General features: G+C 61.4%; 54 protein-coding genes and 3 pseudogenes (1 of these 57 running past the window's edge). 38 read left to right on the plus strand and 19 right to left on the minus strand.

From position 1 onward, the window contains the following. Positions 1–121: 121 nt before the first annotated feature. Positions 122–891 (minus strand): IS5 family transposase gene (locus NS365_RS04995; protein WP_153003662.1). Its coding sequence is split into 2 segments (ribosomal slippage): positions 122–576 and positions 576–891, totalling 771 coding nucleotides; the frame shifts between segments, so codons are not numbered across the junction. Between the two features lie 487 nt (positions 892–1,378). Here NS365_RS04995 and NS365_RS05000 point away from each other — a divergent pair. The 6 genes from NS365_RS05000 (at position 1,379) to NS365_RS05030 (ending at position 7,337) form a co-directional block, all read left to right on the plus strand. Beyond that, the gene (locus NS365_RS05000) at positions 1,379–2,056 is read left to right on the plus strand and encodes a ParA family protein (RefSeq protein ID WP_058599188.1); all 678 of its coding nucleotides are present in this window, start codon (positions 1,379–1,381) and stop codon (positions 2,054–2,056) included. Then, entirely contained in the window at positions 2,053–2,388 is a 336-nt protein-coding gene (locus tag NS365_RS05005; protein ID WP_058599189.1) for a hypothetical protein, read from the plus strand. The genes NS365_RS05000 and NS365_RS05005 overlap by 4 nt, the downstream gene beginning before the upstream one ends. A gap of 12 nt (positions 2,389–2,400) precedes the next feature. Further along, a complete protein-coding gene (locus NS365_RS05010) occupies positions 2,401–3,477 on the plus strand; it encodes a replication protein RepA (RefSeq protein WP_058599190.1) in 1,077 nt (358 codons plus the stop codon). A 989-nt stretch (positions 3,478–4,466) separates the two neighbouring features. Further along, complete coding sequence (locus NS365_RS24035) at positions 4,467–4,814, plus strand: hypothetical protein (RefSeq protein WP_058599191.1); 348 nt, start codon at positions 4,467–4,469, stop codon at positions 4,812–4,814. Next, entirely contained in the window at positions 4,771–5,535 is a 765-nt protein-coding gene (locus NS365_RS05020) for a nucleotidyl transferase AbiEii/AbiGii toxin family protein (RefSeq protein WP_082684431.1), read from the plus strand. Before NS365_RS24035 ends, NS365_RS05020 begins: the two co-directional genes overlap by 44 nt. A 1,199-nt stretch (positions 5,536–6,734) precedes the next feature. After that, a complete protein-coding gene (locus tag NS365_RS05030; RefSeq protein WP_058599194.1) occupies positions 6,735–7,337 on the plus strand; it encodes a GIY-YIG nuclease family protein in 603 nt (200 codons plus the stop codon). A 31-nt stretch (positions 7,338–7,368) separates the two neighbouring features. On the opposite strand, the gene NS365_RS05035 is transcribed toward NS365_RS05030, so the two are convergent. After that, the gene (locus NS365_RS05035; protein WP_058599195.1) at positions 7,369–8,019 is read right to left on the minus strand and encodes a hypothetical protein; all 651 of its coding nucleotides are present in this window, start codon (positions 8,017–8,019) and stop codon (positions 7,369–7,371) included. A 701-nt stretch (positions 8,020–8,720) separates the two neighbouring features. Between NS365_RS05035 and traA the strand changes: the two genes are divergently transcribed. Continuing rightward, on the plus strand, positions 8,721–12,641 hold the full coding sequence (traA, locus tag NS365_RS05040) for a Ti-type conjugative transfer relaxase TraA (RefSeq protein ID WP_058599196.1): 3,921 nt from the start codon (positions 8,721–8,723) through the stop codon (positions 12,639–12,641). An 86-nt stretch (positions 12,642–12,727) separates the two neighbouring features. After that, complete coding sequence (locus tag NS365_RS05045) at positions 12,728–12,979, plus strand: hypothetical protein (RefSeq protein WP_058599197.1); 252 nt, start codon at positions 12,728–12,730, stop codon at positions 12,977–12,979. A gap of 343 nt (positions 12,980–13,322) precedes the next feature. Here the strand turns inward: NS365_RS05045 and NS365_RS05050 are convergent, their stop codons facing one another. Continuing rightward, positions 13,323–13,613 (minus strand): hypothetical protein, encoded by a 291-nt coding sequence (locus tag NS365_RS05050; protein WP_153003663.1) that lies wholly within the window; start codon positions 13,611–13,613, stop codon positions 13,323–13,325. A gap of 730 nt (positions 13,614–14,343) precedes the next feature. Between NS365_RS05050 and NS365_RS24405 the strand changes: the two genes are divergently transcribed. Continuing rightward, positions 14,344–14,484, plus strand: a complete 141-nt coding sequence (locus tag NS365_RS24405) for a hypothetical protein (RefSeq protein ID WP_193753392.1) — start codon at positions 14,344–14,346, stop codon at positions 14,482–14,484. After that, complete coding sequence (locus NS365_RS05055) at positions 14,481–15,203, plus strand: hypothetical protein (RefSeq protein ID WP_153003664.1); 723 nt, start codon at positions 14,481–14,483, stop codon at positions 15,201–15,203. Before NS365_RS24405 ends, NS365_RS05055 begins: the two co-directional genes overlap by 4 nt. 148 nt (positions 15,204–15,351) lie before the next feature. Here NS365_RS05055 and NS365_RS05060 read toward each other — a convergent pair. After that, positions 15,352–16,647, minus strand: a pseudogene (locus tag NS365_RS05060) (IS3 family transposase). Between the two features lie 69 nt (positions 16,648–16,716). Then, a pseudogene (locus NS365_RS05070) lies at positions 16,717–16,899 on the minus strand (IS6 family transposase); the annotation flags it as partial. 321 nt (positions 16,900–17,220) lie between these two features. On the opposite strand from NS365_RS05070, the gene NS365_RS05075 reads away from it, so the two are divergent. The 11 genes and pseudogenes from NS365_RS05075 to NS365_RS05130 all read left to right on the plus strand — a co-directional run bounded on the left by NS365_RS05075 (position 17,221) and on the right by NS365_RS05130 (position 29,900). After that, positions 17,221–18,390 carry a PAS domain-containing protein gene (locus NS365_RS05075; protein ID WP_058599202.1) on the plus strand — a complete coding sequence of 390 codons (1,170 nt, stop codon included), beginning with the start codon at positions 17,221–17,223 and terminating at the stop codon, positions 18,388–18,390. Continuing rightward, the gene (locus tag NS365_RS05080) at positions 18,387–19,772 is read left to right on the plus strand and encodes a sigma 54-interacting transcriptional regulator (protein ID WP_058599203.1); all 1,386 of its coding nucleotides are present in this window, start codon (positions 18,387–18,389) and stop codon (positions 19,770–19,772) included. Before NS365_RS05075 ends, NS365_RS05080 begins: the two co-directional genes overlap by 4 nt. 29 nt (positions 19,773–19,801) lie before the next feature. Next, a complete protein-coding gene (locus NS365_RS05085; protein ID WP_058599204.1) occupies positions 19,802–20,854 on the plus strand; it encodes an ABC transporter substrate-binding protein in 1,053 nt (350 codons plus the stop codon). Between the two features lie 85 nt (positions 20,855–20,939). Continuing rightward, the gene (locus NS365_RS05090) at positions 20,940–22,049 is read left to right on the plus strand and encodes an ABC transporter ATP-binding protein (protein ID WP_058599205.1); all 1,110 of its coding nucleotides are present in this window, start codon (positions 20,940–20,942) and stop codon (positions 22,047–22,049) included. After that, complete coding sequence (locus NS365_RS05095) at positions 22,046–22,918, plus strand: ABC transporter permease (RefSeq protein WP_058599206.1); 873 nt, start codon at positions 22,046–22,048, stop codon at positions 22,916–22,918. Before NS365_RS05090 ends, NS365_RS05095 begins: the two co-directional genes overlap by 4 nt. Before the next feature lie 8 nt (positions 22,919–22,926). Beyond that, positions 22,927–23,709: an ABC transporter permease gene (locus NS365_RS05100; protein WP_058599207.1), complete on the plus strand. Its 783-nt coding sequence runs from the start codon at positions 22,927–22,929 to the stop codon at positions 23,707–23,709. A gap of 72 nt (positions 23,710–23,781) precedes the next feature. After that, positions 23,782–25,236 (plus strand): aldehyde dehydrogenase, encoded by a 1,455-nt coding sequence (locus NS365_RS05105; RefSeq protein WP_343286835.1) that lies wholly within the window; start codon positions 23,782–23,784, stop codon positions 25,234–25,236. A gap of 154 nt (positions 25,237–25,390) precedes the next feature. Beyond that, the gene (locus tag NS365_RS05110) at positions 25,391–25,963 is read left to right on the plus strand and encodes a cupin domain-containing protein (protein WP_058599209.1); all 573 of its coding nucleotides are present in this window, start codon (positions 25,391–25,393) and stop codon (positions 25,961–25,963) included. Between the two features lie 75 nt (positions 25,964–26,038). Then, positions 26,039–26,975 (plus strand): annotated as a pseudogene (locus tag NS365_RS23470) (IS630 family transposase). A 170-nt stretch (positions 26,976–27,145) separates the two neighbouring features. After that, the gene (gene gabT, locus NS365_RS05125) at positions 27,146–28,459 is read left to right on the plus strand and encodes a 4-aminobutyrate--2-oxoglutarate transaminase (RefSeq protein WP_058599264.1); all 1,314 of its coding nucleotides are present in this window, start codon (positions 27,146–27,148) and stop codon (positions 28,457–28,459) included. Positions 28,460–28,463: 4 nt separating this feature from the next. Further along, positions 28,464–29,900 (plus strand): aldehyde dehydrogenase family protein, encoded by a 1,437-nt coding sequence (locus tag NS365_RS05130; RefSeq protein ID WP_058599211.1) that lies wholly within the window; start codon positions 28,464–28,466, stop codon positions 29,898–29,900. On the opposite strand, the gene NS365_RS24410 is transcribed toward NS365_RS05130, so the two are convergent. The 6 genes from NS365_RS24410 to NS365_RS05155 are packed head-to-tail and all read right to left on the minus strand — an operon-like array spanning position 29,888 to position 35,149. Then, positions 29,888–30,055, minus strand: a complete 168-nt coding sequence (locus NS365_RS24410) for a hypothetical protein (RefSeq protein ID WP_193753393.1) — start codon at positions 30,053–30,055, stop codon at positions 29,888–29,890. The two genes, NS365_RS05130 and NS365_RS24410, sit on opposite strands and share 13 nt — an antisense overlap. Before the next feature lie 12 nt (positions 30,056–30,067). Beyond that, entirely contained in the window at positions 30,068–30,946 is an 879-nt protein-coding gene (locus NS365_RS05135) for a 3-hydroxybutyryl-CoA dehydrogenase (RefSeq protein ID WP_058599212.1), read from the minus strand. 27 nt (positions 30,947–30,973) lie between these two features. Continuing rightward, complete coding sequence (locus NS365_RS05140) at positions 30,974–31,903, minus strand: electron transfer flavoprotein subunit alpha/FixB family protein (RefSeq protein WP_058599213.1); 930 nt, start codon at positions 31,901–31,903, stop codon at positions 30,974–30,976. Positions 31,904–31,953: 50 nt separating this feature from the next. After that, entirely contained in the window at positions 31,954–32,700 is a 747-nt protein-coding gene (locus tag NS365_RS05145; RefSeq protein WP_058599214.1) for an electron transfer flavoprotein subunit beta/FixA family protein, read from the minus strand. A 14-nt stretch (positions 32,701–32,714) separates the two neighbouring features. Beyond that, on the minus strand, positions 32,715–33,929 hold the full coding sequence (locus tag NS365_RS05150) for a CaiB/BaiF CoA transferase family protein (RefSeq protein WP_082684432.1): 1,215 nt from the start codon (positions 33,927–33,929) through the stop codon (positions 32,715–32,717). A gap of 11 nt (positions 33,930–33,940) precedes the next feature. Beyond that, entirely contained in the window at positions 33,941–35,149 is a 1,209-nt protein-coding gene (locus NS365_RS05155) for an acyl-CoA dehydrogenase (protein WP_058599215.1), read from the minus strand. Positions 35,150–35,328: 179 nt separating this feature from the next. Between NS365_RS05155 and NS365_RS05160 the strand changes: the two genes are divergently transcribed. Both NS365_RS05160 and NS365_RS05165 read left to right on the plus strand, forming a co-directional pair. Then, positions 35,329–36,237: a LysR family transcriptional regulator gene (locus tag NS365_RS05160; protein ID WP_058599216.1), complete on the plus strand. Its 909-nt coding sequence runs from the start codon at positions 35,329–35,331 to the stop codon at positions 36,235–36,237. 48 nt (positions 36,238–36,285) lie between these two features. Beyond that, a complete protein-coding gene (locus NS365_RS05165; RefSeq protein WP_058599217.1) occupies positions 36,286–36,996 on the plus strand; it encodes an IS6 family transposase in 711 nt (236 codons plus the stop codon). Positions 36,997–37,450: 454 nt separating this feature from the next. Here the strand turns inward: NS365_RS05165 and NS365_RS05170 are convergent, their stop codons facing one another. After that, positions 37,451–37,960, minus strand: a complete 510-nt coding sequence (locus NS365_RS05170) for a hypothetical protein (protein ID WP_153003665.1) — start codon at positions 37,958–37,960, stop codon at positions 37,451–37,453. A gap of 335 nt (positions 37,961–38,295) precedes the next feature. On the opposite strand from NS365_RS05170, the gene NS365_RS23475 reads away from it, so the two are divergent. Continuing rightward, a complete protein-coding gene (locus NS365_RS23475; protein ID WP_082684433.1) occupies positions 38,296–38,439 on the plus strand; it encodes a DUF1127 domain-containing protein in 144 nt (47 codons plus the stop codon). Positions 38,440–38,668: 229 nt separating this feature from the next. Here NS365_RS23475 and NS365_RS05175 read toward each other — a convergent pair whose 3' ends face one another. Next, a complete protein-coding gene (locus tag NS365_RS05175; RefSeq protein WP_058599219.1) occupies positions 38,669–39,073 on the minus strand; it encodes a host attachment family protein in 405 nt (134 codons plus the stop codon). 99 nt (positions 39,074–39,172) lie between these two features. Next, complete coding sequence (locus tag NS365_RS05180) at positions 39,173–39,442, minus strand: hypothetical protein (RefSeq protein WP_058599220.1); 270 nt, start codon at positions 39,440–39,442, stop codon at positions 39,173–39,175. Positions 39,443–39,580: 138 nt separating this feature from the next. On the opposite strand from NS365_RS05180, the gene NS365_RS24415 reads away from it, so the two are divergent. The 4 genes from NS365_RS24415 (at position 39,581) to NS365_RS24420 (ending at position 40,752) form a co-directional block, all read left to right on the plus strand. Next, the gene (locus tag NS365_RS24415; protein ID WP_193753394.1) at positions 39,581–39,742 is read left to right on the plus strand and encodes a hypothetical protein; all 162 of its coding nucleotides are present in this window, start codon (positions 39,581–39,583) and stop codon (positions 39,740–39,742) included. Then, positions 39,739–40,038, plus strand: coding sequence for a DUF3572 domain-containing protein (locus tag NS365_RS05190; RefSeq protein WP_058599222.1), 300 nt, complete (start codon positions 39,739–39,741; stop codon positions 40,036–40,038). The genes NS365_RS24415 and NS365_RS05190 overlap by 4 nt, the downstream gene beginning before the upstream one ends. Positions 40,039–40,109: 71 nt before the next feature. Then, positions 40,110–40,505, plus strand: a complete 396-nt coding sequence (locus NS365_RS05195; protein ID WP_058599223.1) for a helix-turn-helix domain-containing protein — start codon at positions 40,110–40,112, stop codon at positions 40,503–40,505. 76 nt (positions 40,506–40,581) lie between these two features. Then, positions 40,582–40,752, plus strand: coding sequence for a hypothetical protein (locus NS365_RS24420; protein ID WP_193753395.1), 171 nt, complete (start codon positions 40,582–40,584; stop codon positions 40,750–40,752). Here NS365_RS24420 and NS365_RS05200 read toward each other — a convergent pair. Beyond that, positions 40,749–41,405, minus strand: a complete 657-nt coding sequence (locus NS365_RS05200; protein WP_058599224.1) for an SOS response-associated peptidase — start codon at positions 41,403–41,405, stop codon at positions 40,749–40,751. The two genes, NS365_RS24420 and NS365_RS05200, sit on opposite strands and share 4 nt — an antisense overlap. A 427-nt stretch (positions 41,406–41,832) precedes the next feature. On the opposite strand from NS365_RS05200, the gene NS365_RS23485 reads away from it, so the two are divergent. Next, positions 41,833–43,122, plus strand: coding sequence for a PAN domain-containing protein (locus NS365_RS23485; RefSeq protein ID WP_082684434.1), 1,290 nt, complete (start codon positions 41,833–41,835; stop codon positions 43,120–43,122). Positions 43,123–43,472: 350 nt separating this feature from the next. Here the strand turns inward: NS365_RS23485 and NS365_RS05210 are convergent, their stop codons facing one another. Then, positions 43,473–43,793 carry a hypothetical protein gene (locus NS365_RS05210; RefSeq protein WP_244498364.1) on the minus strand — a complete coding sequence of 107 codons (321 nt, stop codon included), beginning with the start codon at positions 43,791–43,793 and terminating at the stop codon, positions 43,473–43,475. 2 nt (positions 43,794–43,795) lie between these two features. After that, a complete protein-coding gene (locus tag NS365_RS05215; RefSeq protein WP_058599225.1) occupies positions 43,796–44,590 on the minus strand; it encodes a DNA/RNA non-specific endonuclease in 795 nt (264 codons plus the stop codon). A gap of 252 nt (positions 44,591–44,842) precedes the next feature. Here NS365_RS05215 and NS365_RS05220 point away from each other — a divergent pair, with 252 nt between their 5' ends. Continuing rightward, a complete protein-coding gene (locus NS365_RS05220) occupies positions 44,843–46,729 on the plus strand; it encodes an acyltransferase family protein (RefSeq protein WP_058599226.1) in 1,887 nt (628 codons plus the stop codon). A 152-nt stretch (positions 46,730–46,881) separates the two neighbouring features. Here the strand turns inward: NS365_RS05220 and NS365_RS05225 are convergent, their stop codons facing one another. Continuing rightward, positions 46,882–47,976, minus strand: a complete 1,095-nt coding sequence (locus tag NS365_RS05225; RefSeq protein ID WP_058599227.1) for an acyltransferase family protein — start codon at positions 47,974–47,976, stop codon at positions 46,882–46,884. 815 nt (positions 47,977–48,791) lie between these two features. Here NS365_RS05225 and NS365_RS05235 point away from each other — a divergent pair. Then, entirely contained in the window at positions 48,792–50,081 is a 1,290-nt protein-coding gene (locus NS365_RS05235) for an O-antigen ligase family protein (protein WP_058599229.1), read from the plus strand. A 75-nt stretch (positions 50,082–50,156) separates the two neighbouring features. Here the strand turns inward: NS365_RS05235 and NS365_RS05240 are convergent, their stop codons facing one another. Continuing rightward, complete coding sequence (locus NS365_RS05240; protein WP_058599230.1) at positions 50,157–50,357, minus strand: hypothetical protein; 201 nt, start codon at positions 50,355–50,357, stop codon at positions 50,157–50,159. Positions 50,358–50,661: 304 nt separating this feature from the next. Between NS365_RS05240 and NS365_RS05245 the strand changes: the two genes are divergently transcribed. The 7 genes from NS365_RS05245 to NS365_RS05275 all read left to right on the plus strand — a co-directional run. Then, the gene (locus tag NS365_RS05245) at positions 50,662–51,570 is read left to right on the plus strand and encodes a glycosyltransferase family 2 protein (protein WP_082684436.1); all 909 of its coding nucleotides are present in this window, start codon (positions 50,662–50,664) and stop codon (positions 51,568–51,570) included. A 143-nt stretch (positions 51,571–51,713) separates the two neighbouring features. Then, positions 51,714–53,069 (plus strand): calcium-binding protein, encoded by a 1,356-nt coding sequence (locus tag NS365_RS05250; protein ID WP_153003667.1) that lies wholly within the window; start codon positions 51,714–51,716, stop codon positions 53,067–53,069. A gap of 270 nt (positions 53,070–53,339) precedes the next feature. After that, entirely contained in the window at positions 53,340–53,756 is a 417-nt protein-coding gene (locus tag NS365_RS05255) for a nuclear transport factor 2 family protein (RefSeq protein WP_058599233.1), read from the plus strand. 3 nt (positions 53,757–53,759) lie between these two features. Continuing rightward, entirely contained in the window at positions 53,760–54,275 is a 516-nt protein-coding gene (locus tag NS365_RS05260; RefSeq protein WP_058599234.1) for an RNA polymerase sigma factor, read from the plus strand. Next, positions 54,272–55,081, plus strand: a complete 810-nt coding sequence (locus NS365_RS05265; RefSeq protein ID WP_058599235.1) for an anti-sigma factor family protein — start codon at positions 54,272–54,274, stop codon at positions 55,079–55,081. The genes NS365_RS05260 and NS365_RS05265 overlap by 4 nt, the downstream gene beginning before the upstream one ends. After that, a complete protein-coding gene (locus NS365_RS05270; RefSeq protein ID WP_058599236.1) occupies positions 55,078–55,971 on the plus strand; it encodes a LysR substrate-binding domain-containing protein in 894 nt (297 codons plus the stop codon). The genes NS365_RS05265 and NS365_RS05270 overlap by 4 nt, the downstream gene beginning before the upstream one ends. After that, a protein-coding gene (locus tag NS365_RS05275) for a uracil-DNA glycosylase family protein (RefSeq protein WP_058599237.1) crosses the window boundary here: on the plus strand, positions 55,968–56,246 show its beginning. It continues 426 nt past the right edge of the window; the window shows 279 of its 705 coding nt (coding positions 1–279); its start codon is at positions 55,968–55,970; its stop codon lies beyond the right edge, outside the window. The genes NS365_RS05270 and NS365_RS05275 overlap by 4 nt, the downstream gene beginning before the upstream one ends.

Below are 56,246 nucleotides of genomic sequence, written 5' to 3' on the forward strand. Positions count from 1 at the left end.
TAGGCGCTAACAGACCCTAGGCCTCGACTTCTGTCAAGGCGTTAGTGAACACCTGAACGTCGTTTTAAGTGCTTCGACTTTGGCTAGGATCAGCTCAATCCCAGACCCCAGCTAGGGCCTGTTAGCGCCTAATCCAATCGAGGGCTGCGGCGAGACAGAGGACACCGAGGAAGCTGGCGGCGGTTTTTTCGTATCGGGTGGCAACGGCGCGCCATTCCTTGAGCCGAGCCCACAGGCGTTCGACCCGGTTGCGGTTGTTGTAGATCCAGTCCGGGCAGGCAACTGGCGCTTCGTGGCGAAGCGGCGGGATGGCAGGTCGTGCGCCCATATCCCAAATGTGCTGGCGGAAGGCATGGCTGGTGTAGCCACGATCGGCAACCACCCACTTCGGAACGTCCGGCAAGCGATCGAGGAGTGGAACAGCATGCGGCAGTTCGTGGGCCTGCCCGGGTGCGAGGCGAAAGGCGATGGCGCGCCCGGCGCCGTCGGCCATCACACAGGCCTTGGTGCCGTAGCCGCCACGAGATCGGCCAAGCGCTTCACGGCCGTCTCGCTCTTTTGCAGATCCCCCTTTCGGCTGGCACCTGCCGCTTGTCTGTGGGCGCGGATGTTCGTCCCGTCCAGGAACACCATGCCGAGCCTGACGCCGCGCTCCTGAACCAGCGCCAGCAGTCTCTCCCAGACGCCGAGCCGCGCCCACCGGATGAAGGTCTGCGCCGCCATCCACCAGGGGCCAAACTCGGCAGGCAGAGCACGCCACTTGGCTCCGTTCTGGTGACGCCAGAGAATGGCCTCGACGGTCCGGCGAAGGTGCGGACTCGGAACCTTCGCATGCGGGCGGCACGCCTCGATCAGTGGTTCCAGATCAGACCATTGCTCGTCGCTCAGCATCTGCGCACTTCTCCTCATCGGAAAAGCCAGCGACATAGAGTCGGCCCCAGACGCTAACAGGCCCTAGTTCCCGATCCTTCTTTCGGGACTCTTCAACCTGCGTCACACAGCTGTCGAGGAGGTCGGTCTCGTGGACCTGATTGTTGACCCGCCATCCGCTGCAACGTCATCGCCTTATTTCGGAAGGGTGTTTGCGTCGGTAAAAAACCTCTCTACAAATCTCTTTGGGCATTTGGACCGAAATTAGGTCAGGCATAAAGCTAATTGGTTCTGGGTTCCCTCCAACAAAGAACCTAATTGGAACTCCGCCAGAACCGAAAAGGAACCCGTCTAGAACCTATTAAGAACCCACTTAGAACTGACAAGGATGTCGACATGTACCGAGTTCTAAGCTAGTTTCTTTCCGCTTCCTTTCCGGTTCGTGGCCACAGTATGGTAACCAAGAACTGTAAGGGTGGCTGATGGGAACCAATGGGGAACCGAGAAGATGCCAGTAATCGTTCTGTGCTCGACAAAGGGTGGTGTTGGAAAATCGACGACTGCTCTCCTGCTCGCGCAGGTCTATGCCGAGGCTGGGTCGCAGGTGACCTTGATCGACGCTGATCCCAATCAGCCTCTTGCTACTTGGGCTTCACGCTTCACGAAAAGCGTCCCAGAGAGATTGGAAATCATAGGCGGCGTTACGGAAGAGACGGTCGTCGAGGTCATCGACGACGCTGCCGAACGCAAGCCATTCGTCATCGTCGATCTAGAGGGATCCGCGAACGTGACGGCTAGCTACGCGATCTCTCGCGCCGATCTAGTTCTCATCCCAATGCGTGGCAAACAGCTCGACGTCGATCAAGCGGCGAGGGTGGTTTCGCTGATCGAACGGGAGAGCAAAGTCTTCCGACGACAGATCCCCTACCGGGTCATGTTTTCAATGATCGGCATGCTCCAGAGCCGTGAACAGAAGCACATCCGCGCCACACTCGACGGCAAGGGCATTCCCGTGTTGGATACGGCATTGTTCGAGCGCGCGGCCTTCAGCGCTATCTTTCAGATCGGTGGAACAATCTTCGACCTGACGGCCGAAGACGTCTCCAACCCAAAGGCGGCTCAAGAGAACGCAACCGCCGTTGCCCAGTCCGTAATTGCAGCTCTCAATGAGGAGACCACGCGATGAGCCGTGAGCGTATCACCCTAGATTTGCCCGATATCGCGAGCTTCCGTCCCCGCACGGAACGCCCAGCCCCGCCGGCGCCAGAGGTAGCAGAGGCTGCGGAGAAGGCTGGGTTCCGCACTCGTCATGCCCCGTCCCCCAAGCCGAAGCCTGAACCTGTGAAGGAGGTCTTCGACGCCCGCGCCCTTCGTCGTTCGAACCGGACGGCCAAGCTGAACATCGCGACGTCGCCAGAAGTGCGGGAGCGTTTTTGGAAACTGGCACAGGAGCACGATCTCCTTTCGGGGGAGGAGATGCTTGTCGCCTTGATGGACGCCTTTGAGCGAGTCCCGTAAGGTGTCCTTCCAATGAAAGAGAGTGATAGCACCATTCTTCCGGCCACCCTCGCAGATATTCGCGATGAGGATTTGCTGGCCGAACTCAAGGAGTACGAAGGCCGTTCCGTCTATGCCATCATGCTCAAAGAGTTGGGGCGTAGGCAGGCCAAACGCGATCGGGAGGCGAGAGCGAAGGAGGCCACGGACGCCGCCGTTGCACAACTCACCCCTATCCAGCGGAGACGGGCAAAGACGCGCGTGGAAGTGGACAGCGACCGCACCTCTTCCGATTATCTGCGTTTCTTGCCCACCCCATTGGCGATCTGCAGCCTTCCATATCGTGCTCTGCCCGAAGATGTGACGCGCTATGAACGCCGACAGGGGAGAATGACCCTCGTTGTGAATTCCGGCGAACTCCTCGCCCCGAACGGAGAGTGGACACCTCAACCCGTTCCCTGGGGGCCGAAAGCGCGTTTGATCATGACCCACCTCTCGACGGAGGCGCTCAGGAACAAGAGCCCGCTCGTCGAGACCACTGGATCCCTGTCAGAGTTCATGCGTGAGATCGGCTTCGAACCTACGGGGGGACGTTATGGAAACCTTGGTCTTTTCAAAGAACAGCTGAGAGCCCTAGCTGCATGCAGCATGACGTTTGGTGCCTGGGATGGGCAGCGCTCTGCGGTCATGAAGATGAAGCCGCTGGAGAAGGTTGAACTTTGGTATGAAGGGCATCCCGATCAGCGCAGCCTGAGTCCTAACACGATTAAGTTCTCTGAGACCTTCTACAACCAGCTGAAAAAGCATGCGCTGCCGATCGACGTGCGAGCGCTGAAGGCTTTCTCGAACTCCGCGCGCAAGCTCGACCTCCTGTTCTGGATCACCTACCGCGCCACGCGTCTGGATGAGCCGCTCATCCTCGACTGGAAGCCACTCAAGGAGCAGTTCGGGGAGGGGATCGCCCGCGATCGGAAGTTCAAAGAGCAGATCACAGAGGATCTGGCTGCGATCAAGGAGGTCTTTCCCAAGCTCAAGATCGAGCTCACGTCGCAGGGCATGGAAATGAAGCCGGTCGACCCTTCCATTCTAGCCCTACCAAAAAAGCGGTAACAATACGCATAATCGGGGGCGCAGAGGTATTTCCGATTACGCATAATCGGGGGCGGGGCACAGTCGACTGAGTTAAATGCGCCCCCAAGGGGAACTACGCATAATCGGGGGCGCTTCCTACGCATAATCGGGGGCACCAGAAGTGCTTTTGCCCACGCATAATCGGGGGCGAAAACAGCCTACTGACTCCAAATGCACCCCAAAGGGGATCTACGCATAGTCGGGAGCGCTTTCTACACATTGTCCGGAATACGCGAGTAGGCTCGCTGACGCATAATCGGGGGCGTTCTTTTCAAACTTACCTATAGAAAATTCAATGCCTTAGTTTTTATCTCCGCATAATCGGGGGCGGTTTTACGCATAATCGGGGGCGTAAGTCGCGGAGTCTCCGCATAATCGGGGGCGGGCATGCGCATAATCGGGGGCGTATTCCACGCATAATCGGGGGCGCTCTTTATAAGGAACAGAAACGTACAGAAACGTCTCCACAGAAAGCTCTTCACAGAACCCATTCAGAATTTCAGAAAAAGCCTTCAATAGGATCGAACATGAGGGCGCTAGAAGGGCGCAGGACGGCGATTAGAGGCTTTTAGCTACACAGACAGCCAAAACGCACCAGCGCGCGTCGGTGAGGCTCTCTGTGGAATTCTGCGAACGGAGCAAAACGCCAGTTCTCGCCGTCCTCCGGATCGCTCCGAACCATCGGGATACGGACATGTCCGCCATTAGGTAGCAACCGCCACCAACGTAGCAACGGCCGCCTCTGTATCCCGAACCCTGGTTTCCAGGATGGACCGGAATGGACGTTGCATGGGATCCCAAGCGGAAATGAGCAAGAATCGGGACGCAGATCGCGCAGACGCGGGCGACGGCTCCAGCCCTGACCGTGTCTTCCTTCTCTAAGACACGGAATGGACGGCAGGGAAGCAGGTGCCTTCCGATCTGTTGCCGACCCGTGCTAAAGTGAGAAAGTAGCAGAGACCGCCCCGATGAGCCGTATCGAAGAAGCCGACGTTCCCGAGGCCTGGCGTTCCCTAATCGTGAACGCCTGGACCCCCTATGGACGCCGTGGCTCCACGCTTGCCACGGTCTACGCCGTGATCGCCGGAGAGCGCGGCAGCGACCACGACCGCTTCATCGTTCGAGCGCTCCTCGAGGGGGGCGATCCATCCCTTCTTTTCTCGGCCATCAGGCGATCGGCACTGGGCTATCGGTCCCTTGCCGAACTCGCGGACAACGTGGGCGCACGAAGCGGCGACAACGTCGCCACGATCCGGGACAGGGCCAGCCGACATGGAAACCGAAACGTCAGAGAGATGGCCGGCACTACTCCGTGATGCCGAGGCCATCCTCGACCATTACCGACTGAAGGAGGGTTCGACGCTCCGCGTTGGGGGCGGAACGTCGTTGACGTTCTTCATCGACCACCGCCTGTCCTTCGACCTCGATCTCTTCGTCGGCGACCCAGCTCCGCGCGCCGGCCACCTGCAAAGGTTGATGGCGAGCGGACTGCCGCTCAGCCTCACCCGCGACGTTCGGTATCCCGGCAACTTCGTGAAGTTGGTGTGGGACGGCATTGGCGAGATCGACCTGCTTGCCGCCGCGCCGCTGACCCCTCATTCCGGCATTCCGGTACGCGTCCAAGGCGTCGACCTATGCTTGGAGCATCCCGAGGAGGTCGTGACAAAGAAGCTCGTCTACCGGGCAACCAGTCCCGGCGCCGTGAAGGGCCGGGACCTCTACGACATCCACGCTTGTCTCGGTGCGGGTCTCATCCGGCCTTCCAACCTTGCGGGGGTCGTCGGCACCGAGCGGTTCGATGCCGTTCTCGAAGCCTTGGACTACGATACCGACCGGATCATGGAAGAAATCCGTAAACTCTCGCGGCGCACGTTTGATCCGGACCCGCACGATCTCCGCCGCAGCGTGCTGGAGCTCGCGTCGGCAACCCCGGCCGTGGATTTCGTCGAGCACGACCCAGTCCTGAACTTCGGACATCTCGAGGCCAGACTGGGACTGCGCTTGGAAGTAGATGCCGACATCAGGCGTTGCCCTTGAGATCTGGAGCTCGCCAGCCAACTCATCCACCTAACCGAAACGGAACGGTTGGTGGCGGTTGCTACCTAATGGCGGACATGTCGATCCATTGTTCGATGAAGGCGAACTAATCGACCGGGGCGTCAGTCCGCATCGCTCCACATCTCGTCCATGAAGCGCTCTGCACTTCGAAAGTGGTCGGAGCAAACGGGCCTACCCAGGCCTTGGCGAGGATCGGAGCCAAACGTTCCTGCCGAAGGCGTGGATTGCGGACCCAGCGCGGCGTCACGACCAGGGCATCGTCGAAGTCCTAATGGTCGAAGTGTGCCCCGGCGGGGTGGACTGAATGAGGGTGCCGCTCGGGAGTGCACTGTCGACGCTTTGGTGGACGTGGCCGTGCACCCGAAGATCGATCCGCCCGGTATTGAGGAGCAGGGAGAGATCCGACGCGCTGTGGCCCGCGTTCGGGCGCATGTTCCTGCGTCCGAACGCGGGCGGGAAGGGGCGTGATGTGTGACGGCCACCAGCGGATCGGCTCCGGCATGGGCATCGATCAGCTCGGTGAGGCGTGCCTGATCGATGCGGTGCTGCGCGACGGTCGCGTCGATCGTCAGCGGGACCGTCCCGCGCTCTTGTTGGACCTCCTTCTGTTCGACCCGGATCGCTTCGCCGGTCTCGTTCCGCGGCTCCGCTGTGTCTGCCGGCGGGGGCGTCGTCGGTCCATAATGTGGTGCCGACAAAGCGACAGCCCGCCAGCATCACCGCATCCGCTCGTAGGTCGGTAACCCCAGCAGCCTCGGCGGCCTTGCGCGCGGCGGGCAGCCGTTCGCCCAGCATGCTGTTCCCGTGCTCGTGGTTGCCCAGCATGCAGACGACGGGCTTCGTCCCGGTTAGGCGTCTCGGGACGTGGATCGCGCCTGCGCGGTCAGCGCGCCAGACGTTGCCGGTGCCTATCAGGATGTCGAACTCGGGCGGCACGGGTGCGAAGGCATCAGGGGCGATGACGGCCTCCGGATGAAGATCGGACAGGACCCAGAGCCGGGCGATCGTGTCGGGTGACGATCCGTGCCACCGCGGCTGGCACCCTCAGCATCCAGCTGCGATCCGGCGCATCGACTCTGTCGTGGAGGCCAAGGTCTGATCCCGAATGGGAGCGCCGCGGCCCAGAGGACGAGACAGGCAAGGGGAGGGGACTTCGTCCATATGGAGAGAGAGACCCCATGCCCCGTTTGCCCTTTGCGGAAGCCTGCGAACTCGCGATCGAGGATCTGTCGGTGGATGCCAGCCTGTTGTTCGATGAGGAGGATCTGCGCTCGCTGCGCCATGCCTGTCTGTGCGCCTCTGCGATGGGTCTTGAGAACCAGCTGAGCACGTTCCGCGACGCCCCCGATCCCTATGCGCCGACACACTGGGTCTATGCCATCTGCAATCCGGATGGGACGCCGTTCTATGTCGGCATGACGACCTGTCTGGAGCGCCGCTGGCAGCAGCACCGTTCGAGCGTCAGCCTGCTACCGAAGCTGGAGGAGCGTCTGGCCGATCCCTCCGATCGTCCCGCCGATACGCAGCTGATGTTTCGCAGGATCAAAAGGATCGCGACGTATCTGAACCAAGGCACAGGACCGAGGTTCAAGCAGCTGGGCGAGGCGTTCTCGCGCGAGGAAGCGCTGGCCTTGGAGACGACCTGGGTGCACCGGATGACGGCGAAGGGCTACGAACTTCTGAACCCCGGCGAGCACCGCGCGATCAAGAAGCACTACCGCAGCCACCGCCGCTACGAGCTGAAGTATCATCGCGAAGCGGCCCCAGTCGGACCACGGTAAGCGATCCCGGCCGGTCGCCTTCTCAGGCGCATCATGACGAGGAAGCGCGTTCAGTGTCGCAGCGGCTGGAGCGGGCAAAAAACCTCGGCGGCCGCTGCCAGTCCGGCGGCCAGACGAGGCTTGCTCTGTTGTGCCTCCCGGTGCTTTTGCCGGGTGCGCATTCTCGCCTCGACCCAACGCTCTGCCGCCCCGCGTAACGCGGCCTTCTCGCCACCTCGAACCGGCGTCGTTCCGGGACCATCTCTGTCCTGGCCAAGGCTTGGCCAAGGGCGGCCAGCATCTGCGTGGCGAGGCGTCCCGCCGCCTCCGGATCGTCGTCTCGTCCAGCGGTGGGGTGCATGTGCTCCACAACGTCCCGCAAAGGGATCGACCCCTCCTTCAACCAGCGCTCCAGCAGAAAGCGTAGATGCGGCAACAGGGATCCCAACTCGTTTAAACGGACGCGGCCGTCGGCGTCGGTGGCAAGGGCCAGAACGCTGGCCATGCGCTCGGCGCCCATCCCCAAAGCAGCCTGCAGGATCGCAGGATCGGACGCGTCGATGGCGCGCTGTTCGCAGGCATACAGTCCGATGCGTCGTGCCCGAAGGGCGTCTTCGATCCAGGCATCGCAACGAGGGCCGATGGGACCGCGCTCACGTGTCAGCCAGACAAAGCGTTCGGTGTCGTAGCAGGATCCGAACACGCCCTCGATCGCGTGCTCGTCCGCAAAAGCGAACGCCTCGCCTTATCCTGTTTCTCGGCAGACACGGGCCTCGCCGCGAGCAAAGCGCCGATAGGCGTCGATGCGCGTGTCACCCATGCGGTGGTCCGTCCTGCTTCCATCGACGGTCTTTCTGCACACCTTCGAGCCGAGCCTGACGGGACCGTTTTGGCGATCCGACCCAACCCGCGCGTCCGCACCGATGAGGCAGGGACTGCAGCTCCTGAACGGGACACTTGAGAAGGGGAGGCATCCTCTCCTCGACGCTTGCTTTTGGGGAAAGAGGGACGGTTCCCTCCTCCTCTTTCCCCAAACCCCTATCACCTCTCCCGTGCCCTCACCGCTGCGCGGTTTCGGGCACATCCCGCGCGATCGATGGCTCGATCCAGCGCCTGGGATCGTCCGACCTCGGATGTCGAGTTCGGGGCTCCGCCACGGGCGTCGCTCGATGCGTTCGTGACCTCCGCAGCGCCGCCCGCGACCCGCTGTGTTCGCCTCCCGCGCCCCTCCTATCGGCCTCTCCGGAGCGGAGCGACCGGCTTCAAGCGGACCGCGCAGCGGGCTCTTGAGCATCTGGTTGCAGGAGCAAACAGCGCAATTACCTGTTGCTTTTCGCAACAGGCCCTGCCAGAGATCCATAAGGGCGCTCAGAAGGGCGTGTTTGGCATGACGATCGGTTCGGCGTGGCGATCTATCACTTCCGTCAGACGGTCATCTCGGGAGGATCAGGGCACTCCGCTGTCGCGGCGGCCGCTTATCGTCACAACGTCGCTATGCAATCCGATCGCGGCGCGACGGTTCACGACTACTCCAAACGCCAGGGCACCGTGCATTCCGAACTCGCCATTCCAGCGGACGCGCCGGATTGGGTTCGTAATCAACTCGGCTTTGCCGCCGGTCCTGATGCACCGGGCTCAGACGGCTCGCGCCTCGTCGGCCCGGATGCGATCAACGCCTCGCTGGAGCTCTGGAACAAGGTCGAGAAGGGCGAGAAGCGCTACGACGCCAAATACGCCACCGAACTCACCCTCGCCCTGCCCGTCGAGCTGACCGAGGACCAGCAGATCGCTCTCGTGCGCGCCTTCGTCGACGAGCATCTGACCGCCAGGGGACGGGTCGCCGATTGGGCCATCCACGTCCCGCCCGGACGCGAGCACAATCCCCATGTCCACATCCTCTCGACCGTTCGGCCCCTGACCGAACAGGGCTTCGGGCCAAAGGCCGTGATCGCCCGCGATGAGGAAGGCCAGCCGCTGCGCACCCAGCGCGGCGATGTCGTCTACGAGAAGTGGTCGGGCTCGAAGGACGAACTCTACGAGATGCGCGCCGCTTGGGCCGCCGAGATGAACCAGGCGCTGGCGCTCGCCGGTCACGACATCACCGTCGATCACCGCTCCTTCGAAGATCGCGGCATCACCGACATTCTGCCGACCCAGCATCGCGGCAAGACCGAGCACATGCGCCAGTTCGGACCCGAGCATCAGGTGCCCGCCAGGGACGCCGCCGACCGCGCCGCGACCTTTGCCCGCTTCGAAGAGAACCCCTCCCTCGTGCTGGAGCACATCACCCGCGAGCAGTCGACCTTCTCGACCCGCGACATCGCCCGCGTCGTGCATCGCTACATGGGCGAGGGAAACGACTTCCAGGGCCTCATGAACCGCATCGGGATGCTGCCCGAATTGGTCACGATCCAGGCCCAGATCCACGACCCCGAGACCAACCGCGTCGTCCAGGGCGAGCGCTTCACTACAGAGGCCGTTCTGGAGCGCGAGGCCGCCATGCTCAGGGCCACGCTGAACCGCCACGCCGATCGCGGCTTCGAGGTCGATGCCGCCACTCGCGAGGCCGCGCTATCACGCGCCCAGGAGCGTCAGGGCTTCACCTACACGCCCGAGCAGAAAGCCGCCGTGGATCGCCTCACCCGTGACGAGGGGATCGGCGTCATGGTCGGCATCGCCGGCGCGGGCAAGTCCACCGTCATGGCCGCCGTTAACGAGATCTATTCAGCGGCGGGCGCCGGCGTTTACGGCGCCGCTCTCGCCGGCAAGGCGGCCGACAATCTTCAGCAGTCGTCGGGCATCGAAAGCCTGACGCTCGCGTCCTGGGAGAATGCCTGGGCGGGCGGCTACAATCAGCTCTCGCGCGGCGACGTCTTCGTGATCGACGAGGCGGGCATGGTGGCCTCCGCGCAGATGGCGCGCGTCATGGCGCAGCTCGACGGCTTCGGCGCCAAGGTCCTGCTCGTCGGCGATGCGCGCCAGCTCCAGCCCATTGAGGCGGGTGCGGCCTTCCGCTCCATCGCCTCCGAGGTCGGCTATGTCGAACTCACCGAAGTTCGCCGCCAGGAGCGCGAGGACCATGCGCGCGCCAGCGTCCTGTTCGGCGCGGGCGAAGCGCGCTCGGCCATGGACATCTACAAGGGCAACGACACGTTCCAATTCCACGACGCGCGGGCCGGCGCGCTGGAAGCCGCCATCAAGGGCTGGGACCACGATCGCCGCGCCGGCGCCGATGTGGTCATTCTCGCCCACACGAACCGCGACGTTCTCGACCTCAACGCGATGGCGCGCGCCTCGATCAAGCTCGACGGCGGACTGACCGGCGGGGAGACCTTTGCGACGGCGCGGGGACCGCGCGAGTTCGCCCCCGGCGACCGCGTTCTCTTCCTCGAGAACGACCGCACGCTCGGCGTTCGCAACGGCTCGATCGGCCATGTCGAGAGCGTCGGCTCGAAGGGTCTCGTGGTCAGCCTTCCCGATCGCGCCGAGCCGGTGGCGATCACCCGCGAGGGCTACAACAATATCGACCACGGCTATGCCACGACGATCCACAAATCCCAGGGCTCCACCTACGACCGCGTTCATGTCGTCGCCGGGGCGATGATGGACGCCCAGCTCAGCTACGTCTCGCTCAGCCGCCACCGCGAGGACGTCACCTTCCACATTCCCCTGGATGTGTTCACCCGTCCCGGCGCCGAGCAGCTCGCCACCCCCGAGCAGGCCATGAACCGCCTGTCGCGCGAGACGCTCAAGGACACCTCGATCGACTTCCGCAAGACGCCCGATTACGCTGAGGCAAGGCAAGCCCTGGACGCCCGGATTGCGCTCGCCGCGAGCCCCGCCGGTCGCTTCGAGACCTTCCTCGAGCAGCGCGGTCTGCCGCACCCGTCCGAGGTGCTGGAACAGGTCAAAGCCTATGCCGCCTCGTTCCTTGCCCAGAACGGCCCGCAGGACGCTGCGCAGCAGATCCGTGTCGATCCGCCCGCACACTATCGCGACGCCACGCAGGCGGCCTCCCTGGAGCCGCACGACGACCTTCGCCAGCCTCTGAACCGCCTCCAGCATGTGCAGGACCATTCCGCCTCCATGAACCATGAAGGCAATGCCCGTCGCTCGGCCTTCCACACCGCCGAGAACGAGCTGACGCGCTATGCCACCTCGCAGGGTCTTCGCGACTATGCCGAGCGCGTCGCGGACGTGCTCGCGCCCTCGATCGTCGTGGCGATCGGTCCGACCCTCGCCGACCCCGATCACGAGCCCCGCTTGGCCGGTCTCTCGCAGACCGTTCGCGATGCGCTCGCCGCAAACTGGCGGGACGTTCACACGGTCTCGCGGGCCACCTGGGAGCTGGGTCTCCTTGAGACCGTGCGCGACGTCGACACGAGCTATCAGCAACAGCGGGAGGATCAGCGCGTGCTGGCCGATTACGAACGCAGCGTCTCGCCTGCCCCGGCATCGCCCCCAGCACCAGTGGCAGTCGAACTGCCGGCGATGGCGGATCGTTCGCCCTCCGTCCAACCGTCCGAGCCAGAGCGGACCGCTCCCCTTCTGAACGTCCCCGTCCTGCCCTCCGTCTCAGCCTGGTCGCAGAGCGTGGAGCAAGCAGCGGCGGCAGCCGTGCCCAATTGGCCAAGCGTCAGGATCTTCGAGGCGAGTGCGCTCGCGCAAGCAAGCGGTGTCTGGCGCAATCCCGCCGAAGCATTGGGCCAAATCCGTGCTGAGATTGCGGTCGATCCGGACCGGCTCAACGACGTGCTGAAGGCGGTCGCACGCGAGCCCCAATCCTATGGCGATCTCGTCGGCGGTCGAACCATGTTCCTTCAGCCCGATGCCGAGCGTAAGGAGGCCCTTACACGCATCCCTCTCGTCAGCTCTACGGTTTCCGAACTTGTTGATGCAGAACAGCGTTCGATGGTCTTCCTGACACAGCAGGAGCGGGATTGGCGCGCTCATATGGCGACGCCAGCGCCGAGCCTCTCACCCGAGGCGCTTGGGGTTCTTTCGACGCTCTCGGCCGCGCATGATCTCAAGCAAAGCGATCGCGAAGCAGGCCATCACATGGCCGCGCCCACGCTCTCGAACCCCAAAGCGCTGGAGGAGATCAAATCCTGGCGTCAGGATGTGGAAAAACGTTTGACTGTACCGGACGCGCTGGAGCGTCTGCCGGACATGACACCGGAGAAGCGCGAAGAGCTCCGTTCGATCGTCGCAACCGTCGATCAGGCGGTGAAGACGGCAGATATGTCTCAGAGCGTGGAGAGAAGCAACGACCGCGAAAGGGAAGCGGCCAAGAACACGGATCGCGACCTTGGAATGGAGATGTAGCAAAGCACTCGCCTCTCTCCCTGTGGTGCCTGTAGAGTGGCGGCAAACGAAGATCGACAGGCTCAGGATCGCCAAGGCAATCGACGGTGCCGGCATCGGCCGACGGAAACCCCGACGATCTCGCGCAAGAACTCGCCGACGCTTACGACAACGCGGAGAAAGACATGGTCTCGCTCAAGGACCTCGAAGCCTTCAATGCTCGCTCCGATGCGCGCATCGAGACCATCACTGCTCGTTCAGACGCGCGCATCAAGGCCGCCTTTCACCGTCAGAGAATTTGGATCGCCGGTATCGCCTTCCTCTTTACGATCGCGATCGTTGCCATCGTAAAGCTCTGACAAGCGACAGAGGCGTGCCTCTTTGGGCCGAGCTTTGGTTGCTGCTCCCTACGCCCCTGAAGAGCTCTCAGCTCTTGGGATCGCAATCCTTCACGCGCACGGCTGGCGCCACCCGATACGAGAAAACCGCCTTCGGCTTGCTTAGGTATCCTCTGCCTCGCCGCAACACTCGATTGGATCAAGCACTGACAGGCACTGGCGTGCATGAAGGCCCGAATGAACGGTAGAGCTTTTCGGAAGCGCAGACGGCGACGACCATGATCGCTTCCGCGCGCGTGTGGCGCCGAGCTGAAGGAAGGCGTGGCGAACAGGGAAGCCCGCCGAAGCCGGCTTCCGATCCTCGTTAGAGCTTCATAGCGACAATGATGATGGCAGCTGCTGCCGCGTACGTAGCGACGGTCCAGACGATCTGGCGATTGATGGCGGCCTCGATGCGCGCATCGGAGCGTGCATAGCTGGCCTCGATGCGCGCATCGGAGCGGGCGTTGATGGCATCGAGATCTTTGAGCGAGACCATGTCTTTCTCCGCGTTGTCGTCGGCGTCTGCGAGTTCCTGTGCGAGGTCGGCGGCCTTGTCTTGGTCGATGCCGGCAGTCTTGAGCACCTTGGCGATCTTGAGCCCGTCGATCTTCACGCTCGCCTCCAATCTAGGTGTTTGAGCTTGCGGAGCCAATCCCCGCAGCCACCCGATCAGCCGGGACGGCTCTGTTGCGAATAGCTATTGTGGATGCGGGCCTCGGTGCTGAAGGTGCCTATAGTTGGGGGCGTGAGGCATGACCGGGAATGTCGCTCGCACCGTTGACACAGTCAGCTTTGCCGCTGTGAGGGCACGTCGACTTCTCAACGAAAGGGGCTTTTACTGCCGTCCGAGAGAGGGGCTGACGCCACTGAGGTTGCCGTATGCCGCGATGTCTGGTTCTCGGAAGGCCTGGCTAACGTCTATCGCTCGTTCTGGTCGAAGGCCGATGAGTGGCTTTCGAGCGTCGGCTTTATCGACCGTTAGAGACCGGACAGGGCCAAAAGCGGACCGGCGGCTTTCGATGTGATCGAGCGAAAAGCTGACGTTCAGCAAGCGCTTTAGTTCTACGTTAGGCTCGCGCCGTTCTTCACGTGGCCAACTCACGCCACGTCCGAGGTGCTATTGCGCATCCTCGACGAGATAAAAATCTCTAAAAATAGTTCACGAACGCTAGTTTATGAACTAACTTGGGATCTGATATGAACCCTTAGAATTTTCCCTTAGTGTCTGAGTTCTAACCCCTAATTCCTCTGAGTTTGGCTATGGAAGGGTCATCTGTCTCTAGAGATAAGATGGGTCTTCAAGCATTTTTGCGCAGTCGAGCCTTTTGAGTCGAGGTGCAAAAATGTCGGTGGTTTCAGACGTGATGGATGCCATCGCGCAAATTTCGGATGAGAAACTGGAGGTCGTCATGGTGCTCGCCGGGTTTGGGTTGGCTGCGTATGCGATCTACGTCGTGGCGAGTTTTACTCGGGGTGGCAAATGACTCGCCGCGAGTTCAAAAAACTCCCTTCGGTGTGGATCCGCGAGGGAGGCCTGAAAGCCTTTCAGTGGACGTCTGGAACAGGATCAGGCTCCGACAACACGGCCGCCTTAATGGTTCTCATGGCGATCACTCACCATATCGACGAGGACACAGGTGTAGCTGCTCTGACCTATGATAGTCTTCAGGAGGCGACGAACCTCAGCCGAGCAAAGATTTCAGGCGGGCTGAAAGTTCTCATCGCTCTGAACAGGATCGTGAAGGACATTGAGGGTCAGAGCACTTACGGCCTGGTTGACTACGATCCATACCGAAACTGGTGCAAAATTCCCATCAGCAAACTTTATCAGGGAAATAGGATTTATCCTCTTCAAGACTTCAAGCTTCGGTCTATCGTTGAGCTGCACGCTTTGAAAGTATATTTCCTGCTTCTTGCCCAGCGGGGTACCGACACAAACCAAGCCAACATCAGCCTTTTAAAGATTCATGAGAAAACAGGTGTCCCCTCTCATCGTCTTAAAACAGCTTTGAGCCACCTAACCGTTCGATCAATGATCTACACTGAGCGAACGCCCAGTATGAAAGATCCTTCCCACACGGCTAATGCTTATCGGATCGTGGGTATCGACCCTTACCGCCATGACGGCACGCGCTCAGAGGATGAACATATTCGAGAAGTCGATTTTACATCCTACCAGCGTTCGAGTCCGAAATCATATTGACTAAGCCGCTGCCGTTCGCGTCGCAGTTACCAAAATACCCTAATGGGGGCCGCCAATGGGACTATGAACTACATGGCTCGGCTGCCCGAGATCGCCCATTGTCGGGTTCACGATAGGACTGTTGTTGCCCCCGAATGATCGGACAGGATCAGAGGGATTGGCGGGACGCGATGAACTCTCGCGGTGAGAGATAGCCGAGCGCCTTGTGCGGGTGAACGGTATTGTAGTGTTCGAACCAGATCGGCAGCGTGTTGATGACGGTTTGAGCGTCCGGAAGGGATGAGAGGCGGACGTAGTCGCGTTTGATGGTGCGAACGAAGGCCTCGGCCATGCCGTTGGATTGCGGGCTTTGGACGGGCGTGGTTCTGGGCTCCAGACCGATGTCGCGGGCCAAACGTCTGGTCTCACCGGCGATGTAGCCTGAGCCGTTGTCAGTGAGCCATTCGATCGTTTGCGGCAGGCGGTTCACGCGGCCGAAGCGGGCCTCGACGGCCAGGAGCATGAGGTCCTGGACGTCCTCGCCCTTGATGCCTTCGGTGGTGGCGACAAAACCGATGCTTTCGCGGTCGCAGCAGTCCAGCGCGAAGGCCACGCGGACCTTCTCACCGTTGTCGCAGCCGATCTCGAAGCCGTCCGAGCAGTGAGCCAGCGAAGGCGCCACCGGTTCAAGCCCGCTGGCGAACGCAGGTTCGAGCGCTCGACGGCCACGCGCCCATCGTGACGTCGCCTGTCGAGATTGCCGGCGTGGCGTTGGAGAAGAAGGCCGTGGGCCTTCATCACCCGGTAGACGCGCTTGTGGTTGGGGAGCGACGCGCCGGCGGCGCGGGCCTTGCGGCAGAGGATGGCGTGAATGCGCCGCCTTTCAGCGATTGCAAGCAATCGCCTGTCGGCCAAGGGTAGCCATAAGTCGGCATGTCGGCGATCACCGCCTTGATCGCGGCGACAAGCTCAGCGTCGGGCTGCGGCGGTCGGCCGAGGCGCTGATGCGAACGTCCCGCCATGCGCTCGGCGATGTTCGACCGTGCGACATCAAGCACCGTGCAGACGGCGCTCACCGCGAACCGTCCTTGGGCCACGACAGCGAGCGCAACAGCGCTTTTTTTGGGCCCGCGGCGACCTCGAGGGCCTCTTTGAGGATCTCGGTCTCCAGCGTCTTCTTCCCCAGAAGGCGGTGCAACTCGCGGATCTGCGCCTGGAGAGCGCGATACTCCGAGGCCGCAACAACGTCCTCCTGCGCTCGCGTGGCGACCAACGCGCCTTGCGAAGCCAGCTTGCGCCAGCGGAAAAGCTGGTTGGGCGCAACGCCATGACGACGCGCCACCAGGCTCACCGTCACATCCGCCTCGTAGGTCTCCTGGACGATCGACAGCTTCTCGGCCGTCGACCACGATCGACGACGCTCGGGACCCGGCAGAACCTCTGCCTTCGGATAAGAACCAGTCATAGACACAACACTACTCCTAACCCTTGCGGGAGTGGGAGATCATGTCCGGGGCATTCGGGGGCTATTTCAACGGTCGAGCTCGGGTGCATAGTGCTGAACCCATCTGTAGATCGTCGTGTGATCCACCGAGAGATGACGCTCGGCCATCATCTCCTCAAGGTCGCGGTAGCTGAGGGCATAGCGACAGTACCAGCGCATACAGAGCAGGATGATGTCGGGAGCGAAGTGCCGGCCTTTGAACGCCAAACTCATGCCTTACGCCTCCAACTGTAGCAGCCTTCAGCAGCGAAACTCTCATCCCCTATGGCTATTCGCAACAGACCCGGAGCGAGTCAATAACTGGAATTCTCCAGCTCAAAACGGTCCGGGAAACGGGCAGCAGGTCGAGGTGTGTGACGTCAGCACTGCTGCAAAAATGCAATGAAGTGCTGCGATATCGCAGCACATGATGACGCTCTTGAGGCTTTTTCAGCATTAGTCGATATAGAGCGTTGCGCTCGGCTCTACGATCGCCACCATATCACCCATCAGCCCGGCGAATTCGCTATCCCTGCCGGCCGCTGACGAGGTTGCATGTTGAACTTTGGCCCGCAAAATCTTGACGCCCTACCTGTCTTCGTCGATCGAATCGACGAGCGCGGTCGGATTTCCTACCTCAACGAATATGAGGCTCGGGCACTCGGCTGGAGCGCAGTAAAGCTTCAGGGTGAGCCGCTCGAGACTATCTACTCCAGCCAATCCGCGAAGATGATTAGAGGCCTTGCTACTAAAGTCGACCAGGGGAAGTGCAGTTTCCCTGTGTGGATGAAATCGGTGGCAAACCAGGAAATCCCCCTGATCGCAACCGCTTTTCGCGATGCAGAGCAGGGATGGGTTATCCTTAAGCAGCTTCTGACGCCTGACGTCCTTGATACCGCTGTGGAACTCGTGGAGCGAGTTGAAATCCTGTCCCAGATGATCGGTTCAGCGACGGAGGCCTGTTGGTGCATCGAGTTCCTAGAGCCGATCGATGTGTCGCTCGCAGAAGACGAGATAGTTGATCGCATCTTTTCTCATCAGAAGCGCTGGCGAGCCTGCAACGATGCGATGGCTCGTCTCTACAGGATTCCAGACGGCCTCGACTTCAACACGCAGCCCGTCGAACGCTACTTCCCCGACACCAGCGTCAACCGGCGCATGGTTCGGGATCTGGTACGGTCCAGTTATCGGTTGGATCGGGCTGTCGCTACGGATCGGCGCCACGACGGCAGTGAGATGCTGGTCGAGAACGATTTTCGCGCGGCAATCGAAGGTAGTTCGTTGATCCGCCTTTGGGGAACTGTCCGGGATATCGGTCCGTCCAAGCGGCGCGAGCAGCAGCTCTCAGACCACGCGACCGCGATGCTAGACATTCTGAGCGCGCTGCCGGACCCAGTTCTGGTGTTGGCAGGCGACGGAATGATCCTGGCCGCCAACCCGGCGGCTGAAGCGGCTTGGGGGCGGTCGGTGGATAGCCTACTCGGCAACTCGATAGAGCAGATCCTGGAGGGGAGGGGAGCCGTCCCGAAGCTGTTATCCAGTCCGGAAGGCGGTTTGGACGTGCGGGAGGGCTGCGACCTGACGGTCTTATTGACGGGCGGTAACAAGGATGTCTGGCGCTTCCGCGTCGCCGTTCTTGAAGGTGACCTGCAACGTTACGTGCTCACGGCCCGTCTGCAGCCGCGCCGTAAGGCCCGATCCCAAATTATGGCGCCGACGCGATGAAATTCTACGCTAACGACCCTGCTTCGCCGCCCCTTCGTCGACCGCGTCCGTCCCTCATCGACGACCCATCTATCATTGGCTTTCTTGAAGCTTTGCCTGATGGCGCGGCGCTCCTTGAAGTCGACGGTACGATCAAGCTCGTCAACACCAAGATGCAGCTTCTCTTAAACCTTGCGAAGGGTGATCTTGTGGGCAGTGACCTCGCAAAGCATGCGAGGACGGTCGGCCCGATTATGGCGAAGATTGCGACCGCTATCCAGCACTTAAAGCGAGCGGAACTGACGGGATCTTTGAACTCGCAGCGCAGCGTCTTCGCATCGATCAGTATGCTGAGGACAAACGACGGCGCGGCTTACGCCGCTCTTTTTACAATGCGCGAACTTACTCGGTCTACGAAGGATGTCGCACCGGACAGGTTCCGTTTCGAGACAGACATCTTGCAGGATGCAGCTGTACGCTACGTCCAGAACGATCGCCTGCGAGACCTCGCCAAGCTCGCCGCAACGGCGCTTGAGCGCGGCAGCCCCGTGATGCTGTTGGGCGAGAGCGGAACAGGAAAGACTGAATTCGCTCGTCACGTCAGACAAAGCGACGTCGCGACCGGTCTCCCGTTCGTGCACGTCAACTGTGGCCTCCTATCAGAACAGCACTTTGATACGGAGATGTTCGGAATTGAGCCGGGCTCTGCACTGGACACTTCCACGCGTGGAAAGCTTGGATATGTCGAGGTCGCTGACGGAGGTATTCTCTTTCTTGATCAGGTCTCCGATCTGTCACTTGCAGCCCAGATTAAGCTTGTCGCCTTTTTGGAGTCGAGAACCTTCAGCCGTGTTGGATCAACACAGCGTCGTCAAACCCGCATCCATCTCGTGTCAGCGACGAACCAGAACATATTATCTCTGATCGATGCCGGCCGCTTTCGAAAGGACCTCTACTATCGGTTAGCGTCCGTCGTGGTCGAGATCGGAAAACTATCCGGTCAGGACGACCTGATAAGGCTTCTCGTCGATCTAAAAATGAACGCCATCAATCATAAGATCGCGGGTGTCCTCAAAGTGTCAGAAGGCTTTCACGAAAAGCTTCTGACATACGACTACCCCGGCAATGTCCGAGAGCTCTTCAATATTTTGGACCGTGCCGCGGCTCTAGCGAGCGACATCATACAGCCCGAGCATTTCATCATTCCCTATTCACCGGCTGGGCCGTCTAACATGTCTGCTCCAAAGGCCCAAGAGCCGACATCCCGGACCTTCAAAGAACTCGTGCGCGAGTTCGAGGCTTGGCTAGTCGAGAAAGCCGTTGCTCAGAACGGAAGCAAGAGGAGCGCCGCAAAAGCCCTGGGCATTGATGTCGCAACTCTTCTCCGGAAGAGCAATCGATAAATTTCAAGCTTTTACCAAGGAGAAGGGCAATGACATTTCGGAAGTCCATTGCGGCGATCATCGCGGCTGCATCGATCATCCCGTCTGCCGCGACCGCGTCAGCGGGTGAGTTGAATCTACTCACGTGGGAGGGCTACGCTCCCGATTCATACATCAAGCCGTTCGAGTCAGCATCGGGCTGTAGCGTCAGCGCGACATATGTCGGATCGAACGACGACTTCGCCGCGAAGCTCGCGGCCGGTGGCGGTGTCTACGACATCATCACCCCCTCCCTCGACACCGTGCCGATGATGCAAATGGCTGGTTTTACAGAGCCGGTAGATACGGCCAGAGTAGAAGGCTACGATAGCATCTATTCTGAATTCTCGAAGGCAGAAGCTCTCGTTGCCGATGGCCAGACTTGGGCGGTTCCGATGGTTTGGGGATCCGTCTCGATCATCTATCGGCCAGATAAGGTCGCGAAACCGGACTCGATCGGCGTGCTCTTCGATCCGCAATTCAGCGGACGAATTTCGATGTGGGACGACAAGTCCGCTATCTACTGGACCGCTCGGCTCCTCGGGTACGACAACATCTTCGACCTGTCGGATCAGCAGCTTGAAGCTGTCAGATTCAAGCTAATCGAACAAAAATCCCTCGTCCGCAAATACTGGACGTCGGCGGGTGAGCTTACCGAACTCATGGCTAACGGCGAGGTCTACGTCTCGAATGCATGGACCGGACTGACTTTGAAGGAGGTCAACTCGCTCGGCAAGGACTTCGCCGTCGCGGAGATTACTCCCAAGGAGAAGGCCGAAGGCTGGATGGACTCCATGATGCTCGTGGCAGGATCTCCGAATACGGACTGCGCGTACAAGTTCATGTCGTTCATGCAGTCTCCCGAAGGCCAGTGCGGCATTGCGGCATCGACAGGCTACTTTCCGGTCAACCCCGCTGCTGTCGCTACCTGCATGGATGAGACGATGAAGGCGGAGCGAAAGGTCGGCAACATCGACTTCGTCAAGAGCCTCGTCATGTGGAAGCAACCCAAGCGGCTGGATAAGTATCTCGAAGTCTGGAACGCGGTGAAGTCCGCGCCCTGACGAGCGGGATCCGACGGGTCCATTTCCCAGAGCCGTAGCGTCATCGCAAAAAGGCGGCTCTCCTCCTCAAATCCATGAGTTAACGATGTCGCAACCTATCGTATCGATAGCCGGCGTGACGAAGACGTTTGGCCCGTTCACAGCGCTCCACGAGACCAACCTTCAGTTGAATGCAGGTGAATTCGTCACGCTGCTCGGCCCCTCGGGCTGTGGAAAGACGACGACGCTTCGCCTCATCGGAGGCTTCGAGTTGGCGACAACGGGATCGATCGCGATCGAAGGGCGGGATGTGACATCGCTGCCGCCCTATCGTCGTCCGGTCAACACTGTTTTCCAGGACTACGCGCTCTTCCCGCATATGAGCGTTGAAGAGAACGTGGCATACGGCTTGACCGCGGGATCGAGCGTCGTGCCGAAGGCAGACCGGGAAGCACGTGTTCGAGACGCTTTGGGACTCGTCGGTCTGACCTCTTATGGATCTCGCCTGCCGGGGGCTCTCTCCGGCGGGCAACGTCAGCGCGTCGCAATGGCACGGGCGATTGTGAAGCGGCCTCGCGTGCTTCTTCTCGACGAGCCTCTCTCAGCGCTTGACGTAAAGCTTCGCGAGACCATGCAGATCGAGCTGAAGCGCCTGCACCGAGAACTTGGCATCACATTCCTCATGGTGACCCATGACCAGGGTGAGGCATTAGCCTTGTCGGACCGTATCGTGGTCATGAGCCAAGGCCGCGTTGTGCAAGTCGGGGCTCCGACCGACCTCTATGACCGTCCTTGTTCGGCCTACATCGCAGACTTCATCGGTGCATCCAATCTCTTAGATGCAACCTTTGAAGCAGCCTCTGGCGGGGTTGATGTCTTCCAACTGAGCGATGGTACGAGGATTCACAAGGCCCGGCGGGACGGCGAGTCGATCCAAAAGCTGCAGATCGGCTCGCGCGTTCAGCTTGGCATCCGCCCCGAACACGTTCACCTGTCACCCATAATTGACGGTAATGAAATAGAGGCGCGCCTAGCTGGTAACCTCTTTTTGGGCGATCGCCTCCGTCTCGAACTGTTTCCCGCGCGTAGCGACAGACCCTTCTTCGTCGATCTACATCGCGACGAATCCTCGCGTCGGGCGCCTGAGCTGGGCGAGAAGGTCAAGCTCTATGTTGGAGCGGCAGACATCATGTGCTTCGCGGAGGCGGAGCGATGAACTTCGTCACGAGGCGTAATGCTCCGGCCTTCCTAGCCCTCTTCTCCGGTCCCTTCTTATGGATCGCCATCTTCATGATCGTGCCGTACGCGGTCATGATCTCGGTAAGCTTCTGGACCCGCCAGTTCCCGCTCTTCGTCCCCGACTTCCAGTTCGGAAATTACGCTCAGCTCTTCCTCGATCCGCAATATGCGGCAGTTATTTTGCGAACATTGAAAATCGCAGCTATTGTGACTGTCATTTCTAGCATCCTCGCCTATCCGGTCGCCTATATGCTAGCGTTCACGATCAAATCCGAAGCGCTGTCTAACCTTGTTTACATGCTAGTTATCGTTCCGCTTTGGGTCTCGTATTTACTGCGCGCTTATACATGGAAGATAATCCTGGGAACGAACGGAGCACTCAATTCCCTCCTGATGTCTGTCGGCATCATCAACGAGCCGCTGTCCGTATTCCTGTACAATCAGACCGCGATGGTTATCACGCTGGTCTATATATTTATTCCCTTTATGATCATGCCGCTCTATGCGGTGCTGAAGAACATACCCAAGTCACTAGTCGAAGCGTCGGAGGATCTCGGCGTTGGCCCGTTCCAGACATTCGTTCGCGTCATCCTGCCTTTGTCCATGGGTGGACTGGTCGCCGGAATGACCCTGACCTTCTGCCTGTCCTTCGGCGATTTCGTGGCCCCGGTCTTGGTCGGCGGACCCGATGGCACGATGGTAGCGAACCTACTGCAGAGCCAGTTCGGCGCCGCGCTCAACTGGCCTTTGGGCTCGGCCCTCGCGACCCTCGTTCTCCTACTCGTTCTCGTCGTCCTCCAAGTATCCAGCCGCTTCGACCGGGCTGGGCAGCTCGACCTTCGATAGGAGCCCCCATGCGATCGCTTCTCTGGTGGCAACAAGCTCTCGTCGGCGTAAGCCTCCTTGTCCTTGCGTTTCTCTACGTGCCGATCAGTCTCCTCATCCTCTTTTCGTTCAACGACAGTCCGGTCACCTCGTTTCCGCTCGCCGGGTTCACATGGCGATGGTACTCGGCAGCTCTCGCGAACGGTCAGATGCTGACGGCGCTGCAGAACAGTCTGATCGTGGCAGTTTGTGCCACGATCGTGAGTGTCGTGATCGGCGTTGCGGCAGCGATCGCACTCGATCGTTACGATTTTCTAGGCAAGCGCCTGTTCCAAAACGTCATCCTATTACCGCTTAGCCTACCCGGCCTCGTCACGGGTATCGCGATGCTCAACTTCTACAAGCAGATCGGCATCCCGCAGAGCCTCACCGCGGTTGTCATCGGTCATTCGACGGCGCTTCTCGGGATCGTGGTGTCGCAGGTCATGGCCCGGCTCGCGAAAGTCAATCGACGGATGTTGGAGGCCTCAGCCGACTTAGGTGCCAAGCCTCTTGAAACGTTCTGGCGCGTAACTCTGCCTCAGATCCGCACGTCAATTATCGGCGCCGCGCTCCTGTGTTTCACTCTCTCGTTCGACGAAATCCCGGTGACTTATTTTCTCACGGGGCGGGACGTGACGCTTCCGATTTACATCTACTCGACCCTTCGGCGCGGCATTACGCCTGAAATCAACGCCATCGGCAGCATTATCGTAGCGGCATCGCTCTTGCTGGTGATCGCGTCGGTCAAACTCCTCCGAAATTCGAAGTAAAACGCCTCAAAGGAGAAAATCATGAACGATACATCGTTCACCAAGGAATTCTGGCACGCCAAGGCGACGGCGGTGAAGCTGCGCACGCAGCACTTCATCGATGGCGATTATAGGCCTGCGGCCGATGGACGTACGTTCGTCTCGATCAACCCGGCGACGGGAGCCCCGATAGCTGAGGTCGCACGCGGTAGCGCTGCGGAGGTCGATCTGGCCGTTAAGGTCGCCCGAAAGGCGTTCCGCTCAGGGGGCTGGTCCCGAATGGATCCGCGTGCTCGCATGGCCGTCCTGGAGAAGTTCTCCGCGCTCGTGGCCGAGCATGCCGAGGAGTTCGCCGTGCTCGACAGCCTCGACATGGGCAAGCCGGTCATGGACATGATGAATATCGATGTCCCAGCATCGGTGGGGGCGCTGAAGTTCTTCTCCGAAACGATCGACAAGATCGAGGGCGCTGTTACATCGACGACCTCCAGTGCCCTTCACTACATCCTGCGACAGCCGCTCGGCGTCGTCGGCATCATCGTTCCTTGGAACTACCCCCTGATGATGGCTGCATGGAAACTGGGGCCTGCGCTAGCGACCGGAAACTCGGTCGTTCTGAAAGCGGCGGAACAGTCTCCGCTCTCGGCGAACCTTCTGGCCGAACTCTTTATCGCAGCGGGCGGACCAAGCGGCGTGCTGAATGTGGTGCATGGCCTCGGCGAAGAAGTGGGCAAGGCGCTAGCCCTCCACGACGATGTCGACAAGATCGGTTTCACGGGCTCTACCGAGGTCGGCAAGCTCCTGATGATCTATGCCGGCCAGTCCAATATGAAGCGGGTGACGACGGAATGCGGCGGCAAGACCCCGCAGATCATTCTCGGCGACTATGACGACCTCGACACCGTGGTAACATATGCCGTGAATGGCATATACGGAAACCAAGGGGAGGTCTGTAACGCCGGCTCGCGCATCCTTGTGGACAAAAGCATCCACGATGACTTCGTGGAGCGGTTCACCGCACGCACGCGCGAGACTTTCGTCCTCGGCGATCCGCTGGACCCGTCGACGACGATCGGCCCGCTGGTCACGGCGTCCCACCAGAAGCGCGTGCTCGACTACATCGACGTTGGGCGCGCCGAGGGTGCCTCGCTTCGCTTTGGTGGTGGGCGGTTCGACGCTCTTCCCGATGGTGCCTTCGTTGAGCCGACCCTCTTCACCGGTGTTAATAACTCCATGCGGATTGCCAAGGAGGAAATTTTCGGACCGGTTGCGGCGATCATGCCGATCTCAGGCCTCGAGGAGGCCGTGGAGATTGCCAACGATTCCATCTACGGGCTCGCTGCCTCAATCTGGACGCGCGACGTGGGCAAGGCCCATCGCTTCGCACGTGACGTTGAGGCGGGTGTCGTCTGGGTGAACTGCTTCGATCATGGCGACATGACGTCGATCTGGGGGGGCTTCAAGCAGACCGGCAACGGGCGCGACAAGTGCCTTGAAGCCCTCAGCCAGTACACTCAGACGAAGTCAGTCTGGGTCAATCTCGACTGACACTTGCAAGGGCGGCGGCTTTCGAAAAAAGGGGAGCCGCCTCCACGATTGCGAGAGCTTTGTGCGATACCCTGCTCTTTACCGATGCTATCGGAATGCGATGTGACTGCTCATAGCAGTCTCATATGCATGATATATTGAGCGCAGGGTATATATGGCGGATAAAGAGTTCGATGTGGGCGGTCGGCTTCGAACGCTTCGGGCGCAGGCAGGTCTGTCTCAGCGCGGCCTTGCGGAACGTGCCGGTGTGCCTCATGCGCAGATTTCGGTGGTCGAGCAAAATAAGTCGAGCCCTTCGGTATCCACTCTGCGCAAAATCCTTGGCGGGCTCGGCGTCAGCATGTCTGACTTTTTCAACGACAGCCGCTCTGCAGAGCAGGCTGGTCCCTTCTTCGCTGCGAACGGTCTGATCGATCTAACGTCGCGAATTCGCAGTCCCGGCTACCTCTCCCTTCGTCAGGTGGGCGACGCGAAGGAGCACAATCTGCAGATTTTACATGAGGTTTATGGGCCGGGAGCCGATACGGGTGAAATCCTCCTGCAGCACGCCTCGAGCGAGGGCGGCATCGTTGTTGAAGGAGAGATTGAGGTAACGGTTGGCACTCTAGTGCGCATTCTGCGCGTCGGGGAGTCCTATCTGTTCGACAGCCGCATTCCGCATCGCTTCCGCAACGTTTCATCGACGACTGCCGTGGTGATCTCGGCCTGCTCGCCGCCGTATCTTTGATCTAGAGCGTTTTCCGGCCGGGTAGAGTCTTTGCGTCATTCGCGATTCCCTCTGTCGATTGGAAGGGAGGCGTGTATGGCGCGAGCGTTATCGATTGATCTTCGACATCGGGTTTTGCGGGCGATGCGTGATGGCGCCTCGACGCATGCGGCGGCCGAGCGGTTCGGGATCGCAATTGCCACGGCTGTGCGCTGGCGGTCGCAGGATCGTGCAGGCCGCAGTGATCCCCTGCCGATGGGCGGGGACAGGTGCTCGGGTCGCATCGAGGCGCAAGCCGAGTTCCTGCAAAGCCTGATCGACGGCAAGGACGACATCACGCTGCACGAGATGCAACGGCGTCTGGCCGAGGAGCGGGGGCTCAAGGTCGGGATCGGCACGCTCTGGCGCTTCTTTGACAGGCATGGACTGACGTGGAAAAAAAGACCGTGCACGCGAGCGAGCAAGAGCGCCCGGATCTCCTGAAGCGGCGCCAGGCCTGGTTCGACGATCAATTCGATCTTGATTCCGCCAAGCTTGTCTTCATCGACGAGACCAGCCTGTCGACGAAGACGGCACGGCGCTTCGGCCGCGCGCCGCGAGGTGAACGCTGCCGGTCCGGCGTTCCGCACGGCCATTGGAAGACGCCAACGTTCACCGGCGCTCTGCGCCTGACGGGCATGACCGCCCCTATGGTGCTCGATGGTCCGATGAACGGCGTGGCGTTCCGGGCTTATGTCGAGCAGGTCCTGGTGCCGACACTCTTGCCCGGCGACATTGTCGTGATGGACAGCCTTCCGGCCCACAAAGCCGAGGGCTTGCGATTGGCCATCAAAGACGTAGGCGCTTCCTGCTGCCCTACAGCCCCGACTTCAACCCGATCGAGACGGCCTTCTCAAAGCTCAAGGCGCCCATGCGGGCCAAGGCCGAGCGAACGGTCGAGGCGCTCTGGAAAGCCGTCGGCACCCTCATTCCGCTCTTCCAGCCTGCCGAATGCGCCAACTACTTCAAAGCCGCAGGCTACGATCCAGACTGATCGGAAAATGCTCTAGGTCCACATGCGCCAACTGAGTTCGCTCACTGGCCCAGCGAGCGCATTGGCGTGATCCGCCTTGGCTCCGCAAATAATGCGCTCCAAATTATTGCAACGTTGCGCAATATTTAGAGCGGTGCTACCTCTACCCCATTCAATCCAGGAGGACGATGATGGGACAGGCACAGGCACTGCGTGCACGGCAACAGAATGCAGTTGCGGCAGGCGTGGCGACTAAGGCCATATTTGTCGAGAAGGCTGCAAACGCCGAATTGTGGGATGTCGAGGGTCGGCGCTTCATCGACTTCGCAGCGGGCATCGCCGTCAATAACACAGGTCATCGTCATCCCCATGTAATGCAGGCTGTGGCGCGGCAGGCCGAGCAGTTCACGCATACCTGTTTCCACGTGGCGCCCTACGAGAGCTACATCCAATTGGCCGAACGGCTCAATACGATCGTAGACACAGGCGAGGTCAACCGGACCATGCTCGTCACCACTGGCGCCGAAGCCGTGGAAAACGCGATCAAGATCGCCCGTGCCCACACAAAGCGGTCGGCCGTCATCGCTTTCACCGGCGCCTTCCACGGCCGGACGATGATGGGCATGGCGTTGACTGGTAAGGTGGCTCCCTACAAGAAGGGCTTCGGGCCGTTTCCGGCGGAAGTCTTCCATGTACCATTCCCTGCGGCCTTCTCGGGCGTGGACGTTGAGGCGTCCCTGCGGGCGCTGGATCATCTTCTGGCGTCCGATGTGGATCCCGAACGCGTTGCGGCCTTCATCATCGAGCCCGTACAGGGGGAGGGGGGCTTCAATGCCGCTCCCGCGTCCCTGTTGCAGGGGCTGCGCGACCGGGCCGACCGTTATGGGATCGTCCTCATCGCCGACGAGATTCAGGCAGGCATGGCTCGCACCGGCACGATTTTGGCCATCGAGCATTCCGGCGTGAAGCCCGATCTAGTCACGCTGGCCAAAGGTCTGGCGGGTGGCTTCCCGCTCTCTGCTCTGGTTGGTAAGGCGACAATCATGAACGCCGCGCATCCAGGCGGACTTGGCGGAACTTATGCAGGCAATCCGATTTCCGTCGCGGCTGCGAACGCTGTGCTTGACGTGATTTTGGACGAGGGGCTCTGCGCGCGGGCAACTTGGATCGGGGAACGCGTAGGCTCGTTCCTGATCGACCTCGCCGCTCGCCAAGGGATGGAGCGCCTGGGAGACGTCCGTGTCAATGGCGCGATGATCGCGTTCGAACTGGTCGAAGATGCCGATGGGTACCAAGCCGCGCCGCAGCTGACGTCGCAGATCGTGGCGGAAGCTGAGGAGCGTGGTCTCATCATTCTCTCTTGCGGGGTCCGCTACAACGTCATCCGCCTGCTTCCCCCTCTGACAATCGAGGAATCGGTTTTGGAGGAGGCCCTACGCATTTTGGAAGTCTCGATCGAGGCAGCTTTCGCCAAGGTGCCTGCGGCACCGCCTGCCACGGCCTGAAATCATGACGATCCATCAGAATCTAATCGGTGGCGACTGGGTGGGTATGGACGGCGTACCCAACATCAATCCGTCCGACACGCGGGACGTCGTGGGTCTTTATGCTCAAGGGTCCGTTGATGACGCACGACAAGCCGTTGCGGCCGCAAAGGCCTCGTTTGCGAACTGGTCGCAGACTGGACTTCTAGAGCGTCATGCGATCTTGAGGCGGGCTTCCGACCTCATCCTCCTGCGGAAGGGCGAGCTTGGCCGCCTCTTGTCGCGGGAGGAGGGCAAAACGCTGCTTGAAGGCATCGGCGAAGTCGTTCGTGCGGCGCAGATATTTGATTTTTATGCGGGGGAGTGCCTTCGGCCTATGGGCGAGTGCTTGCCCTCGACTAGGCCGAATGTGGGTGTCGAGATCACACGCGAGCCGATTGGTGTTGTTGGAATCATAACACCCTGGAATTTCCCTATCGCTATCCCCGCATGGAAGATCGCGCCGGCTTTAGCCTATGGTAATTGCGTGGTTTTCAAGCCTGCCGAGCTCGTGCCTGGTTCGGCCTGGGCTCTGGTCGATATCTTGAAGCAGGCGGGTCTGCCGAACGGAGTGCTCAACCTCGTCATGGGGCGCGGATCGGATGTTGGTCAGACTCTGCTCGATAGTCCCGATTTGGCCGGAATCTCCTTTACTGGCTCAACCGGTGTCGGCGCCCGAGTTGCCGCCTCCTCAATTGCGCACCAGCGCAAGTACCAACTTGAAATGGGCGGCAAAAATCCGTTCGTTATTCTAGACGACGCCGATCTGGCGATCTCCGTAGAGGCCGTAGTTAACTCAGCGTTCTTTTCGACGGGCCAACGCTGCACCGCGGCCTCACGCCTGATCGTGACGGAGGGGATTCACGACCACTTCGTGGCGGCGCTGGTGGCTCGTATGGCAGGCCTTAGGGTCGACCATGCCCTCAAGGATGAGACGCATGTCGGACCGGTGGTCGATGATGGACAACTCCAGCAGGATCTCCGCTTCATCGAACTCGGACAGAAGGAAGGCGCGAGGCTCGTCACGGGCGGTCACCGTCTTAACCGGGAGACGCCCGGATTCTACATCCAGCCAGCACTCTTCGCCGAAGCGACCAGCAAGATGTCGATCTGCCAAGAGGAGATATTCGGACCTGTGGCTACGGTCATCAAGGTGCGGAATTACGACGAAGCTTTGGAAACGGCAAACGACACGCGCTTCGGCTTGTCCGCAGGCATCGCGACGAGCAGCCTTAAACATGCTTCGCATTTCAAGCGAAATGCCCAAGCTGGAATGGTTATGGTCAACCTGCCGACAGCTGGAGTAGACTTCCACGTACCATTCGGTGGTCGAAAGTCCTCGTCCTACGGCAGCCGCGAGCAGGGGCGCTATGCGGCCGAGTTCTATACGACCGTGAAAACAGCCTACACCTACGCCGGCTGATATAAACGCAAGGCCTGGGCGATCGACACGGTCTGCTCGATCGCCCCTGCGAACGACGTAATGATTGACCTGATACTAGGGCCAACATCCCGTAGGCAATTGCTGTCGCCGTCGGACAGGGGCGTGCCGTTGAAATCGCGGGTCGTGTCGCTCATGCCCTCAGCCTTTCAGCGGGTCGGGACGGGCGTCTCGCCGCGATAGTCGTAGAAGCCGCGCTTCACCTTGCGACCCAGCCACCCGGCCTCGACATATTTCACCAGAAGCGGGCACGGCCGGTACTTCGAATCGGCCAGCCCGTCATGCAGCACCTGCATGATCGACAGGCAGGTGTCGAGGCCGATGAAGTCGGCGAGCTGGAACGGGCCCATCGGATGGTTGGCGCCGAGCCGCATGGAGGCGTCGATCGATTCCACCGAGCCGACGCCCTCGTGCAGCGTGTAGATCGCCTCGTTGATCATCGGGATCAGCACGCGGTTGACGATGAAGCCCGGAAAGTCCTCCGAGATCGTCATGGTCTTGTCGAGGCTGGCGACGAAGCGCTTCGACTGCTCGAACACCGCCTCGTCGGTGGCGATGCCGCGCACCAGTTCGACGAGCTTCATGACCGGCACGGGGTTCATGAAGTGGATGCCGAGGAAGCGCTCGGCCCGGTCGGTGCCCGACGCGAGGCGCGTGATCGAGATGGACGAGGTGTTGGAGGCGAGGATCGCGTCGGGCCGCAGCACCGGGCACACCTGCGCGAAGATGCGCCGCTTGATCTCCTCCTTCTCCGTCGCCGCCTCGATCATGAGATCGCAAGGGGCGAGGTCGTTGACCCCGTCGGCGGGCTTGAGGCGGGCGAGCGCGGCGTCGCGCGCGCCCGCATCCAGCTTGCCGCCGGCGACGAGCCGGTCGAGACCGGCCGCGATCTTCTCGACGCCCTTGGTCGCCAGTTCCAGGCTGACGTCGTAGAGAACGACGTCGTAGCCGGCCTGCGCGCTCACCTGCGCGATGCCGGCGCCCATCTGCCCGGCGCCGACGACGCCCACCGTCCGAATGTCAGCCATCGTCCCGTTCCCCGCCGCGCGCCGTCGTCAGACCTTACCCGTCAGCTCGGGGATGATCTGGAAGATGTCGCCCACCAGCCCGTAATCGGCGACCTGGAAGATGGGAGCGTCCTCGTCCTTGTTGATGGCGACGATGACCTTCGAATCCTTCATGCCAGCGAGATGCTGGATCGCGCCCGAGATGCCGCAGGCGACATAGAGGTCCGGCGCCACGACCTTGCCGGTCTGCCCGACCTGCCAGTCGTTCGGCGCGTAGCCCGCGTCCACCGCCGCCCGGCTCGCGCCGACCGCCGCGCCGAGCTTGTCGGCGAGCGGCAGCATGACCTCCTCGAACTTCTCCTTGGAGCCGAGCGCCCGCCCGCCCGAGACGATGATCTTGGCGCCCGAGAGCTCCGGCCGCTCGGAATGGACGACGGCCTCGGAGACGAACTTCGACACGGCGGGGTCGGAGGCTGCCCCGACGCTCTCGACGGAGGCCGAGCCGCCCTCGGCGGCGGCGGCGAAGGCCGCGGTGCGGATGGTGAGCACCTTGATCTTGTCGGTGGAGCGCACCGTCTCCACCGCGTTGCCGGCATAGACCGGGCGCTCGAACGTGTCCGCGCCGTGGACGGCGATCACGTCCGACACCTGCATGACGTCGAGAAGGGCGGCCGCGCGCGGCAGGGCGTTCTTCAGCGCCGCCGTCGCGGGCGCGACGATCGCACCGTAGCTCGGGGCGAGTTGGACGACGAGGGCCGCCAGCGGCTCCGCCAGATGATGGCCGAGAGCGGGATCTTCTGCGTGCAGTACCTTGGCGACGCCTTGGAGCTTGGCGGCGGCCTCGGCGACGGCGCCCGAGCCCTGGCCCGCGACGAGGACATGGACCTCGCCGCCGAGTTGGGCGGCGGCGGTCAGGGCCTTGGCGGTCTCGCCCGACAGGTGGGCGTTGTCGTGTTCGGCGATCAGGAGCGTGGTCATGGAATGAACCTCACGGAAAACGGGAGAAGACGAGCAGGGTGGCGGGGGGCTCAGACCAGCCCGGCGCCCTTGAGGGCCGAGACCAGCTCGTCCACCGAGCCGACCTTGACGCCCGCCTGGCGCGCCTTCGGCTCGGCGACCTTCACGACCTCGAGGCGCGGCGTCAGGTCGACGCCGAACTCGGACGCGTCCTTCTCCTCCAGCGGCTTCTTCTTCGCCTTCATGATGTTGGGAAGCGAGGCATAGCGCGGCTCGTTGAGGCGAAGGTCGGTGGTGACGATCGCCGGGAGGGTGAGGCCCACCGTCTGGAGACCGCCGTCCACCTCGCGCGTGACGTTCAAGGCGCCGTCCGCGACCTCGACCTTGGAGGCGAAGGTGCCCTGCGCCGAGCCCAGAAGCCCCGCCAGCATCTGACCGGTCTGGTTGCAATCATCGTCGATCGCCTGCTTGCCGAGGATCACGAGGTCGGGCTTCTCGGCTTCCACCACGCCCTTGAGGAGCTTGGCGACGGCCAGCGGCTCGAGACGCCCTTCGGCCTTCACCAGGATGCCGCGGTCGGCGCCCATGGCGAGCGCGGTGCGGATCGTCTCCTGGGCTTGCGCGGGACCGGCCGACACGACCACGATCTCGGCGGCCGCACCCTTCTCCTTCAGCCGCAGCGCCTCCTCCACCGCGATCTCGTCGAACGGGTTCATCGACATCTTCACGTTGGCGAGCTCGACGCCCGTTCCGTCCGCCTTCACCCGGACCTTCACGTTGTAGTCGACGACGCGCTTCACGCAGACGAGAATCTTCATGGGTCGTTGGCCTCTTACAGTTTTGTTGAGACGTTCCTACCATCCCTTGCCCGTTCGGCATCGGCATCGGCATCGGCATTGGCCTCGCCGAGCGCGGGCGAGGCCCGCTCGACGACGAGGGGGCTGCGCGAGAAGCGGATCGGCGTGCGCAGGCCCGGCACGCCCTCCGGCGCGACCTGAAGGCCGCGATGGCGGATCTGCGGGTGATCGAGCGCGTCGGCGACATCGTTGATCGGGCCGCCTGGCACACCCGCGCCCTGCATCGCCGCGATCAGGACGTCGCGCTCGAAGGTGGACGCGTGCTCGGCGAGGAGGGCGCAGAGGGTGTCTCGGTTCTCGACGCGGGCCGGGTTCGTGGCGTAGCGCGGGTCGGCGGCGAAGTCCCCAAGGCCCAGGATCGCGGCAAAGGCGGCGAACTGCCGGTCGTTGCCGCAGGCGACGATGACGTGGCCATTTGCGACGGGAAACACCTGATAGGGCACGATGTTCGGGTGGGCGTTGCCCATGCGCCGGGGCGCGATGCCGCCTGCCAGATAGTTCATCGCCTGATTGGCGAGCGCCGCCACCCCGCAGTCGAGGAGCGAGAGGTCGACATGCTGCCCGCGACCCGAACGCGCGCGTTCGGCAAGCGCGGCCTGGATGCCGATCGTGCCGTAGAGGCCGGTCAGGATATCGATCCAAGCGACCCCGATCTTCTGCGGCTCGCCGCCCGGCTCGCCCGTCAGGTCCATGATTCCGCAGAGGCCCTGGATCAGGAAGTCGTAGCCGGGGAGCGGCGCATAGGGCCCGTCCTGCCCGAAACCGGTGATCGAGCAGTAGACGAGCCGCGGGTTGAGCGCCGATAGCGTCTCGTAGTCGAGACCGTACTTGCGCAGGCCGCCCACTTTGAAGTTCTCGACCAAAACGTCTGCTTCCCGCACCAGATCGAGGAGAGCCGCGAGGTCGGTCGCCTTGTCGAAGTCGCAGGTGACCGATCGCTTGCCCCGGTTGGCGGCGTGGAAATAGGCCGCCGTCCGGTCGATGGCGCCGCCCGGCAGTTCGCGTTCCACGAAGGGCGGGCCCCAGCGCCGCGTGTCGTCGCCGCCCGGCGCCTCGACCTTCACGACCTCGGCGCCGAGATCGGCGAGCGTCTGGCCGATCCAGGGTCCGGCGAGGATGCGCGCGAGCTCCACGACCTTGAGGCCGGCGAGCGGTGCCGCCGCGCCACCGGGCGATGTCCCGTCCGTCATGGCGGCGGGCCTCAGAAGAAGGCCTGGAGACCGGTGACGGCACGGCCGAGGATCAGCGCGTGGACGTCGTGGGTGCCCTCGTAGGTGTTGACCGTCTCGAGATTGACCATGTGACGGATCACCTGAAACTCCTCCGAAATGCCGTTGCCGCCATGCATGTCGCGGGCGCGGCGAGCAATCTCCAGCGCCTTGCCGCAGTTGTTGCGCTTGACGATCGAGATCATCTCGGGGGCCGCCTCCGCCTCGTCCAGCAAGCGCCCGACCCGCAGGCTCGCCTGCAGTCCGAGGGCGATGTCGGTCAGCATGTCGGCGAGGCGCAGCTGAAAGAGCTGCGTCTGCGCCAGCGGGCGACCGAACTGCTTGCGGTCGAGCCCGTATTGGCGCGCGGCATGGAAGCAGAACTCGGCCGCGCCCATCACGCCCCAGGAAATGCCGTAGCGAGCGCGGTTGAGGCAGCCGAAGGGCCCCTTCAGGCCCTCGACGTTGGGTAGCAGGGCGTCTTCCGACACCTCGACATCGGAGAGAACGATCTCGCCGGTGATCGAGGCGCGCAACGAGAGCTTGCCGCCGATCTTGGGCGCGGAAAGGCCCTTCACGCCCTTCTCCAGCACGAAGCCGCGGATCTTGCCGCCATGGGCCTCGGACTTCGCCCAGACGACGAAGACGTCGGCGATCGGGGCGTTGGATATCCAGGTCTTGGAGCCGTTCAGCACGTAGCCGCCGTCGGTCTTGCGGGCGACGGTGCGCATGCTGGCAGGGTCGGAGCCGGCGTCGGGTTCTGTGAGGCCGAAGCAGCCGATCCATTCCCCGCTGGCGAGCTTGGGCAGATACTTGCGGCGCTGCTCCTCCGAGCCGTAGGCGTAGATCGGATACATCACCAGCGAAGACTGCACGCTCATCATCGAGCGGTAGCCGGAGTCGACACGCTCCACCTCGCGCGCGACGAGGCCATAGGCGACGTAGGAGGCGCCAAGGCCGCCGTATTCCTCCGGGATGGTGACGCCGAGGAGGCCCATCTCGCCCATTTCGCGGAAGATCGCGGGATCGGTCTTCTCCTCGCGATAGGCCTCGACGACGCGTGGCTGGAGCCTCTCCTGCGCGAAGGCGCGGGCTCCGTCGCGCAGCATGATCTCCTCGGCGCTGAGCTGACCGTCGAGCCGGAACGGATCCTCCCAGGAGAAGCGGCCGAGATCGGGTGCGTCCTTGGGCTTCAACGTCATGACGGCTTCCTCGAAACGTCGCGCGGCTGCGCGCGGACAGACCACCAGACTAAGCGTGCGACGCGTGGTCTTCCAATGAGTTCGGCTGGCCAAACCATGAGAAAAAGGAATGAACTCGAAGGGGAGGCCGCTTGTCGCGGAACCGTTGCCGCGCCAAGGGTTGGAGGAGGAGGCCTTTCATGAAACGATCCTTCACGCCCACCTTGTCCGAGCTTCAGGCCTTCGGCGCCTGTGCCGACAGCGGGTCGGTGACGGAGGCCGCGCGCCGCCTCGGCCTCACGCAGAGTGCCGTGAGCCGTTCACTGGCCTCGCTCGAAGCTCGGCTCGGCGTCGAACTGTTCCACCGGGTTCGCAAGCGTCTGGTGATCTCCGATGCCGGCCGCGCCATGCTGCGCGATACGGAGCGGATCCTCGCCGATCTCAACACAGCCGCCCTGACGGTGATGGCCTTCGGCGACAAGGCCCGCGTGCTACGGCTCGCCGTCCTGCCGACCTTCGGCACGAGCTGGCTGATCCCCAGGCTCGCCGACTTCCATCGTCGCTCGCCCGGTCTTTCGATCGACCTCGCCGCCCGCCTTGGCCCGGTCGACTTCGAGCGGGAGCCCTTCGACGCGGCCATCCAGCGCACCGAACTCGCGGCACCGGGCACCGACGTCGTGCCGTTCCGGGAAGAGACGCTGGTGGCCGTGGCCGCGCCCTCGCTGCTGCCGCCGGGCGGCGGGCCGACCTTGAGCGATGCGGCGATCGCCGGACTGCCGCTCCTGCAGCAATCGACCCGGCCGGAACTCTGGCTGGAATGGTTCCGCGACGCAGGGCTCGACCCCGTCGCGATCCTGCGCGGCGCGCGGTTCGAGCACTTCGGCATGGTGCTGGCCGCCGCGCGCTGCGGTTTGGGCGTTGCCCTCGTGCCGAAGGTCCTCGCCCTCGACGATCTGGCGGAGGGTCGCCTCTGCCGCGTCTCGGACCGCGAGTTGCCCGGCCCGTCACACTACGCGCTGATCTATCCTGCCCGCAGCCGCGCCAATCCGGCGCTGGCCGTTTTCCGCGAGTGGATTGAGTCGACGGGGTCTGTTGCGAATAGCGATTAGGGATGCGAGCCTCGGTGCTCAAGGCGGCTGAAGTCGGGGGCGTAAGGCATGAGTTTGGCGTTCAAGGGCCGGCATTTTGCGCCCGATATCATCCTGCTCTGTATGCGCTGGTACTGTCGCTATGCCCTCAACTACCGCGACCTCGAGGAGATGATGGCCGAGCGCCATCTCTCGGTGGATCACACGACGATCTATCGATGGGTTCAGCACTACGCGCCCGAGCTGGACCGCCGCGTCCAGTGGTGCAAACCCCTGCAGACCAAGACCTGGTACGTCGACGAGACCTATGTGAAGGTCCGAGGCGAATGGATGTATCTCTACCGTGCGATCGGCGACGGTGGCGAGACGCTCGACTTCTATCTCTCGCAAACCCGTACGACGAAGGCGGCGAAACAGTTTCTCAGCAAGGCTTTGAACCGCTTGCCGCATCACCGGCCTTCGGTGATCTCGACCGACAAGAACCGGGCCTATAACGAGGCGATCGCCTCGCTGCGCAAGGAAGGACGCCTGCCACCGACCTGCGAGCATCGGCAGGTGAAATTCTTGAACAATCGCCTTGAGTCAGACCACGGGAAACTGAAGCAGCGGATCCGCCCGGTGCGAGGGTTCAAGTCGCGCAAGACGGCGCACAATACCATTCGCGGGTTCGAGGTGATGCGGATGTTCCGGAAGGGACAGTTCCGCTCGATGGTCGACAGCTTGGCTGGAGGATCGGAGGCCCGCTACATCGGACGGCTGTTCCAGGTGTTCATCGCCTGACGAAAGAACATAACGGGATCATTGCGACCAAGTTGGCTATTCGCAACAGACCCTCCTGAGCCTATATCACCCCTCAGGGTTCTTCAGCATTTGCCTCGGGATGAGCGCTCGTCTGAGACGCGCCTCGTTACCGGCTGCGGGTCAACCGAAATGCTTGTAATAGATTACGATGGCGCAGATGCCTGATACCAGGACAATCCCAATCCATCGGATCGTATTCAAGACCCTGACACGTCCGCAGTCTCGGCCGCCGCTCGGGCCAGGATCAAAGCCAGCAATTTGCAGAAGAAATATGATCGCTTCGAGCATGTGACCGCCTTTCGCAGACCGATGCTATCCATCACGCATAGCCCTTAACGACCCTCAAGACCTTTCTAGCGGCGGGCTCGCGGCTTTGCCGCTGGAGGCCGTTTCGGATGCCGTCCGATCTGTGCGCGAGAGCAAACAGCGCGCCCTATGGGTGCTGCTTCTCAGTGATGCGCCCCACGCCTAACTGCTTCCGAGGCGGGAACACGTCATCACTCCAGAAACCCGGTGAACGAATTGGCTCAATGGTCGCAACGTTGTCTACGAGCGAATGGGGGACACCAGCGAGGATACCGTGGTCGCCGACGTTGGGAATTCGGTCGCAGGACGATACCTCATCCATGTCTATGACAATCTGCGTGACATCAGGGCCACCCGAAATAACAGAGCGCACTTTCGTGATGATAACGAGCTGAGGAAACGAGCGTTCTACAGACGTCACTTCGACCTCTGCGACGAGGCTGTCAGCAGGCAGCTTAGGAGGGATAGTGGTCGTTAGATAGAACCTCTCATTGCCATATGTGCAGGCATGAACTGGCTCGCGCATCACGAGGACGGCTGCGACTGCGGCCAAAGCGATTGATGAGGAGCGGTGTCTCGCACAATAGACGAGTGTCATGATGGCGGACAAAGAAAGAAATCCGAAGCGATTGGCCATTCTAATGCTGCCCCGTGTTGGTTGCCCCTGGTGCATGCCATTTCAGCGTCGGCCGATCTGAGGGCACTCGCGAACTGCGCGCCCGAATTGGATAGGCCGGTTCGCTATCGGCAGGCTGTGCTCACTTCGACACGAGGTATCCCAAAGCGAACAGCGCAACCCATGCGGCGACCGCATATCGGACCTGAGAGCCCTCGATAGCGAACTGCTGCAAGGCTCCCCTTCGAGCTTTGCGCTACTGCGGAAGGGAAGCGAGGCGTAGGTTCTGGGCATCGGAAGAACACGCACATGCCGGCCACCACCGATGAGAGGCCGGGCACGAAAGGCAAGACACCATGTCCCTCGCTCGCTCCTTCAGCACCTGGCGCCAGTATCGCAACACGGCCGCCAAGCTGAACCGCCTGTCGCAGCGCGAACTCTCGGACCTCGGCATTGCACGCTCCGACATTCCGGCCATCGCCCGTCAAGCGGTCCGCTAAGAGTTTTCCTCTTTCACTTCAGCTGGTTCTCCCCATCTGAAGTGAACCGGTCGAGCGGTTCCTCCCACCCTTTGGCTTATCTCAAACGCCCTTGCCGGTCCTCCCCCGGCGAGGGCGCTTTCGTTTGCAGACGCCTAGTACCGCTTTCACGAGATCAGGATCCCTCTTCAAACAAAAGGGGCGCCGCTCAAAAAGCGACGCCTTGGTGGCTAGAAATCAAACTGAATGTTTAGGCGGCGGCAATCGCCTTCTCGATGTCGGCGCTGGTCTGCCCCGTCAGATCCTTTGAGATTTCGCCGACGAGGGCTTCCTTGAGCTTGGCGTGGTAGTGTTTCCGCATTTCACCAAGCGCCTTGGGCGCTGCGATGACCACGAGTTTCGTCAGCTTCCCGGAAATGGCCTGATTGTTCAGGATGTCGGTCACCCCAGCCACAAAGCCGTCTTCATCCTGCGTGCTGTCATCCGGGTTGGCAGAACTGCTGGCGTGACCTTTGCCCCCGCTCTTGTTGTCGGTGTTAACGGACTCCGTGGGGAGGGCGGTCAGGTTCGGCTGGCCTTCGTCGCCGCTGTTGCGGAACAGGCTGAGTTTCTGACCATCGACCACTGCAACCGTCGCGCCGCTGGGGAGCTGCATCGCTTATCTCCGTTCTGATGGACAGCGAATATCGCTGCCTTTAAGCGAACTTAACGTCGTGCGCGCTTCATCGCTCCAAGCTAATCGATGCTCTACAGGTCAGAAGCGTCGTCGCATCGCAGGCGGCGCCTTCCATTGCGCCAAGCTCTCACGCTCCAGCTTGTCCAGAAGCGTGTAACGGACATAGGTGGACCGTGTTCGGCAGCCTGAACACCGCCAGTTCAGCGCCTCAATGTCGGCACCGGGCGCGATGAACCCTTGGAAATCAAGGCAGCGATAGATGGTCCGCGCGTTGCAGGGATCGCAGCGTATGACGATGCCCAAGCCCTTGCGCAGCCCTTCCTCGAAACTCCGTATCGCCTGCACCATGCGCGGACCCCATTCCTAATTCTGTGAACAAAATAGGAACATCGTCTTTCCAGCAAGGCCGTTCGGAGTCATGGTCGGCGCACTGATTCATGAGGCGGGGCCATGTCGAGAATTGCAGAACGGATCACGGACCTGTCGTTGAAGGACGATCTGGACGAGGCGATTGACGAAGCCATCCGCACTTGCGGCGGTGACGCCCGTGTCGCGGTCGGCGCGTTAATCCTGGGGCAGCGCTCGTTGCAGGAAGCCTATTCCGAACGGATTTCCGCTGGCTACGTCAGGCGAGGGCTCGCGAAATGATCCGTGAGGGCAAACGACCCGTTGGCTCGGGCAAGGACGCGGAAACGATCGGGATCGACGCCCTGTCGTTCCTGGCTGGCAATGGCGAGCTTCTCACGCGCTTTCTGGACCTGACGGGCCTGACGATCGAGCAGCTCCGCACGGAAGCGACCAAACCCGCCTTCTTTGTCGGGTTGCTCGATTTCATCCTGGGACACGAGCCGACGCTCATGGACTTCGCCAATGCGGCCGAACTGGACCCCGCAGAGGTCGCGTTGGCCCGCGAGCGCCTCGCCAACCGTCAAAGCGCAACCTAAACGATCCTTGTGTTGCATCCTCTGCGCGTATGGGGCTTCCTACATGCTGATGGCGCAGCACAAGGGCTCTCATGGACGACCTTCCAGAAAGCCGAGAGATCGATATCCATCTGGGGCGCAGGCTGCGCGAACTGCGCCAGCGTGCCGGTCTACCCATGTCTATGCTGGGTGAGCAGCTGGGTCTGAGTCATCAGCAGATTTACAAATATGAGTCCGGCGCGAACCGACTTTCCACTAGCGGGCTGGTTCGTCTGGCTCGCGTGCTTGGGGCTGATGTTCCTGATTTTTTCGAAGGGCTTCCGGGCTTCTCGTTCTCGGGAAAGGGTGCGGAAGTTTTGCAGGACCCGCATTCGAGTGTTGAAACCGTACCCATCGATCATTTGCCTCCCGTCATCCAGAAGCGACTGGCTGACCTCGTTGACGCAATCGTGAAGTCGTCTGAACGAGATGCTCTACAGGACCAATAGCCTTCTCACGAAATAACAACTTGTGCGCCATATTTTCAAGAAAGGGTAATTTGAGCGTGTGGCGAACGGGTGTGCTATGGGCGAAGCGAATGAGAAAGATGCAGAGCGTTCGTTGATCAATGTGGCATTGAGCCATCTCGACTCTGCCATGCGTGAAATGGCTCTGGCTCGCCAGATGATCGATTACGTCGTGAACAACACCAATCCGGCAGAACTGCCTTCTGAGGAGCAACTGCAGGGAGGCTAGACCTCGCTGTCGTTCCGCTGTCCCCGCGCCACGATCCGCAACGCATCATCGGGCAGAGGCCGCTGGAGCGCTGACGCATCTTTCCAGTCGGAACGCAGCCAGATCTCGAACTCGTCCGGCTCCGTCAGGATCACCGGCATAGCTTTGGGATGGATCGGCCCGACCACGCCGTTCGGTTCGGTGGTCAGAAAGCCGTAGGCGTCCACCGTCACCTCGCCCTCCGCCTTCTTCCGCGTGCTCGTCCACTGCGTCCAGAGGCCTGCAAAGGCCATCAGAGGGCGCTCCTCGTTGGCTGCGAACCAGACCGGCACCTTCTTGCCGTTCTCGTCCGTGTCGTATTCGGAGAAGCTGGTGAACGGCACGAGGCACCGATGCGCTGGCCCCAGCCAGCGACGCCAATGCGGCGAGGCCGTGTTGCGGATATTGGTGACGCCTGGGTCGGTCGCCTTGCCCTTCAGGGCGAAGGCGGGAGATGGCATCCCCCAGCGCGCCATCGCCAATTCTCGCTCGCCCTCCACGATCCGCACAATTGGCGCGGCCTGATCGGGGAAAATGCCGGGCATGGGTGGCAGATTGCCTGTCCTGTCCTTCATCGCCCGCGTAAACGCCAGGATCGCGGCTTGGCCTTTGGTCAAGGAGTAGAGGTTGCACATGGTCCCGCTCCAGCGTCTGCGAACGTCTCGCTCCGAACATATGGAAGAGTGGATAAAGCGCCACGCGGCCCCTCTCGCCCCATAGACAACCTCGGGGCGTGAAGACACAATCCTGCCTTAATCGGGAGGAGCTTATGGGACGCTTCAGTTTCGCGGCATTGGTCGCCTTCTTCATGCTCGCTAGCGGTCCAGTTCATGCGGTGGAGGCGACGCCGATCCATCCAGAGCAGTCTGGTTCAATCCTCGCTCAGCTTGAGACTTACCGCGTCGCGGCTGGCAGGACATGCAAATCGATATCGACGTGCCGAGAGGCTGTAGAGCTCTGGTGCAGCGGCTACAGGCGAGCTGATGGGGATGGAGACGGCATCCCCTGTGAAACGGTCTGCCATTCGAAGGCGGAGGTCGATAGGATTAGGGCTGAAATCGGATGCTGAGCCGATTTCTAAGCTTGGCTGTTGGCCTTCTCTCGTTGCTGAGCGTCGATCTCGCCGCAGCTGCCGAACCGTCGGCTCTGGCCCCTTTCCGACTGGACCCGGCTCGCCTCGATATTATCGAGCTCAACGGCGAATTGACGTCAGGTTCAGCGCTGGCCTTTCGCCGTGCTCTGCTCGCCGCCCCTAATGCGAAGATCCTCCTCCTGAACAGCCCTGGTGGGAGTGTCGATGCTGGTCTTCTGATCGCGGACGACGTTCACACCCGTAAGCTTGCGACGCTCATTCCTGAGGGCTCGACCTGCGCATCTGCTTGTTCTTACATCTTTTTGGCAGGGCACGAGCGGCAAGCCGATGGTCGGCTCGGCGTCCATCAAATGTGGTCACAGAAGCCAGATCTCGAAAGTGCACAGATGTCGATTGCGGACGTGATCGATACGCTGAACCGCTTTGAGACGCCGATCGGCGTGGTAACGATCATGTTCCGTACGCCGCCCGATGACATGCACTTCTTCTCGCCCGAAGAAGTCGTGCGCCTTGGGATCAACAACAAGGGCGGCAGCGTCGAGCAAGTCGGACCGCAAGTCGCCGGCTCGGAGCGTGCATCCCCGCAGCCTTCGCCATCGATCACAAGTGCGGACGCCGAACCCAAGGAGGCCGCCAAGCTTTCGGAAGGGATTGCAGCAGCCGCACCCGCGCTCTCCGATCGGTCGTCAGCAGCTCTTTCGACGCTCGAAACCTACACGCGCCAGCCGACGCGGATGGCGATCTACGCAGGCCTCGACTTCTTCGGTGAGGATGTCGGAACGGCGAGCGTGGCTGACGCTCCGGCTTGCGCTGTGAAGTGCTTCGAGATGGGCGGATCGTGCAAAGCCTTCACCTTCAACATGAAGACCCGGCCGGGGCGAGGGCCGAACTGCTTCATGAAGTCTGGTCGCGGCGAGGTGGATGGCAATTCCGCAGCCTTCTCAGGTCAGTTGCTCGCACGCTCCGAGCGCGACCCCCCGTCCATGACGCTCGACGTTATCGATCCAAACTCGGACCTTTATCAGGATGTGGACATACCGGGCATGGACCTTTCGCGCCGGCCTCATCCTGCTACATCGCAACTGGATTGCCGTCGCGCCTGTGTGACGGATGCTCGCTGTGTCGCCTTCACCTATCTCAAACCAAAGAAGCAGTGCTGGCTGAAGAGTGGTGTGGGTACGCCTCGGGCGCTTACGGGAGCCGTGACAGGGGGAAAGAAGTCGCAGACGTTCTCGCCCAAAGTCATCTCATTGGACTGATCCCATGACCCGTCCTATTGCGGATACGAAACTCCGAACTCTCGATCAGGAGCACGCATGGGCTGCGCTCGCGGATGTCGTAGAGGGGCGGCCGATCGATATATCGATGGAGCGAATTATTCGAGAGCGAGAAGCCATGGAGCGAGCGCTGTTCGAGAGATTGGCAGACAAGCCGGAGGAGCCATCCCTTCCTGTTGCAACTCGCACATTTTGGCGCCCTTGGCATGGGCTAGCGATAGCTGGCGCTGCGGCCTTGACCATATGGCTCGCCTCCACACCAGCCCCGGCCGCTGAGCGCATCAAGGGCGCCATCTCCTGCCATACTTCTGCTTGGAACTGATCTCAAGCGATCAGCCGAATGGATTACGAACGCGCTTGGTTGGGGCATTCTGATCGGCGGAAGTCTCCGGCAAATCGCCTTTCTTCTCCAGCGCGTCCACAATCGCGTTGATCGCTGTTTTCAGTTCACGCGCTTGTTCGAGGCCCCGCTTGTCGAGAGCTAAGTCAATCGAGCCGCTGATCGAAACCCGATCCGTGCCGTTCTCGATTGTGAGCCCGCCAACCGTCAGAGCCACGCTGTCATTAGCAAAAGGATGGAAAGGGTTCGATCCCTGCGAACTGGAGGACGCGCCTTGAGCCGCTTCGGTCTCCGAATGCTTGTCGCGTGTCATGCCTACTCCTGACGACAGGCCCGTGGCTGCGTCAGCGCCAAGCGCTGCGTTCCTACGGGCAATGATGGGTATATCTCGATGCCGCTCATGGTCTTGAACGCTTCGACGCTCATGATGCGACAATTGGGCGTGTCGTCGTTGTCGGCAACATACACGGCCGCTCCGCCTCGTTTGGGATCATAGACCGCCTTCCAGACTATGGTCGGAACGAGGACATTGTTCGTGCCTATGGCCTGGACATCTTGGCCAATGAACAAAGGGCCGGTGACGATCCACACCTCACCGTCCATGGAGGCGACGTCACGCACCGTTTCTTCGATCTGGCTCCATAGGCCGGTGTTCAGCCGGTGATTTTGCGGGACCATGTTGGAGAGCGAGAAGCTCTCGGCTTGCGACTTTGCATCGGGCATATCGCCGGAGGGGGCCATATGGCCCCGATCGAAGCCAGACCCCTTGTAGTCCGCCAGCTCGGATCGCTCTGAAGGGGGCAGAGCCTTCTCTGCGTGAAATCGATTGGTTCGGGACATGCCCTCGGCCGCCTCGACCTGGGCAGCCGTCAGATGCTCACCGACCCAGAGTGGGGTTCGAGTTATGCCGGAATGAAGTACGGCGAATTGGCGAAAGCAGAGTTCGCGCGTGGGCATTGCCTGAGCCAGACGGTTGAAATCTGGTGCCTGCCCCTGAAGGAAGCTGTCGGGACAGTTCGAGGTGACAGCGTAGGCCGGTGAGCCGCAATTCAGAAAAGCCAACGCAGCGAGACCTAAAAGGCAATTCATGGTCCCGATAGCTCTGATCACCACCTCTTCCCCTCATTTGCGTTCGAATGCAGCGGCTGATGATCCGATGCTCTTCTTTACACGATCACCAGAAACTGTGTTGCTCTTCTCATAGGCTCCGTTGCGAGGCTTTTCGAGTATGGTAGCCCCTGGACCGAAGCCTCTTTGAAGAGGACGATCCGTCTGTCCAATCGAGCGGCGTGAGAACGCAATCGATAACATCAGGGCGACATGCTATGCCGCACCGCACACTATGGCGGTGGACGGGCGACGATGACCTACAGGGAAGACATTGACGGCCTTCGAGCGATCGCTGTTCTCAGCGTAATCCTCTATCATTTTAAGTTCACCTCTTTCGGGGGTGGCTACATCGGCGTCGATGTCTTCTTTGTCATCTCCGGCTATCTCATCACCGGAATTATCGCCCGCGAGATCGAACAAGGCAGGTTCTCCTTCCTCTCGTTCTACGAGCGCCGTATCCGCCGGATTTTTCCGGCCCTCTTCGTCGTCCTTATGGCCACGGCGGTCTATGGGCTCTGGGGTCTCTATCCCACGGAATACAAGGAACTCGGGGGCAGCATCGCCGCCACCCTCGCGTTCGCTTCGAACTTCTTTTTCTACTCTCTGAGCGACTATTTCCGACCAGACGTCGAGATCAAACCCCTCCTGCACACGTGGTCGCTGGCGGTGGAAGAACAGTATTATCTGGTGTTCCCGCTCTTCCTGGTGTTGGCCTATCGCTATAGCCGGCGTCTCGTCGTGCCGCTGATTGTCGGGATCGGTCTCGTATCGTTCGCGCTTTCGGTTTGGCTTGTACGATCGCAGCCAGCGGCAGCCTTCTATCTCTCGCCTCCGCGGTTTTGGGAGATGCTGGTCGGCTCCTTCCTCGCTCTCGCACCACTGCCAGCCCTGAGGGCACGCTGGTCGCGTGAGATCGTGTCCATTCTCGGATTGGGTGCGATCCTGGCGTCTGCGCTCTTCTACAAGTCTGGAGCGCCATTCCCTGGGTTTCGCGCGCTACCGCCCGTCTTGGGAGCTGCGGCCGTTCTCTATGCTGGGGAGCATGGAACGAGCTGGGTCGCTCGCCTCCTGTCCATGCGGCCGATGGTCGTCATCGGGCTCATGTCCTATTCGCTCTATCTCTGGCACTGGCCCATCGCTGCCTTTGCCCATCTCTGGTTCGATCGGCCGCTGGAGGTTCAGGACAGTTGGGTCTTGCTGCCCCTGACTGCGGTCCTGTCTTTCGTGTCCTGGCACTTTGTGGAGCGACCCTTCCGAAAGCCAGGAGTGATGTCGCGCTCTCGGCTATGGGCGACAAACCTATCCCTCTCTGGCATCGGGATCGTTCTCGGGATCGCTGTTCTGTTCGGTAGCGGGTTCCCGTCGCGGTTCACACCACAGGTCGCGGCGATGGCATCGAACTTGGAATATGACGATGCCGCCGTTTATCGACGCGGCACCTGCTTCATCGACAGCAACATCCAATCTGCCTCGGATTTCTCCACCGATGTCTGCCTGGCCCGAGATCCTGCGAAGCCCAACCTCCTTTTGATCGGGGATAGCCATGCGGCGCATCTCTGGATCGGACTGAAGGAGGCTCTGCCCTCCATGAACGTCATGCAGGCCGCTTCCACCGGGTGCAAACCCGTGATCGGCGGGAAGGGCCTTCCCAACTGCGTCGCGTTCATGAATGGGATATTCGAGCGGCTCAATGAGCTTCATCCTTCGCTCGTGCTGTTGTCGGGTCGCTGGTCTCCAGACGACCTACCCTATGTCACCGCGACCGCTTCAAAGCTCAAGGCGGATGGCTGGAACGTCGTCGTTTCAGGCCCGATCGTGGAATACCAGATCGCGTTGGCTCGAATTCTGGCGGATGCCGATCGAGATCACCATCCAGGGCTACCCGCCGAGCGTCTGGTGTCTTTGCCAAAAAAGGTCGATGCGTTGCTGCGCGAGCGAATGGCGAGCGTGTCCGTCCCATACGTTTCCGTCTATGAGCTTATGTGCCCCAACGGCGTCTGCCAGACGACGACATCAGACGGTGATCCCATGCAGTGGGATTACGGTCATCTCACAAAGCAGGGCTCCATCGAGCTCGCAAAGCGGATCGTGAAGCAGCTGCCTTTTGCGGCGGGCACCGATATCTCGCAGACCCAATAGCGGGCTTGGCCAAGGGTCTAGTCGTGGATGCAGCTGCGCTCAAGCATGAGCGCCCCACACGATAAGGGGGCTTGTCGGCTGCTTCGGAGGTATCACCGTCAAGGGCGCCTGCACGCCACCTGATGACTCTATGGCTTCCCTTCCGATCTCGGTTACGTTCGCTCGGGCACAGCTTCGAGGACGCGGGGTCTACGCATGTGCAGGGCTCTGCTCAACCGAGTTGTCAGAGGTCGCTCGATAAGCTCGTACACCAGCGCTGCGCCGATGAGGGCGATCGCCGTCGCCAGGGCTACGTATGTCCAAGGATTGTTGACACCGAGCCTCGAGGCCGCGATCGCCACCAAATTAATGGAGAAAGGATGGGAGAGGTATAGCGCGAAGGAGGCATCTCCTCCGAACACGAGGGCGCGCTTGAACAGGCCGTTAGTCGCATGATCCCTCTGCGCGATCAGCGCCGGGCCAGCGCACATCACAAGCGCGGGAATGCCAACCCAAACGGCTCTCAACCCGTATTCGAAGTGCATTCCCGCGACGTGCATCAGCGAGAGCAGACCACATCCAACTGCGAAAACCAGCCAACCTTTGACGGCGGAGAAACGGAAGCCACGGGCGCGGATCTCCGCCAGAGCGATGCCGTAGACGAACTCCAGAACGATCGAGTTCGACCAGAATGCCATAGGCCCGGATTGGAAATGGATGACCAGAGGCGAGAGGCCGAGGAGGGTCACGGCGCCCACGATGATCGACAGGCCGACCTTCCTGCTGAAGAACAGCCCGACGCAAAACACGACGTAGAAGAGGAACTCGAACTGGAGCGTCCACCCCAAAATCATGATCGGGTAGAACTGACCGTAGGGGTTTTCGACCGGGAAGAAGAGGAAGGATCCCAGGACATGCCAGGGGTCGATTTCCGCATGACTGATGTGCCCGGCGAACAACCAGATGGCCAATAGCATACAGACGGTTGCCCCCCAGTAGGGAGGCACGATCCGCACGAGGCGTCGAACGATGAAGTTCGCCGGCGCCCCCTCAAGGCCGAACTGATCGCGGCACAGATGGTACATGATGAAGCCGCTGATCACGAAGAACACGTCCACGCCAGCGCCCCAATAGACGGGGTTGATCGGCGTGTAGCTCGCCAGATTGAGGAAGCGCTGTTCTCCCGCTTCATGCTGGACGTGGCTGATCAACACCATCATCGACGCGATAAAGCGAAGGATCTGAAGTTCGTAGATGGTCTTGTTCATTCCAGCACCGATCCGTTGCGAGCATGGGTCGCAATAGGGCTATTTTTGAACCCACTCGATAGCAGATATCGACAAGGCTGCCAGGGAAGAACGCCTCGATGTACGGTGCCGGAACGCGCGGTGATTGGAGCATACGGCGCGCGAAGACCATACCCTTCCAGTGACGGCAAGGCGCGAAGAAGCGGTCAGGCGTCATCGAGGATGATCCTTGAAAACGCTCGGGCAGGGGGATATTTTGTGGAGGTGGACGCCAGGGTTGCTGCCCTGACGCCCGGTACGCTTAGATGAAGAGATGGACCCGGAGTTCAGCCTGCCAGCCGCTCCGGGTCTTCTTCACTTTTAGCGTGATGTTCAGTGGAAAGAACCACATCGACATCACCTCCAAGGAGAGCAAAGCCGTTGCCTCGGCCGTGGTGGCTTATCCTCCACGGTAGCGCCCGGCTGGCTTGACGCGGCTGCTTTAGCTCTCGATCTTGGTCCAGCGGTTCATAAGCATCAGCAGTGCGATCAAGGCAAGGCTTCCAGGGAAGAGCGCCGAGCGGACTTGCAAGGCCGGAAGCGTACCGAATGGCCGGATCGCCTCGGCTGGCCGTTTGGGTTCGAGCGCGACCCCATCCCGAAAAAGGGCTCCAGGGACCATCAAATGGCTGACCTTGCCGGCGCAATTCAGCCATAGCGTCCTGTGGTATAAACGGGCAGGCGAGTTCAGGCAGTGACGGAGACCGAAGGCGCGTTATGACCCTCAGAAAGCTGACGGCATCCCGTTTAAGATTTGAACCTGGCGTCCGATACGCCCAACTCGGCGCAGGTCCGTCATGGTGAATGTCCCCTACCAGCGGACCGACAACAGCATCGATCGCGCAGCCAACGCCTTCCTCGATCGCGGCCTCTTCAAGCTCCTGATCGTTCTATCGATCATCCAGTTCAGTGGCGCCTGGTATTGGGGCGGCTTCGACGCTAGCTCGGCATCGCTGGAAGGCCAGCAAATGTTCGGGACACCGTTCCGATATCTGGTGTGGGGGAGCATATCCCTGGCGTTTGCCGTCTACCTGTCTCGATATACGTACCGAGCTCCTCTGCGGGCGCTGATGCCCTTCCTCCCGTTTTTGGGGGTGGGGGTCATATCCGGGTTGCTGGGCGAAAATATCCTGATCGCGGTACGATCCATCACGTTCTGGATACTGATGTTCCTGAGCGCTTTCGCCTCGGCCGCCATGCTGAAACCGCGATCGATCGCGTTCATCATCACCAACACGTTGATGGTGCTCGTTCTCGCGTCCATTGCCATGTCGATCCTCAATCCGACCATCGGTGTCTCAGTCTACGGCGGCGAGACGGTTTGGGTTGGCTTGTTCACGCAGAAGAACACGTTCGGCTTTCTCGCCATGTGCGGCTTCCTGTGCGCTTACGCATTCCATCCCACGATCGGACGCCTCAGAACGGCGTTGCTGGGCATAGGGTCGGCCGTTTGCCTCTTCATGTCCGGATCGATGGGAGCGCTCATGATCGCGTTTGGTGCGATCAGCTACATGGCGCTGGTGATTGCGATCCTGCGTGCCCGTGTCACGACTCCGATTGCGTCGACAATCATCATCGTCAGCGTGGCGTCCCTGGTTGTGTTCGTTCTGACCAACTGGACCGACATCACGCAGACTTTGGGACGAGATCCGACCCTGACGGGGCGAACCGAAATCTGGTCGGCCTACCTCAGCGAAGCCTACAAGAACTGGTTCATCGGCCTTGGACCCGGCTCCTTCTCGGGTGAATCCCGAACCGTCATGACCCTGTTCTACATGTTGAAGGAGCTGGGCAATATCAGGCAGCCCCACAACGCCTACATTCTGTCGTTCGGCGAAGGCGGCATTCTAGGGGTGACCGCCTATGTGTCGGCGCTGGCCTACATGGCGTTCGTGGCTCCGTTCCGGCATCGCACCCCTGAATCCGCCGTCTGCGCCATGTTTGCGTTCGCGATCCTGGTCGCCAGCATTTCGGAGGGGCGAGGCGTGTTCATCGCCACGATCGAGGGGTATCTGCTTCTCCTGTTCCGTACGCTTGCAGTCCGCTCTACGGGGCCGAACTACATTCATAGCAGCCGGCGTGTTTGATTTCCGGCGCTGGAGCTGTTGCCAATGGGGGCTTGTGATGGGGCTATCCGCCCCAATCACTTTCCCTCGGCGAATTTACCAAGCGTCGCCGGAAACGAAGTCGGCGACCTCCTGCTCGGTTGCGCGCCTGTACTGACGAGCACCGTTGATCCAACGGGTCATGACGACCTCTTTGCAAACTTCACCCGTATCCAGCTTCACAGGAGACAACTGGACAATCGCCTCCCACTCGCTCGATCGCCGAGCACCGAAAAACCAATGCAAAAGTTTGAACATGCCAGACACCGTTCGCAATCTGAACGCTCTATAAGCGTGTGAAATAGCACGTACCAGTTTAAAAGCCCAAGCGTATTCCCCAAGGGCACACGACGCTAACAGAGGCTTATCATTTAACTCGAGAAGCCACTTCGTTGTTGGACAGACACGTGGCGACCCGTCTTGTAACAAAGAAACTTTACCCGTCCTCTAAAGAATGAAGTATGAAGAACCGACGCGTGTGCGTCGCGATATGGGAGCGTCTACATCAGGTCGTTGAAGCATCGCTCGAAGCCGATGGGACGCAGATGGGATCGATTTGGGCATGACGGATCTTGTCATCGGGATACCTACCTTTCGGCGCCCTGGTCTCCTGCTGAGATTGCTCGAAAGCCTCCAACCAGAAATCGCCGGTCGTGAGCTGACGCTTATCGTCGCCGACAATGACTGCGATCCCGTAGTTGAGACGCTCGTCTCCGAGTTTCCGCGCGAGGCCGGGCAGCGCTTCATCTATCTGCCCGTGTCCGAGCGTGGCCTTTCTCCCAACCGCAACGCTCTCGTGGACGCGGCTATGCGGGAAGCGCCCGACTGGCGCCGCCTCATCATGATGGACGACGATGGGTATGTGTCCGAAGGTTGGCTGGCGACCCTTCTCGCCTGCGCCGACACTTACGAGCCGCACCTTGTGGGCGGGCCAGTTGAAGGCTTGCTTCCGCCCGATGCCGGGCTTCTTGCGCGCAACAGCATCTTTGCCAGCCGTCGCGGCGCCGCGACAGGGCCGACCAAGCTCCTGCGTACCGCGCAGAACCTTCTCATCTCACGCCGCCTACTCGACCTCGTGGAAAGCCCTCTTTTCCGCAACGCCTACAAAGCCTCCGGTGGAGAGGACTACGACTTGTTCCGCCGAGTTCAAGCGGCTGGGGGAGAGATGGTCTGGTGTGAAGAGGCATTGGTCTACGAGCCGCCTGCGGAGCAGCTGCGCCCCGCTACGGTGCTGAAACGCTACTATACGACCGGCATCTACATGTCGAAAATCGATCAAAGCTATGATGGCACGGGCGCGACGTGGCGGCTGGCCGTCAAGGGCAGCGTCGGTGCGCTCGCTCGGCTTGCCTTATCGTTGCCAAAGCTGCGCAAGGATCCCATCGCCAAGAACCTTCTGACGATCGCCCATTACTCGGGCCGCCTCGTCGGGATGGCCGGAGGCCATACGTCGCGATACGACAAGTCATAGGGCTCTGTCAGGCAGACGCGGCTTTCTGTTTGAAGCGCCTTAGCTCTCTGGTGTTGCCCTTCCGTCATCACCCATAGAGTGTGGACGTGCAATTCATACGTTTCGGTAAGTTAACGAAATGTGTGTCTATCGCGGGGGACTAAATGGCGACGTCAGTTGCACAGAGCGCTTCGACTCAAGCAGGCATGAATGTGATGCCTCCTCTGGTGTTGGATGAATACACCATCGTAGGAACCGAGGGCGATGATAACCTATCCCCGCCCAATCCAGAAAATCCACATATTCCAGAACGTTACGTGGTGTTCGGACTAGGGGGCAATGATGTTCTGTCGCCTGGTAGCATTGGCAACACGGCCACGATCTACGGCGGCGCAGGGAACGACACCATTTACGGCGGTGGAGGAAGTCAGCTTTTTGGAGAAGACGGGGACGACACCATCCACAGCGGCATCAGCTATGATATCACCAATGCCCCGGTGGGCGACTCCATTGATGGCGGAGCGGGTATTGATACCTGGGTGACCAATGTCTCCCTCTCCAACTACACCGCGAGACTCGACGGCACGTCCATCTATCTCGACTCCGCATCCGAAACGCGTCCTGCCTATCCTTTGTATGCGCAGAATATGGAGATCGTGAGTTTCATCGAAGGCACATTCACGATCCAAGACCTTCGTGACCATGTGTATCGGGGCACTGACGGGAATGACACGCTTCGGGCGCCCACGAATGCTCCCTGGACGCTCGCCGGGGGCCTTGGAAACGATCGGTATTTCATCGAGAAGGCCGGGGACGTCGTGAGCGAGAAAGCCGGCGAAGGCTACGATCAGGTGATCACCTCGCTCAGCCATACCCTGGAAGCAAACGTCGAGAGCCTTCAGCTCGTCGGTTCGGGGAACATCGCTGGTACGGGCAACGATCTTGCCAACTACATCGGGGGCAACAGCGGCAACAACACGCTCGATGGTCGAGGTGGCGCTGACACCATGGTCGGCGGGCGCGGCAACGACAGCTATATCGTGGACAACGTAGGCGACCGCGTTGTGGAAGGCGTTGGCGAAGGCACCGATCGCGTCATCTCCTCGATCAGCTACACGCTGACGGACAACGTTGAGAACTTGCAACTCGTGCATAGCGGGAACACGCAAGGGATCGGCAACTCGCTTGCCAACTACATGGGCGGCAATAGCGGGAACAATCTCCTCGACGGTCGCGGCGGTGCGGATACCCTCTATGGAGGAGGTGGAAGGGACACCTTCGTTTTCCGCGCCGGCGAAGCGAACGGCGACGTCGTTGGCGACTTCACGGGTGCCAGCCAAACAGGTGGCGACGTTCTCATGTTCGTCGGCTACGGTGAGGGCGCGTCTCTGACCCGCGTTGGTGCGACAGACAAATACGTCGTGAAAAATGCCGACTCCTCCATCGTGGAAACGATCAAGATCACGGGCGTGTTCGACGTGGCGACGGGCTCGGATTTCGACGACGTTCTGTTCGCCTGATCGAAGGGGGGCATCGTTGCATCTGGGTTAGCAGTCTATCGAAAGACGCCGCCGAAAGGGGCGGCGTCTTATCTCCTTGATTGGAGGCGACGACGACTATCGACCCTTCGAAGCCGTTTGTCGCCCTTTCAGCTTGCGCCGTTAGCGGACGTTCCGTCTGAAACGCCGAACTGACCCCGCTCGTCTCAAATTTTCAGTCCTTTGGGAATAAGCGCCGTTCCCCGTCGTCTTCCGTGGGCCAATCTCGGCCGAACCGAAGGACACCGAGCCATGAAGACCCTCCTCGCAGCCATCGCCATTCTCTCCGCCGGGGCTTCGGCCGCGCTTGCGGGGCCCGCCGGCGACATGGCGAAGGCGCATATCGAAGCGATCGCCAAGGGCGATACCGCTGCGGTCACCGCCGCCTACGCGCCATCCGCAACGCTTCACTGGGTCGGCGGTCCGCTCGATGGCACCTATACGGGTCCCGAGATCGCCGCGACCTGGGCGAAGTTCGCCAAGGCGCAGACGGGCCTGAAGGCCAACGTCGTGAACATGACCGAGAGTATGAACCCGAAGGGCGCCACCGTCCTCGCCGATGTCGTCTTCGCCAACGACAACAAGATCCCCGTGCGCTACGTCATGCTATTCCGGGACGGCAAGCTCGCCGACGAGATCTGGCAGATCGACCCCGCGCTGGCGAAGTAAGGCATGTCCACCGACGAGATCGCGGCGCGGATCGAACCGCTCATTCCGGGCCTGAGGCGCTACGCCTATGGGCTGGTGCGCGATGGCGACGCCGCCGACGATCTCGTCCAGGACTGCCTGGAGCGCGCCGTCGGGCGCTGGCACCTGCGTCGACCGGAGGGCGACCTGCGCGCTTGGCTGTTCGCCATCCTGCGCAATCTCCACCTCTCGGGCCTGCGCCAGCACAAGCGGCGTGGGCCCCACGTTGCGCTCGACGAGATGGCCTCGCCGCCGGCGGTGGACGGCGACCAGGACGGCCGCGCCGGGCTTCGCGACGTCCTGGCCGGGCTCGATGCGCTGAGCGAAGAGCACCGCACCGTCCTCCTTCTCGTCGGCGTCGAGGACATGAGCTACGACGAGGCGGCGCGGGTGATCGGGCTTCCGGTCGGCACGGTCATGTCGCGCCTGTCGCGGGCGCGTGAGAAGCTGCGCGCCATCCTGGAGACCGGGATCCGCGCGCCCTTGAGGAGAGTCAAATGAGCCGCAGGGACGCGCCCGTCGGTGAGGACGACCTGCAAGCCTATGTGGACGAACGGCTCGGGCTAGAGCGGCTGTCCGCAGTCGAGGCCTATCTCACCGAGCGACCGGAGATCGCCGTGGCCATCGAGCGCGACCGCGAGATCGCCCGAGCGCTGCGCGAACGGCTGGCCTTCAAGGCGGAAGAGCCGATCCCGGCGCGGCTGCGCATCGCGAACATCCGCGAGGCCCGGCGCGGTCGCTTTGCTGTCACGCGCCTGCGCATCGCGGCCGTCATGGGCTGGCTCATCCTCGGCAGCGCCGGCGGGTGGCTGGCGAACGACGCCTTACGCGCGCCGGTGGAGCCGACCCGAGTGGCCGTCATGGCCGACGAGGCGATCGCGGCGCATCGCACCTTCGTGGTCGAGGTGGTCCATCCCGTCGAAGTGCGCGCCGAAGAGGAGGCGCATCTCCTGCAATGGCTGTCGAAGCGGCTGGGAACACGGCTGTCGGCCCCGGACCTGACGGGGCTCGGCTATCGGCTGATGGGCGGGCGGCTCCTGCCTGCGGGCGCGGGTCCCGCCGCGATGCTGATGTACGACGACGACCAGGGCACGCGGCTGACCCTCTTCATCAAGACCGACGAGAAGGACGAGACGTCGTTCCAGTTCGTCGAGGAGGACGGCATCTCCGCCTTCTTCTGGCGCGACGCCGGCCTCGGCTATGTCGTCTCGGCCGAGGCGCCCCGCGAGCGATTGATGGCGGTGGCGACCGCCGTCTACGACAGCCTGAACCGCCCGGCGCCAAGCTTCTCCGGTGGTACGCTGTGACGCTCGACCAGCTTCGCGTGTTCGTCGCCGTGGCCGAGCGCGAGCACGTGACGGAAGCGGCAAAGGCGCTGAACCTCACGCAGTCGGCGACGAGCGCCGCCATCGCCGCGCTGGAGGAGCGCCACGACGTCCGCCTGTTCGACCGCGTCGGACGGCGGATCGAACTGACCGAGGCAGGTCGGCTCTTCCTGCCCGAGGCTCGCGCCGTCCTTGCCCGTGCCGAGGACGCCGGCATCGCGCTGGCAGAACTCGCCGGACTGAAGCGGGGTCGCCTCCGCATCGTCGCCAGCCAGACGGTCGCGAACCACTGGCTGCCGCCGATGCTCGCTCGCTTCAAGGCCTGCCATCCCGGGATCGACCTTCGGCTGAGCATCGCCAACACGGCGCGCACGGCCGAGGCGGTGCTGGATGGCACGGCCGATCTCGGCTTCGTGGAGGACGAGCTTGGCGATGTCCGGCTCGGCACGCAACGCGTCGCCGATGATCGACTGATGCTGGTCGCGGCATCAGGGCACAGAGGCTCCGGGTCTCCCGTCGCGGCCCGGGATCTCGCGTCGGCGCGCTGGGTGCTGCGCGAACGGGGTTCGGGCACCCGCGCGATCCTCGAAGGCGCGCTCGAAGCCTTCGGTGTCGATCCCACCGCGTTGTCGGTCGAACTTGAACTGCCCTCGAACGAGGCGGTGCGCACGGCGATCGAGGCGGGCGCCGGCCTCGGAATCCTCCCCGCCGTGGTCGCGGATGCCGGCCTTCGCATGCGGACACTGGTGGCGCTGCCCTTCGACCTGCCGTCGCGCGGGTTCCATTCGGTGCTGGCGAGGGACCGTCACCCGAGCCGAGCCGTCGCCGCCTTTCTCGCCGAGTTGCCGACGATCGAGGTTCCGCCGGCGTGATCGATGGATCGACCACGTCCGGACGACATTCGGTCGACGCGATCGTCGAGCGTCTCGCGGAACTGCCCGGCAAGGCCGACCTGTTCAACCCGTATGCCGGGTTCGACGCGGAGATCGAGGACGCGGACGCGCCGGCGACCCGCTGTCGCAATCTCCAGCGCTATCTCGCTGGGATGGCGGATCGCGGCGTCAGCGACCTCTGGCTCGGCGAAGCGCCCTCGCGCTTTGGGGCGCGTCGGACCGGTGTGCCGTTCACGGGCGACGGGCGGCTCGCC

This window comes from Aureimonas ureilytica (genome assembly GCF_001475935.1).
Lineage (GTDB): Bacteria > Pseudomonadota > Alphaproteobacteria > Rhizobiales > Rhizobiaceae > Aureimonas > Aureimonas ureilytica_A.

What these genes read in the sequence shown, in the direction of transcription:
- NS365_RS05130 (WP_058599211.1), top strand. Translation starts at nt 28,464, where the DNA reads ATGACGATCCATCAGAATCTAATCGGTGGCGACTGGGTGGGTATGGAC.
- NS365_RS05250 (WP_153003667.1), top strand. Translation starts at nt 51,714, where the DNA reads ATGGCGACGTCAGTTGCACAGAGCGCTTCGACTCAAGCAGGCATGAAT.
- NS365_RS05100 (WP_058599207.1), top strand. Translation starts at nt 22,927, where the DNA reads ATGCGATCGCTTCTCTGGTGGCAACAAGCTCTCGTCGGCGTAAGCCTC.
- NS365_RS05140 (WP_058599213.1), bottom strand. Translation starts at nt 31,903, where the DNA reads ATGACCACGCTCCTGATCGCCGAACACGACAACGCCCACCTGTCGGGC.
- NS365_RS24035 (WP_058599191.1), top strand. Translation starts at nt 4,467, where the DNA reads ATGAGCCGTATCGAAGAAGCCGACGTTCCCGAGGCCTGGCGTTCCCTA.
- NS365_RS05235 (WP_058599229.1), top strand. Translation starts at nt 48,792, where the DNA reads ATGGTGAATGTCCCCTACCAGCGGACCGACAACAGCATCGATCGCGCA.
- NS365_RS05095 (WP_058599206.1), top strand. Translation starts at nt 22,046, where the DNA reads ATGAACTTCGTCACGAGGCGTAATGCTCCGGCCTTCCTAGCCCTCTTC.
- NS365_RS05225 (WP_058599227.1), bottom strand. Translation starts at nt 47,976, where the DNA reads ATGAACAAGACCATCTACGAACTTCAGATCCTTCGCTTTATCGCGTCG.
- NS365_RS05170 (WP_153003665.1), bottom strand. Translation starts at nt 37,960, where the DNA reads ATGGCCAATCGCTTCGGATTTCTTTCTTTGTCCGCCATCATGACACTC.
- NS365_RS05195 (WP_058599223.1), top strand. Translation starts at nt 40,110, where the DNA reads ATGGACGACCTTCCAGAAAGCCGAGAGATCGATATCCATCTGGGGCGC.
- NS365_RS05080 (WP_058599203.1), top strand. Translation starts at nt 18,387, where the DNA reads ATGAAATTCTACGCTAACGACCCTGCTTCGCCGCCCCTTCGTCGACCG.
- NS365_RS05220 (WP_058599226.1), top strand. Translation starts at nt 44,843, where the DNA reads ATGACCTACAGGGAAGACATTGACGGCCTTCGAGCGATCGCTGTTCTC.
- NS365_RS23485 (WP_082684434.1), top strand. Translation starts at nt 41,833, where the DNA reads ATGCTGAGCCGATTTCTAAGCTTGGCTGTTGGCCTTCTCTCGTTGCTG.
- NS365_RS05020 (WP_082684431.1), top strand. Translation starts at nt 4,771, where the DNA reads ATGGAAACCGAAACGTCAGAGAGATGGCCGGCACTACTCCGTGATGCC.
- NS365_RS05075 (WP_058599202.1), top strand. Translation starts at nt 17,221, where the DNA reads ATGTTGAACTTTGGCCCGCAAAATCTTGACGCCCTACCTGTCTTCGTC.
- NS365_RS05145 (WP_058599214.1), bottom strand. Translation starts at nt 32,700, where the DNA reads ATGAAGATTCTCGTCTGCGTGAAGCGCGTCGTCGACTACAACGTGAAG.
- NS365_RS23475 (WP_082684433.1), top strand. Translation starts at nt 38,296, where the DNA reads ATGTCCCTCGCTCGCTCCTTCAGCACCTGGCGCCAGTATCGCAACACG.
- NS365_RS05245 (WP_082684436.1), top strand. Translation starts at nt 50,662, where the DNA reads ATGACGGATCTTGTCATCGGGATACCTACCTTTCGGCGCCCTGGTCTC.
- NS365_RS24420 (WP_193753395.1), top strand. Translation starts at nt 40,582, where the DNA reads ATGGGCGAAGCGAATGAGAAAGATGCAGAGCGTTCGTTGATCAATGTG.
- NS365_RS05135 (WP_058599212.1), bottom strand. Translation starts at nt 30,946, where the DNA reads ATGGCTGACATTCGGACGGTGGGCGTCGTCGGCGCCGGGCAGATGGGC.
- NS365_RS05000 (WP_058599188.1), top strand. Translation starts at nt 1,379, where the DNA reads ATGCCAGTAATCGTTCTGTGCTCGACAAAGGGTGGTGTTGGAAAATCG.
- NS365_RS05160 (WP_058599216.1), top strand. Translation starts at nt 35,329, where the DNA reads ATGAAACGATCCTTCACGCCCACCTTGTCCGAGCTTCAGGCCTTCGGC.
- NS365_RS05030 (WP_058599194.1), top strand. Translation starts at nt 6,735, where the DNA reads ATGCCCCGTTTGCCCTTTGCGGAAGCCTGCGAACTCGCGATCGAGGAT.
- NS365_RS05165 (WP_058599217.1), top strand. Translation starts at nt 36,286, where the DNA reads ATGAGTTTGGCGTTCAAGGGCCGGCATTTTGCGCCCGATATCATCCTG.
- NS365_RS05150 (WP_082684432.1), bottom strand. Translation starts at nt 33,929, where the DNA reads ATGACGGACGGGACATCGCCCGGTGGCGCGGCGGCACCGCTCGCCGGC.
- gabT (WP_058599264.1), top strand. Translation starts at nt 27,146, where the DNA reads ATGGGACAGGCACAGGCACTGCGTGCACGGCAACAGAATGCAGTTGCG.
- NS365_RS05155 (WP_058599215.1), bottom strand. Translation starts at nt 35,149, where the DNA reads ATGACGTTGAAGCCCAAGGACGCACCCGATCTCGGCCGCTTCTCCTGG.
- NS365_RS05210 (WP_244498364.1), bottom strand. Translation starts at nt 43,793, where the DNA reads ATGACACGCGACAAGCATTCGGAGACCGAAGCGGCTCAAGGCGCGTCC.
- NS365_RS05110 (WP_058599209.1), top strand. Translation starts at nt 25,391, where the DNA reads ATGGCGGATAAAGAGTTCGATGTGGGCGGTCGGCTTCGAACGCTTCGG.
- NS365_RS24405 (WP_193753392.1), top strand. Translation starts at nt 14,344, where the DNA reads ATGTCGGTGGTTTCAGACGTGATGGATGCCATCGCGCAAATTTCGGAT.
- NS365_RS05180 (WP_058599220.1), bottom strand. Translation starts at nt 39,442, where the DNA reads ATGGTGCAGGCGATACGGAGTTTCGAGGAAGGGCTGCGCAAGGGCTTG.
- NS365_RS24410 (WP_193753393.1), bottom strand. Translation starts at nt 30,055, where the DNA reads ATGAGCGACACGACCCGCGATTTCAACGGCACGCCCCTGTCCGACGGC.
- NS365_RS05085 (WP_058599204.1), top strand. Translation starts at nt 19,802, where the DNA reads ATGACATTTCGGAAGTCCATTGCGGCGATCATCGCGGCTGCATCGATC.
- NS365_RS05010 (WP_058599190.1), top strand. Translation starts at nt 2,401, where the DNA reads ATGAAAGAGAGTGATAGCACCATTCTTCCGGCCACCCTCGCAGATATT.
- NS365_RS05055 (WP_153003664.1), top strand. Translation starts at nt 14,481, where the DNA reads ATGACTCGCCGCGAGTTCAAAAAACTCCCTTCGGTGTGGATCCGCGAG.
- NS365_RS05255 (WP_058599233.1), top strand. Translation starts at nt 53,340, where the DNA reads ATGAAGACCCTCCTCGCAGCCATCGCCATTCTCTCCGCCGGGGCTTCG.
- NS365_RS05240 (WP_058599230.1), bottom strand. Translation starts at nt 50,357, where the DNA reads ATGTTCAAACTTTTGCATTGGTTTTTCGGTGCTCGGCGATCGAGCGAG.
- NS365_RS05265 (WP_058599235.1), top strand. Translation starts at nt 54,272, where the DNA reads ATGAGCCGCAGGGACGCGCCCGTCGGTGAGGACGACCTGCAAGCCTAT.
- NS365_RS05190 (WP_058599222.1), top strand. Translation starts at nt 39,739, where the DNA reads ATGATCCGTGAGGGCAAACGACCCGTTGGCTCGGGCAAGGACGCGGAA.
- NS365_RS05175 (WP_058599219.1), bottom strand. Translation starts at nt 39,073, where the DNA reads ATGCAGCTCCCCAGCGGCGCGACGGTTGCAGTGGTCGATGGTCAGAAA.
- NS365_RS05090 (WP_058599205.1), top strand. Translation starts at nt 20,940, where the DNA reads ATGTCGCAACCTATCGTATCGATAGCCGGCGTGACGAAGACGTTTGGC.
- NS365_RS05200 (WP_058599224.1), bottom strand. Translation starts at nt 41,405, where the DNA reads ATGTGCAACCTCTACTCCTTGACCAAAGGCCAAGCCGCGATCCTGGCG.
- NS365_RS05005 (WP_058599189.1), top strand. Translation starts at nt 2,053, where the DNA reads ATGAGCCGTGAGCGTATCACCCTAGATTTGCCCGATATCGCGAGCTTC.
- NS365_RS05260 (WP_058599234.1), top strand. Translation starts at nt 53,760, where the DNA reads ATGTCCACCGACGAGATCGCGGCGCGGATCGAACCGCTCATTCCGGGC.